Source organism: Paraburkholderia eburnea (assembly GCF_002917095.1).
In the GTDB taxonomy this organism is placed as follows: Bacteria; Pseudomonadota; Gammaproteobacteria; order Burkholderiales; family Burkholderiaceae; genus Paraburkholderia; species Paraburkholderia eburnea.
In genome coordinates this window covers 229,352-286,268 of the sequence record NZ_PQGA01000005.1, presented here as the reverse complement: position 1 = coordinate 286,268, position 56,917 = coordinate 229,352, and the positions used below count along the sequence as shown (strand labels likewise).

Genomic DNA, 56,917 nt, shown 5'->3' with positions numbered 1-56,917 from the left:
CTCGACGACGCGCTGCGCATGGCCAACGATCATCAGTTTGGTTTGTCGTCGGTGCTTTATACGGAGCGCTACCGTTCCGCGATGCGCGTCGCCAACGAGATCGAGGCGGGCGAGCTGTACGTCAACCGCACGCCGGCGGACCCCTATCAGGGCTATCACGCGGGCTGGAAGCGTTCGGGCCTGGGCGGCGACGACGGCAAGCACGGCATGCTCGAATTCACGCAGACACGTCTCGTCGTGATGCCGTTCTAGAAAGACCCGATTAATTCGTTCGGATAGCTGAGCGAATAGGTAAAGGGCGTCCGCCGCAAACGGATGCCCGCTTGAAGAAACGCCGACCGCTGCATCACGCCCGCCGGGTGAGACTGTAAGCGAGTCTGCGGTATGGAGACAATCTTGCAGAAGTCCATCGCGAAACCCATCGCGCCGGCGGCCTCGCCGCGCGCCGACGCCTCGTCCATTCCCACCACGTCAGGCAGGATGCAGCGCTACGGCCAACTGCTGCTGCTCGTGCTGGCCGCGGGCGCCATCTACCCGATTCTCTATCTGCGCCAGGTCTATCAGACCACGATGCTCGATGTGTTCCACATCGACAACGCGCAACTGGGCTACCTTTATTCGGTGCTCGGCATCATCTTCTTTCTGTCCTATCTGCCGAGCGGCTGGCTCGCCGACCGCGTTGCGCCGCGCCTCTTGATCTGCTTCTCGCTGATCGGCACGGGCGCGCTGGGGCTCTGGTATTCGACGGCGCCTTCGTTTCATGTGCTGCTCGTGATCTTCTGCTGCTGGGGCCTGACGACGGGCCTGACGTTCTGGGCTTCGGTGCTCAAGCGCGTGCGCATGATCGCGGGTGCGAACGAGCAGGGCCGCTTCTTCGGTCTGCTCGATGGCGGCCGTGGTCTTGTCGAAGCCTTGCTCGCCACCGTCGCGCTCGCGCTGTTCGCGGCCGCAACCGGCTCGGGCCGTGGCGAAGCAGCGGGTCTGCGGCACGTGATCTTTTTGTATTCCTTCACGTGTATCGGCATTGGCGCGCTGATGAGCTTCTTCAAGGACGCCGCGCCCGTTCAGGTTGCCGATGCGCAAGGCGACGCCGATGCGGCAAAAGCGCAGGCAAGCGGCGCGCTCTGGCGCGATCTCTCGACACTCGCCAGGATTCCGCAACTTTGGCTCGTGGCGGCGGTGGTGTTCTGCGGCTATCAGATCTTCTGGGCGACCTATAGCTTCTCCGCCTATCTGCAACAGGGCGAGATGCATATGACGGTCGTGGCGGCCGGCATGGTCACGACGCTCAAGCTGTGGATGCGCCCGCTCGGCGGCATCGGCGGCGGCTATCTGGGCGACCGCCTGTCGAATCTGCGCGTGCTGATCTGGGCGATGTTCCTGGCGGTCGCGGGCCTGATCGGTCTGATCGTCTTGCCTTCGCTGCGCAATATGGCGCTGCTCGGCGCGGTCGTGCTCTTTATCGGCCTGATGACGTACGCGATTCGCGGCCTCTACTGGACGTTGCTCGATTACTGCGCGATTCCCATGCGCATTACGGGCCTGGCCATCGGCCTTGTTTCCCTGATCGGTTATTCGTCGGATATTTTCCTGCCGCTCCTGAATGGCTATATCACGGAGCACTACGCAGGCATGCTCGGCTATCAGTTCTATTTCGCCTATGTGGCGGCCATTGGTGCGATCGGCGGCATCGCCGCGCTCGTGCTCAAGCGCATGTCCCATTCACAACCTGCCTGAATACGCTCGAATTATGAAAGTCGTTGCAATGCAAACCCACGTCGTCGCGGTGCCTCCCCCGCACCTCGGCGGTATGTACTGGATCTTCGTTACGCTTCAAACCGATTGCGGTATCCAGGGCGTCGGTGAAATCTACGCGGCTACCTTCCATCCGGACGTGATGGTGCCGGCCATCGAAGATGCGTTCTCGCGCTATCTGCTCGACCGCGATCCGCATCATGTCGAGCGCCTGTGGCGCGAAGCGTATTCGAGCGGCTTCACCCAGCGCCCCGATCTCACGATGATGGGCATCGTCAGCGGCCTGGAAATGGCCTGCTGGGACATCATCGGCAAGGCAGCGGACAAGCCGGTGTATGAACTGCTCGGTGGCATGGTGAACGATCGACTACGTTCGTACACCTATCTTTATCCGAAGAATACCAAGGGCGAGTACGATTACGACGACGCCGATCTGGCCGCCGAATGCGCCGCGCAGAACGTCAAGCAAGGCTTCACCGCCGTGAAGTTCGATCCGGCGGGGCCGTACACGGCGTATTCGGGCCATCAGCTTTCGCTGGAAGTGCTCGACCGCTGCGAAACGTTCTGCCGCAAGGTGCGCGAAGCCGTGGGCAACAAGGCCGATATTCTGTTCGGCACGCATGGGCAGATGGTGCCGTCGTCGGCGATCCGTCTTGCGAAGCGCCTCGAAAAATACGACCCGCTCTGGTTCGAAGAGCCGGTGCCGCCGGGCCAGCCCGACGCCATGGCCGAAGTTGCGCGCCACACCAGCATTCCGATTTCGGCGGGCGAGCGCCTGACCACGAAATACGAATTCCACAAGCTGCTCGAAGCGGGCGCGGCGTCGATCATCCAGCTCAACGTCGCGCGCGTGGGCGGTCTGCTCGAAGCGAAGAAAGTGGCCACGCTCGCCGAGGTCTATTACGCGCAGATCGCGCCGCATCTCTACAACGGGCCGGTCGGCGCGGCAGCGAGCATCCAGCTCGCGGCCTGCACGCCGAACTTCCTGATTCAGGAAAGCATCGGCACGTGGGGCGGTTTTCACGCGGAAGTCCTCAAGCAGCCGATCCAGTGGGAAGAGGGCTACATCATTCCCTCGAAGGCGCCGGGTCTGGGCGTCGAGCTGAACATGGACGTCGTGCGCGCCAATTCGCCGTACACGGGCAAGCGCCTGCATCTGCAGATGGCGAGCCAACCGGCCGACGTGCGCGATACCTCGCCGGCACGCGGTTAAGCAAAGATAGCGCGGATAAAAACGCGGAAGGATTGCGATGAATTACGACTACATCATCGTCGGCGCGGGATCGGCAGGCTGCATTCTCGCCGAACGGCTGTCGGCCTCGGGACGCCATTCGGTGTTGCTGCTCGAAGCGGGCGGTTCGGACAACTCGTTCTGGTTCAAGATCCCCATCGGCTTCGCCAAGCTGTACTACAACAAGGTGCACAACTGGATGTACTACAGCGAGCCGGAACCGGAACTCGCGGGTCGCCAGATCTATGCGCCGCGCGGCAAGGTGCAGGGCGGCTCGGGCTCGATCAACGCGATGATCTATGTGCGCGGCGCCGCGCGCGATTTCGACGACTGGGCGGCCGCGGGCAATCCGGGCTGGTCGTATCAGGACGTGCTGCCGTATTTCCGCAAGCTCGAATCGCATCCGCTGGGCGATACGGCGTGGCACGGTGCGAACGGCCCCGTGCGCATCACGCCGATGAAGGACGGTGCGCATCCGATCTGCAAGACCTTCCTCGAAGGCTGCGAGCAACTGGGCTACGAGCGCAATGACGATTTCAACGGCGCGAAGCTCGAAGGCGTCGGCATTTACGATGTGAATACGCGCGACGGCCAGCGTGCGTCCAGCAGCTTTGCGTATCTGCATCGCGCCGGCCAGCGTCCGAATCTCAAGATCGAACATCACGCGCAGGCGACGCGTGTGTTGTTCGACACGAATTCGGAAACGCCGCGTGCGATTGGCGTGGAGTTCATGCAACAGGGCACGAAGCGCACGGTCCACGCGAACCGTGAAGTGATCGTGGCGGCTGGCGCCGTCGATTCGCCCAAGCTGCTGCAACTCTCGGGCGTGGGACCGGCGGCGCTGCTCAAGCGTCACGGCATCGGCGTGGTGCATGAACTGCCTGCCGTGGGCCAGAATCTGCAGGACCATTTGTGCGTGAGCTTCTACTATCGTTCGCGCGTGAAGACGCTCAACGATGCGTTCAGCAGTTGGGCCACCAAGCTCAAGTTCGGCATGCAGTATCTGTTCAAGCGGACCGGTCCGTTCTCGATGAGCGTGAACCAGTCGGGCGGCTTCTTCCGCACCAGGGCCGATGAGGCGCATCCGGATATGCAGGTGTATTTCAACCCGCTGTCGTATCGGATTCCTAAATCCAGCCGCGCGCAGTTGACGCCGGAGCCGTATTCGGGCTTTCTCGTCTGCTTCAATCCGTGCCGTCCGACCAGCCGGGGTTCGGTCGAGATCGCTTCGAGCAATGTGACCGATGCGCCGAAGATTCGCGGCAATTATCTGTCGACGCAGAAGGATCGCGACGAAGCCATCGCAGGCAGCCGTCTGGTGCGCAAGCTCATGCAGGCGCAGGCGCTGAAGGCGATCACGGTGGAAGAAGTCACGCCGGCCGGCGAAGTCACCGACGACGCCAGCATGCTCAAGTTCTTCCGCGAGCAAAGCGGTTCGATCTATCACCTGTGCGGTACCTGCGCGATGGGTCCGGACCCGCAAACGTCGGTGGTGGACGCGCGCCTGCGTGTGCACGGCATCGACGGTTTGCGCGTGGTCGATGCGTCGATCTTCCCGAATATCACGTCCGGCAATACCAATGCGCCGACGATGATGGTGGCGGAAAAAGGCGCGGATCTGATACTCGAAGACGCGGACCGCGCGATCTCCGCGCGCAGCCTCGCTGGAAACGTTCAGCGTGCCGCGGCGATCTCGTCCTGAAGCCACTGCCTGAAAAGCTGGAGCGGCCTGGAAGCTTTTTGTTCGGGCCGCACCACGAACCAGTAGGATTGCCGACCATCCACATGGATGTCGCGCACCGGCGCGAGCAGGCCATCGGCCAGTTCGCGCCCGATCATGTTGCGATCGGCCATGGTCACGCCCAGCCCTTCGATGGCGGCGCGGATCGCATGGTCGAGCAGATCGAATTCATAGCCGCCCGAGGTATCCACGTCCTCGATGCGCGCGGCGTCGAGCCAGTGCCGCCACGTCATATAGCGCTGGTTTTCAGCCGCCAGAACGTGCAGCAGCGTTTGCTGCGTGAGATCGACGGGACCGTTCGCGAGTAGCGCGGGCGAGCACACCGCGATATGCGACTCGTGCATCAGCAGCGAGCTTTCCAGTCCCTCCCATTCGCCATCGCCGAAACGGATCGCGCAGTCGAGCGCGGTCGAATCGGCGAGGGTGTCCTGCAACTGCGTCGTGAGGCTCAATTCGAGCGAGGGATGGCGCGCGTGCAGACGCGTGAGGCGCGGCACGAGCCAGCGGCTCGCAAAGGTGGGCGGTGCGTTCACGCGCAGGCGGTTCAGATCGCTCTTCTGCTGGATCGTGCGCACCGTCAGCTCGATACGGTCGAACGTCTGCTGGAGCGTGCGCAAGAGCGCGCGCCCGGCGTCGGTGAGTTCGAGGCGGTGATGGTGGCGTTCGAGCAGCGTCTCGCCGAGTTGTTCTTCCAGTTGGCGCACCTGGCGGCTGACCGCGCTCTGCGTCACGTTCAACTGCTCGGCGGCGCGGGTGAAGCTGCCGCTCGTACCTGCCGCCTCGAACGCCTTCAGGGCGTTCAGCGCCGGCATCTTTCGCTTCAAGGTCGTCTCCTCGCGGGCGGCGCCATCTCGAAAAGGCGTGGCGCCAAAACGACGGAGTATACCGGGCCGCGCGGCTGGAGTCGCCGGGGCCGCCTGCGCGGGTTGGAGGCGGCGCTTCATTCAACGCCGCGCCCGGGAGAGCGCCACGAGGCCCAGCGTGACGGCCAACGCGAAAATATAGAGCCCACCCGGGCCGAGCAGGCGCATGAAGAGGGACGCGAGCGTCGGCCCGGCCGCGCCGCCCAGCGAGAACACCAGCAGCAAGGTGGCGCTGGTCTGCACGCGGCGGGTCTGATCGACGTGATCGTTGACGTCCGAGACGATCACGCCGTAGAGCGTGAAGGTGAGCGCGACGTAGAGGAACAGCAGCGTATCGACGAGCCACGGCGCGCGCACCACGATCAGCGCCGCTGCCGCCACGGCGGCGACGAGCGAGACCACGCCGAGCGTGGCGCGCCGCCCGAGCCGGTCGGAAAGCCTGCCCACGGGCCATTGCGAAAGCAGCGCGCCGATCAGTACGATGCCCATTGCGTGCGAAATGTCGGCCGCCGGAAAGCCGATGCGCGCGAGATAGACCGGCGTAAGCGCATAGAACGCGCTGGAGAGCAGGCCCGCGCCGACGCAGGCGGGCACGCTGCGCGGCGCGACGCGCGCGAGTTCGCGCAGGCCGTCGAGCAGCAGCGTGGGGCGTTTGGGCGTAGCGAGCGGCGACGCGCGCGCGGCGGCTTCGGTCACCGGCGGCGGCACGCTCTGCTGCCAGTCGCCGATCAGCGCGACAGGAATCAGCGAGACGACGTAAAGCCCATTGACGAGGGCGTGTTCGACATTGCTGCCAGGCGCGGCCACGCCCAGCAGGAATTGCCCGGCGCTCACGCCCAGATAGGTGAGCACGAGATAGAGCGCGAAGGCGCGTCCGCGCCGCTCGTTCGGCACGGCGCCGTTCACGCCGCTTTCGATCGACGTGAACACGCCGACCATGCTGAAGCCCGTCACGAGCCGCAGCGCGGCCCACGCATCGGGCGAATCGAAGGAGAGATAGCCGAGCGCGGACAGCGCCGTGAGCGCGCCAAAACCGATGAAGGCGCGCTGCGGCCCGATGCGCCCAACGAGGGGACCCAGGCCGAGCGCGCCCGCAATGAAGCCGACGTAGTAGCACGACTGCACGAGACCCACGCCGAGCGCGCCATGCGCGGCTTCGATCATGCGCAGCGAGATCAGCGTGGTGAGCAGGCTGTTGCCGCAGACGAGAACCGTGTAGCCGCCCAGCAGGCCGTAGAGCGCCCGCATCGACAGCGCTTAGTGCGTCACCGCGCTGCGGCGCTCGACGAAGCGGCGCACGTAGTCGTCGGCGGGGCGCTCGAGGATGTCTTCGGGCGTGCCGCACTGGATCAGGCGGCCATCGCGCAGGATCGCGATCTGGTTGCCGATGCGCAGCGCCTCGTCCAGATCGTGCGTGATGAACACGATGGTCTTTTGCAGCGTCTTTTGCAGTTCGAGCAACTGGTCCTGCATTTCCGTGCGGATCAGCGGATCGAGTGCGGAGAACGCTTCGTCCATCAGCAGCACGTCGGTGTTGGCGGCAAGGGCGCGCGCGAGGCCCACGCGCTGGCGCATGCCGCCTGAAAGCTCGTCGGGGTAGTGGTCGCCGTAGTTGCCGAGTCCCACTTTGCCTAGCCATTCGCGCGCACTGGCGAGTGCGTCGGCCTTCTTTTCGCCGCGCGTGACGAGTGCGTAAGCCGCGTTATTGAGCACCGTCTGATGCGGAAGGAGTCCGAAACTTTGAAACACCATGCTCACCCCATAGCGGCGCAGCTCGCGCAGGCCGTTGTCGTTGAGCTTGAGTACGTCCTTGCCGTCGATCAGGATCTCGCCGACGGTCGGCTCGATCAGGCGGTTGAAGTGGCGCACGAGCGTCGATTTGCCCGACCCCGACAACCCCATGATAACGAAGATCTGCCCTGAGCCGATCGACAGGCTCACGTCGTTCAGGCCCACGTTGCAGCGGGTTTTCTCCAGGACTTCGGCCTTGCCCGCGCCGCCGCGCAGCAGTTCCAGCGCGCGCTGGCTCGCCTCGCGCGCGCCAAAGATCTTGTACACGTGTTTGACTTCGATGCCGCTCATGTTCGTTACCTCTTTGCGAATTCGGATTGACTGCGCGGGAATACTGCGCCAGGACGCCTTATTTGGCCGGATGACCGCTCAGGTCGCTGGCCTTGGACGCATCGGCCGCGTTGGCATTGGCGTCGGCCTGGTTGCGCGCGCGACGAAACGGAATGCGCGAAGGCTGCTTGCCCTGGCGCGCGAGGCCGCGCGTGCGGCGTCCCTGACCGTAGCCCTGGCTGATGCGGTCGATCACGATCGCAAGAATCACGATGGCGATACCGGCCTGCGTGCCCTTGCCCACGTCGAGCGTCTGGATGCCCGCAAGCACGTCTTCGCCGAGACCGCGCGAGCCGATCATCGACGCGATCACGACCATCGACAGCGCCATCATCGTGGTCTGGTTGATGCCGGCCATGATGCTCGGACGCGCGAGCGGCAACTGCACGCCGAACAGCAGTTGTGCGCGCGTCGTGCCGAAGGCGCGCGCCGCTTCGACGATCTCGCCGTCGACGTGACGGATGCCCAGATCGGTCAGACGAATCAGCGGCGGCAGCGCATACACGACGGTCGCGAGAATCGCCGGCACCTTGCCGAGACCGAACAGCATCAGCACCGGAATCAGATACACGAAGCTCGGCAGCGTCTGCATCACGTCGAGCACGGGCAGCAGGATGCGGCGCAGCGTGCTGCTGCCCGCCGCGAGAATGCCGAGCGGCACGCCCAGCGCCACGGAAATGACGGTGGCCACCACCATCAGCGCGAAGGTCTGCATGAGCTTGTCCCACAGCCCGAAGCAGCCGATCAGCCAGAGCAGAGCGACGAACAGCAGCGCCACGCCCACGCGGCGCGACGCATGCCAGCTCAGCAGGCCCACGAGGGCCAGCACGAGCAAAGGCGGCATGGCGCGCAGCAGGCCTTCGAGCGGCACGAGCACGTCGCGCAGCATCAGCACGCTGAAGTTATGGAACGCGTCGCCGTATTGCTGCACGAACGCGGTGACCTGATCGTTGACCCAATCGGCGATCGACAGGTGAAGAAAGGGAGATCCCATGGTGAGCCTCATTCAGCGTGTGACAGGTGATGCGGTAGGTGCGGTAAGTGCGGGTTAGGACTTCAGGCCGGCTTGCACGCGCGCCGCGACATCCGGCGTGACCCATTGCTTCCAGATTTCGGGGTGCTGCTCGAAGAAGCTGTGCGCGACCGTGGAGGCGTCGAGCTTCTTGTCATGCATCTGCTGAACCAGTTGTTCGTCGAGCGGGAGCGGCAGGCTGACCTTTTCGAAGAACGACACGGCGGCGGGTTCGGCGTCGAAGAACGGCGTGGAGACCGCAATCTTCAGATGCGAGACCTTGAACGCCGAGGCGCACGGCGTGCCCTTGGGATCGGCGATGGTGTTCCAGCAGGCGTCCGAGTACGGCGCGCCCGCGAGCTGCACGAAGTGGTATTTCGCCATCAGCCCGGCCGGTTGCCAGTAGTAGAAGAGGATGGGCTTGCCGCGCTCGTAAGCCGAGGCGATTGCCGCGTCGAGCGCGCCGCCGGTGCCCGGACGGAAGTTGGTGTAATCGTCGCCGAGCTTGTAGGCGGACAGCAGACGGTTATTGAAGCGCTCGCAATCCCAGCCCGCCGGGCAGTTGTAGAAGCGGCCCTTGCCGGGCTCTTCGTCGTCGCTGAAAAGATCCTTGTATTGCGGCAGTTGCGCGATCGAGCGCAGTTGCGGCGCGAGCGGCTTGATGCCGCGTTTCGGATCGCCGTTGATGACGTAGTCCGGCACGTACCAGCCTTCCTTGTCGCCGCCGGGGATCAGTTCGCCGATCAGCTTCACGTTACCGTCTTTCAGGCCGCGCGCGATGATGGGGCTGCGCCCCGTCCAGTGCTCGGCCCATACCTGAAGGTCGTTATTGGTAAGCGCGGTTTCGGTGGCGGCCGTGGCGCCTGGCACGACTTCGGTTTTGCAGCCGTAGCCCTTTTCAAGCACCGTGCGCACCATTTCGGTCATGAGCGCGCCGCTTTCCCAGGTGATCTGGGCAAGCTTCACGGTCTTGCCGGCCTGGCACCAGCCGGGCGCGGCGTTGCCCGCTGCAAAGCTGCTCGTGGCGGCGCAGGTGAGCGCCAGCGCGGCGGCAAGGCGTACGCCTGCCTGGGTAATTCGTTTCATGTCTCCTCCGTTCGCTTTCATCGTGTCGGGGTCGCCGTGTTTCCCGCTGCGTGGAGCGGGTTTTCTGATTTGGCGCGAACAGAGTCTAACGGCAGCATTTTGGGTTGCGAAAGCCACGAAAAGTCATCGAGGCATTACCTGATCTCATGCCGATGATCCGGCGTCATGCCCCCATGAGATTTCATAGCTTTTTGCCTTGCGTGGCGTGTGCTGGAATTCGTTTCGACGCGCAGCCTGCATCGACAAAGCAGCACGCTGCGGCGCACCAATCAAACACCGGCACCATAGGAGACAGAGTCAAAATGAAAGCCTTGGAAGTCTATATCGGCGAGGGTTTTGCTGGACCAGGCGTAAACGCTGCCCACATCAACATCATGATCGGCCCGCGCAACGGCCCGGTGGGGCAGGCGTTCACGAACAGCCTTTCCTCGCCCTCGCAAGGCCACGTGCCGTTCATGGTGGTCGCCCAGCCCAACGTGCCGGTCAAGCCCGCCACGCTCTACGTGAACAAGGCCGATATTCGCGGCGATCTGCACGGCAACGCCACGTGGGGCGCGTCGCAGGCGGCCATCGCGAAGGCGGTCACGGAAGCGATGCTCGACGGCACGCTGCCGCCGGAAGCGGAAAACGAATGGTGCATCGTCACGGCGAACTGGGTGAACTGGTCGTGCGACGACCTCGACGCCGTCTATGAGAACAACTACGTCGCGTGCAAGACCGCGATCCGCGCGGCGATGAACGGGCTGCCGTTGCTCGACGATATCGCGAAGATCAAGGATCAGATCAGCAATCCGTTCTACACGCCCAAGGCCCGCGCGGCCTGAGCCGCGACTCCTCTATCAGGTGACTACGATGCAATACGTGCAACTCGGCCGCTCGGGCCTGAAAGTGTCGCGCCTGTGCCTCGGCACGATGAACATGGGCACGCCCGACTGGAAGCCGTGGATCTATAACGAAGAGCAAAGCGAGCCGATCGTGCGTCACGCGCTCGAAGCGGGCGTGAACTTCATCGACCTCGCGGACTTCTATTCGACGGGTGTGGGCGAGGAAGTCGTGGGCCGCATCGTCAAGCGCATCGCGAAGCGCGACGAACTCGTGCTGACGACCAAGGTGGGCTATCCGATCGGCGGCGGCGTGAACAATCAGGGCCATTCGCGCAAGCACATCATGGACGGCATCGACGGTTCGCTGCGCCGTCTGCAGACCGATTACGTCGATGTCTACATGCTGCATTACTTCGACGTGAATACGCCGGTCGAAGAAACCATGGACGCGCTCAACGATATCGTGCGCTCGGGCAAGGCACGCTATATCGGCGTATCGACGATGTTCACGTGGCAGTTTGCGAAGATTCTGCAGGCCTGCGAGCGCTATAACTTCGCACGGCCGATCAACATGCAGTTGCAACTGAATTGCGCGTATCGCGAGGAAGAGCGCGAGATGGTGCCGTTCTGCCAGGACCAGGGCGTGGGCGTGTCGGTGTTCAGCCCGCTTGCGCGCGGCCTGCTTTCGGGCGACGCGAAATCGGTGCGCAACCAGACCGACTTTTTCACCACGCAGATGTACGACGATCAGGTTTCGCGCGACGTGGCGATTTCGGTGGCCGAAGTCGCTCAAGCGCGCGGCGTGTCGTGCGCGCAGATCGCCCAGGCATGGGTGCTCAATCGTCCGGGCATTACGTCGATGCTGGTGGGTGCGGATACCGTCGCGCAATTCGACAGCGCGCTGGCTGCGCTCGACACGAAGCTCGACGCCGACGAACTCTATGAGCTCGATCGCAATTACACGCCGTGCGATGTGATCAACGACTATGTGTCGGCGCGCATTCCGCGCGTGCCGCGCGCGCCGCGCCGCCTGGAGATCGCAGCATGATCGACGGTCTCAAGGAAGCGCGCCTGCTGCGCACGTCGAGTTTTATCGACGGCGAATGGGTCGCCAGCGACACGACGTTCACGGTGATCGATCCGGCACGCGGCACGGCGCTCGCCCAGGTGGCGCGCGCCGGCGCGCGCGAAACGCTGCAGGCCGTGGCGGCCGCATCGCAGGCCTTCCCCGCATGGCGCGACGCCACGGCGGCCGAGCGCGGCGCGAAGGTGCGCCGCTGGGGCGAACTGATGCTCGCGCATCGCGAAGACCTCGCGCGCATCATGGTGGCGGAGCAGGGCAAGCCCTACGCGGAAGCGCTGGGCGAAGTGGCCTACGCGGCGAGCTTTCTCACATGGTTCGCGGAAGAAGCGCGGCGCGCCTATGGCGATGTGATTCCCGCGCCCAAGAAAGGCGCACGCATCGTCGTGACGAAGGAGGCCGTGGGCGTGGTCGGTGCGATCACGCCATGGAATTTCCCGCTCGCGATGGTCACGCGCAAGGCCGGGCCCGCGCTGGCGGCGGGTTGCACGATGGTGCTCAAGCCGTCCGAGGAAACGCCGCTGAGCGCATTCGCGCTGGCGGTGCTGGCCGAGGAAGCGGGCATTCCGCGCGGCGTGTTCAACGTGGTGACGGGCGACGCCCCGGCGATCGGCGACACGCTGATGGCGTCGAAGGCAGTACGCAAGATCTCGTTCACGGGATCGACGCGCGTGGGCAAGCTGCTCATGCGCGCCGCCGCGGACAGCGTCAAGAAAGTCTCGCTCGAACTGGGCGGCAACGCGCCGTTCATCGTGTTCGACGACGCCGATCTGGATGCGGCCGTGGAAGGCGCAATGGCGTCCAAGTTCCGCAACACGGGGCAGACCTGCGTGTGCGTGAACCGCTTCTACGTGCAGGCCGGCGTGCATGACGCCTTCGTCGAGAAGTTGACGGCGGCGGTGCGTGCGCTGCGTGTGGCGAACGGCATGGAAGCGGGTGCGACGCAGGGGCCGCTCATCAACGCCGCTGCACTGCGCAAGGTGCAAGCGCACGTGAGCGATGCGCGCGAGAAGGGCGGCGAGATCGTGTGCGGCGGCAAGGCGCACGCGCTGGGCGGCACGTTCTACGAACCGACCATCATCACGGGCGCGCACGGCGGCATGATGCTCGCCCATGAAGAAACCTTCGGGCCGGTGGCGGCGATCTTCCGTTTCGATACCGAGGAAGAAGCGATCCAGGCCGCGAACGATACCGATTTCGGGCTGTCCGCGTATTTTTACTCGCGCGATATCGGCCGTGTGTGGCGGGTCGCGGGCGCGCTGGAAAGCGGCATGGTCGGCGTCAATGAGGGGATCATTTCGACCGAGGTGGCACCGTTCGGCGGCGTGAAGGAGTCGGGCCTCGGCCGCGAAGGATCGAAGTACGGACTTGATGAGTACCTCGAAACGAAGTACATGATGATGGGTGGTTTGGGGTGATGTGAGCGTTCTCTACGCTATTGGCGCGGCCTGGCCGCGCTTTGCCTGGTCTGGGCGTAAGCCGTCACGTGAGAGCGTGGCGGTTTTTTTATTTTCCGGAGCGCCCGGGACGGCTTGCCTCTTCGTCGCGTTGTGGTTCCGATGCAGGTCGATCGTCTGCCCGCGCGAGCATTAAGCCTTCACCGCATGATGCTCGATCAGCCAGCTACTGAAATTGCGCACCCGCACCGTTTCCTGCACCTCGGGCCGCACGTCGAGCCAATACGCCGAGGGGCCGTCCACCTCAACCTCGCTCAACTGCACCAGCGTGCCGTTCGCCAGTTCCTGCTCGATCATGTGGCGATCGGCGACCGCGATGCCAAGACCTGCCACCGCCGCATGAATCACCTGATCGAGCGTGCTGAATTCCAGCTCGCCGCGCGGCGCCATTTCCACGTCGAGCGCCGCGGCTTCCAGCCACGCTTCCCACACGAGCAAACGCCGGTCGATATCGAGGATATAGAGCCACGGATGCTGTGCGAGAATCTCGCGCAAGGCTTCGGCGCTACCGGGCGCATTGGAGAACTCGCGCGCCGATCCCACCAGCACATGGCGCTCGCGCATCAGCAGCGTACTTTGTCCGCCCGGCAGCGGCTCCATGCCGAAGCGGATCTGGCAATCCTCGTTGCGCTCGCTGCCGTGCAGCGGTCCATATTCGTTCGTGATGGAAATGCGCAGATCGGGATGGCGCGTCTGAAAATCGCGCAGGCGCGGTGTGAGCCAGCGCGTCGCGAGCGTGGGCGCGGCGTTCAGGCTCAACAGACTGTTGGACGGATCGGCGCGAATCGTATCGAGCGTATGCGCGATGCTGTCGAACGCGGCCTGTAGCGTCGGCAGCAGGCGCTTGCCCGCAGCGGTGATTTCAAGCCGATGATGATGCCGCATGAAAAGCGGCGTTCCCAGGTAGTCCTCGAGCAGGCGGATCTGGCGGCTGATGGCGCCCTGCGTGACGTGCAGGTTCTGCGCCGCCTTGGTGAAGCTGAGGGTCCGGCTGGCTTCTTCGAACGAGCGCAGGGCGGAAAGGGAGGGAAGGCGACGCATACTGAAACCTCTTGATGCGAAACGATACGGATCACTAAGGGAAAGAAAGGGGGCGGCAATGGAAAACGCCGGCTTGCGCCGGCGTTTTCGAACTAACCGCGAACGTCAGAACGAGTGGGTGATGCCCACGCGGCTGACGACCTGGTTCTGCGTGCTCGACGGGTTGAAGCCCGCGATCTGCGCGTTTTCCGCTCCGCCTGCCGCGTGCTGGTACGAACCCATCGCGTACACCGACGTGCGCTTCGACACCGCGTACTGGGCGATCAGGTTGACCTGATGGTACTTCGGATCGGCGTCGGTGGCGTGATCCTGGCCCATCGTGAACGTATAGCCAGCGCCCACCGAGAAGGCCGGCGTGATCGCGTAGGTGCCCGACAGTTCGTAATTCTGGAAGTGCAGGTCGTGGCTGCCGTTACCCGAGGAGAAGTCCACGTTCGAGTAATTGGCCATCACCTTGAGGCTGCCCAGCACGTACGATGCCCCTGCCGAGAGAATGCCCTGATAGCGTGCATTCGCCAGCGCGTTGCCGTAGATGGCGTTCACGAACCCACCGCCGCTGCCATAACCGGCCACGGCCGAGATCGGATCGTTGATGCGCAGATAACCCACGCCCGCGCTAAACGAACCCAGCGTGTAGGCCGCCGCCGCGCTGTACGAAGCATCGTTCGAGAACTGGCCCGCCTGGCCGCCGAACGAGTAGTGGCCTTCGAACTGGAAGCCCGCGATCACGGGGCTGATGTACTTGACGGCATTGTTGACCGGGAACCCGTTGTCGAGGTTATCCATGTCGTTCGGGTGCGAGAAATACCAGCCGCCGTAGTTGCCGTTGAGCGAATACGGTTCGATCAGATCGACCGTGGCGTCCCATTGCTTGCCCAGTGTGATCTGGCCGTACTGTTCCGATTTCAGGCCGACATAGGCGTTACGCGAGAAAGCCAGGCCGCCGCCCTCCGCGCCCGTGGCCGCGTTGAAACCGCTTTCCAGGCGGAAGATGGCCGAATAGCCGCCGCCCAGATCTTCCGAGCCGCGCACGCCCCAACGGCTGCCCGCCGGCACGCCGCTTTGCATCTGCACCAGACGGCCGCCGCTGCCCGGCACGAGATTGCCGTTCGCGCCGTTGACGACGTTATTGGCGTAGTCCACGCCCAGATCGATGATGCCGTACAGCGTGACGCTGCTTTGTGCGTGGGCGCCGGCTGCTGCGAGTGCGAGCGGCAGCGCCGCGAGAAGTTTCTTCTTCACTCCGAGTCTCCTTGTCTGGACGCCGCTCGCTGCGGCGTCCATTTCTGGTTGAATATTTACCTGGTAATACGAATCAAATCGGGGCTAAACCATCACGCGCCAAGCGACTTCTGCACCTTCGCCGCGACATCGGCGGGGACCCACGCCTTCCACATTTCCGGGTGCGTCTTGAGGAACTTGAGCGCTTCGGACTGCGCATCGACCTTATGCTCGGTCATGTCGAGAATCGTCGTGTTCAGAAAGTCGATCGGGAAGCTCACCTTCGAGAAGAACGCCATCACGTCCGGCTCGGCCTGATAAAAAGGCGTGGACACGCCGATCTTCAGCTGCGAGACCAGATACGAAGACGCGCACTGCTGCGAGCTGTTTTCTTCGCGCAGCGTCTTCCAGCAGGCTTCGTTGAACGGCGGCATCTTCAGTTGCACGAACTTGTACTTCGCCATCAATGCGGCCGGTTCCCAGTAGTAAGTGAGGATCGGCTTGCCGCGCGCATACGCCGACGAAATCGCCGCATCGAGCGCCGCGCCCGTGCCCGGACGGAAGTTCGTATAGCTGTCGTCGAGCTTGAGCAGTTTCAGCAGGCGCGTGTTCACGCGCTCGCAGTCCCAGCCCGACGGGCAGTTCAGGAAGCGGCCGCGATCCGGTTCCTCGTCGTCGGTGAAGAGCGTCTTGTACTTCGGCAGATCGTTCACGGATTGCAGGTCCGGCGCGCTCGCCTTGATGCCGCGTTTCGGGTCGCCGTGGATCACGTAGTCGGGCACGTACCAGCCTTCCTTCGTGCCGCCCGGCAGCGTGTCGCCGACGAGCTTCACCGAACCGGCCTTCACCGCGCCCGCGATGATTTCCGAGCGGCCCGTCCATTGTTCCGACCACACCTGCAGGTCGTTGCGCGAGAGCGCCGTTTCGGTGGCGGCGGTGCTGCCCGGTACCGTGTCGGTCTGGCAGCCGTAACCGTTCTTGACGATGTAGCGCAGCACTTCACTCGTGAAGTTGCCGCTTTCCCAGGTCACGCCCGCGAAGTGCACCGGCTTGTCCTGGCTGCACCAGTTGCCTGCCGCGTGCGCGGGCAGTGCCGCAATCGCGAGCGGCGCGGCGACGCAGGCGGCCCGGAAGGTGGAAAAAAGCGCGGCAAAAATCGGTCTGCTTGTCTTTTTCATTACGTGTCTCCGTCTATTTGGAATGTTTTGGAATGCTTCAGGTTTTGTCCGGTCGTTCGCTTGTTCTGGCGCTGCCGGAGCGGACCGCTTGCCCGTTGATGCGGGCGGCGGTCCGGTGTAATCGGGTGCTGGGCGGGGCTTCTGCTTCAGTCGTAACGGCTGTCGCTCGCGCGCGTGGCGGCCAGCACGGCTTCGTCCAGCTCGATGCCTAGGCCCGGCGCGTCGCCTAGCGCGATCCAGCCCTGCGCGTCCGGTTCGATGGCGCGCGTGAGTGGGAAGTCGCGTCGCGCGGGCGTCCATTCGGGCGGGTCGTAAGGGAATTCGACGAAGGGTGCGTTGCCCGCGCCCGCCACCACATGCAGATTCGCGGCGAGACCGATGCCATTGCCCCACGTATGCGGCGTGAAGATCTTCCCGTTGGTCTCGATCTGTGCAGCGAGGCGGCGCGCGCCCTCCATGCCGAGCGAGCAAACCACATCGGGCTGGTAGACATCGAGGCAGTCGTGCGCGAGCAGCGCCGCGAATTCGTGCGCCTCGCGCGTCATCTCGCCACCCGCGATCCGCACGTCGGTCAACTGACGCAGCCTTGCGTGCCCCGCGTAGTCGCCGCGATGCAGCGGCTCTTCCACCCAGTAAGGGCGATAGCGCTCGATCTTGCGGATCACGGCGAGCGCGTCCTCGGTGCGCCACGGCGCCTGGGTATCCCATGGCATGCGCCAGCCTTGATTGCAGTCGACCATGATCTCGATGGCGTCGCCCGCGGCCTCGCGCACGGTGGCTAGCGCCGCGATATCGTCGGCGAGACTCGCGCGGCCAAAGCGCACCTTCAGCGCTGCAAAGCCGCGCGCGACCGCGTGCTCGGCCCAGTGCGCCATGCCGTCGAGCGGACGATGCACGCCCGACGACGCATATGCACGCACCCGCCGCGCGCGGCCACCGGCCATCTGCCAGCACGGCTGGCCGAGAATCTTGCCGGCCAGATCCCAGAGCGCGACGTCGAGCGGCCACAGCCGGCCCGCGTGGAAGCTAAGGTTGTCGAGCACCGCCGAGTGGCGTGCGAGATCGAGGGGATCGGCGCCGATGAAAAGATCGCGATAGTCGTCGAAGCCGTACATCGGGTCGCCGGAGCCGATGCCCACGCGTCCTTCGGAGTCCTCCACACGCACGATGGTCGCCGGGAAAGCGCGGCGCGGGCGGCTGTCCCATGACGCCGGAAACGGTGGATCGAGCGGCAGGCGATGCTGGCTGATCGTGATGCGGGCGATGCGATTTGTCATGGCGCGTATGGCGCCGCCCGTTGCGCGCCGAAGGCGGCGCTGAGCGGCGATTGTCTCCTTGGCCTGTGCAGGCGTTACGGCATCCTAGAGGGTCAATTGGTGGCACTCAATGAAGTCAATTGAAGTAAATGACAGCCTTCAATTCCGCGAATTGGGCGCGATAATGACCCAGCGGTCGCGCCGGGGCGCGGCGCGCTTCGACCTCCGGGAAAACACCCATGAACGGCTGGATGCCCACGCTGCCCGCGCTGCCACGCGGCGAACCCAAATACCGTGCGATCGCCTACGCCTACGCGCAGGCGATCAACGGGGGCCAGATGCTGCCCGGCGAGAAGCTGCCCGCGCACCGGCTGCTGGCGAAAAAGCTCACTGTGACGACCGGCACGGTCAGCCGCGCCTATACGGAACTGGAGCGCTGCGGCATGGTGGTGGCGCGTGTGGGCGACGGCACCTATGTTGCCGAACCCGATGCGGACGGCGCGCGCCTGCCCGCGCGCACGCGTCAGGCGCCCGAGCCGGGCGTAGGCGGCAATCCCGCCCATCCCGCCCGTTCCTCGTCGATGGGAAACACCGCCGCGCCGCCCGCGCCGGGCCGCCCGGTCGATCTCGGCCAGAACGTGCCGATGCCGACCGACGAAGCGCTGCTGCTCACGCAGACGCTGCGCGAACTGGCTGCCGACGAGCGCCTCGCTGGCGAACTGCTGCTCTATCAGCCCGAGGGCGGCCGCCGCTCGCATCGCGAAGCCGGCGCGCGCTGGCTCGCGCGCATGGGCTGCACGGCGGCCGCCGAACGCGTGCTCGTGACGCAGGGTGCGCAGCACGGGCTTGCGTGCGTGTTGCGCGCGGTGCTGCGCCCCGGCGACACGATCTTCGCCGAGGCGCTGAGCTATCCCGGCATCGTCGCGCTCGCGCGGCAACTGCGGCTGAACCTGGTGGGCATCGAAATCGACGAGGAGGGTATCGTGCCCGCCGCCCTCGAACGCGCGTGCGCGCTGCTCGCGCCGCGTGCGCTCTTCTGCGTGCCGACGCTGCACAACCCGACCACGGCGACGCTCTCCGAAGCGCGCCGCGCGGCCATCGCCGAAATCGCCGTGCGCCACAACCTCGTGGTGATCGAGGACCTCGTGCCCGCCGCGCTGCTCGCAGCCGGGTCCACGCCGCCGCCCACGCCGCTGACGGCGCGCCTGCCCGAGCACGGCATCGTCATCAGCAGCCTGTCGAAGGCGCTCGCGCCGGGCCTGCGCGTGGGTTACGTGCAGGCGCCGCAGGATTGGGTGGGCAAGATTCTCGCGGTGATCCGCAGCGACTGCTGGATGACCTCGCCCTTGAGCGCGGAGATCGCGGCGCGCTGGATCGTGGGCGGCGAGATCGACCGGCTGGTCGCGCAGCAGCGCGCCTGCGTGGATGTGCGCCAGGCGATTGCCGCCGACGTGCTGTCGGGATGGACTTATCGCACCGATCCCGCGAGTCCGCATCTTTGGCTGCCGCTGGCCGAACCGTGGCGCGCCGCCGAATTCGCGGCGGCGTTACGGCAGGCGGGGGTGCTCGCGAAGACGGCGGACAGCTTCGTGATTGGGCGCGGGTCCGCGCCGCATGCGGTGCGCTTGAGCCTGGGCGGCGCGCGTTCGCATGAAGCCTTGCGCGAGGCGCTGGAAGTGCTCGCCCGCACGCTGCGCAATGGGCCGGAAGGGCTTTATTCGGCGTGATCCGGTCATTCTGGCGCGTTAGCATCCTGTGGCAGCTAACCATCAGGAAGCGAGCCGACCATGAGCAATGCGAAGGATTCGAAGAAAAAAGCCGCGAAGGCCGGCAAAGTCAAAGCGTCGAAAGCCCAAACTTCAGCCGAAGCCGGCAAGGCCCGCCGCACCGAAGTCATGGGCGCAGCCTTCGTCGAGCGCGCGATGGGCTCGATGGACGGCTTCACGCGCCCGTTGCAGGAATGGCTCAACGAGCACGCGTGGGGCAGCACGTGGCTGCGCGAAGGACTCGATCTGAAGACGCGCAGCCTTTGCACCTGCTCAATGCTGGCGGCGCTCGGGCGCAGCACCGAACTCAAGGGCCACATACGCGGCGCGATCAATAACGGCGCGAGCGTGGTCGAGATTCGCGAGGTGCTGCTCCATAGCGCGATCTACGCGGGCGCGCCCGCCGCCGGCGAGGCGTTTCGCGCCGCGAGGGAGGTGCTGGCGGAAATGGGCGTGGCGCTGCCCGAATGATGCACGGCGCTTACGCCGCCACCTCTTCCTCGGACTCGCGCCGCACGGCGGCGTGGCCATCGACCTCCACCGGCACGCGCCGCGCGACGGCGCACATCAGCTCATAGCCGATCGTGCCCGACGGCTCGGCCACTTCGTCCACCTTCACGGTTTCGCCCCACAGCTCGACGTGCGAGCCGATGCCGGCGTTCGGGCATGGCGTGAGGTCGACCGTGAGCATGTCCATCGACACGCGGCCCACCACGCGGGTGCGCACGCCATCGACGGCGATCGGCGTGCCGGTCGGTGCATGGCGCGGGTAGCCGTCCGCGTAGCCGCACGCCACCACGCCGATACGCATCGGCTGCTCGACCGCATAGGTGCGGCCATAGCCGATGGTGTCCTGCGGCGCGAGCGTCTGCACGCCGATGATGCGGCTCGACAGCGTCATCGCCGCGCGCAGGCCGATGCCTTCGATATGGCGCGCCGCGCCCGTGGGCGATGCGCCGTACAGGATCGTGCCGGGCCGCACCCAGTCGCGGTGCGCGCGCGGATGCCAGAGCACTGCCGCCGAATTCGAGAGCGAGCGCTCGCCGGGGATGTCCGCCGTCGCGGCGTCGAAGCGGTCGAGCTGCCAGTCGATTGCGCCGTCGTCGGCGTTGGCGAAATGGGTCATGAGACCGATCGCGCCGATCGCCGGAATCGCGCGGGCGCGCTCCCAGGCCGCGCGATACGCGTCGGGCATGTAACCAAGGCGATTCATCCCCGAGTTCATCTTCAACTGGATGTCGATGGGCCGCGTCGTTTGCGCCGCTGCGAGTAGCGCCAGTTGCTCGTCGCAATGCACGGCGACGGTCAGGCGATGCGCGACGGCGGTGGCGACGTCGGCGGCATCGAACACGCCTTCCAGCAGCAGGATCGGCTTGCTCCAGCCGAGTTCGCGCACACGCACGGCTTCGTCCAGGTCGAGCAGGGCGATGCCGTCCGCGTCCGCGAGCGCCGGGAAGATGCGCTCGATGCCGTGGCCGTAGGCGTTGGCCTTGACGACGGCCCAGACGCGCGCGCCCACGGCGCTGCGCGCGGCGAGCTGGAGGTTATGGCGGACGGCTTCGGGATGGATGCGGACGGAAATGGGGCGCGGCATGGGCGATCCTGGGGACGAAGGTGGGTGGGGCTTTCCAGTAATTTGTGCAATCGTATTGATTTTCGTCCAGTTATTTTTAATGTATTTTTTGTCGAATTTGGGTTTATCGACTGCATTCAGGTCTTTGTGCCAATGAATGCTGCTCACCCGCGTATTCGACGGGCGGTGTCGATTCATCAATGAAGCGGGCGACGATAACCCCGGCGTCATGCCGGTCTGCGATGGCAAGGTGCGCGTGCAAGCGCGCGGGTTCCGCTAAAGCTGGCGGTGTGTGCGGGCTAGCTGCTTGTAATAGAAGGTGGTCGCGCAGAGGCCGCCATCGGGCATGAGCGCGTAGTCCGGCACCGTGCCCGCGCGCTGCCATCCCGCGCGCTCGTACAGGCGCTCTGCTTCGCCGCCCGCGACCGTGTCGAGCACCAGCACGGTCTTGCCCGCTTGCAGCGCGTGCGTATCGACAGCCTGCATCAGCCGCGCGCCGATGCCTTGCCTGCGTGCCGCGCGCGACACCAGCATCTTGGCGACATCGGCGCGATGTGGCTGATTTTCAGGCTGCGCCGTGACGATCTGCACCGTGCCGACGATCCGGCCGTGCGCGTCTTCGGCCACCAGCAGGATGCGCTCGTCAGCGGCCACGCCGCCCGCCACGCGCCTCCAGAACGCGAGCGCCGTCTCGCGTGCGAGCGGCGCCATGAAACTCACGGACGCGCCGCCTTCGACGCAATCGATCAGCACGTCGGCGAGCGCGTCGATACGCGCGGAGGCTTCTTTTGCGTCTAGCCGGCGCACTTCGATATCGCGATTCAGGCTGCTGTTCAAGCGGTTCATGCGGCTCTCCACTAAGGATTCCGGGCAACACGGCTCAACGCCACGAGATAGCGCGCGCTCTGGCGCGTGGGATTGCGCCAGACGATGGGGCAGTCGAGTTTCATGGCGAGACAGTCGCCGGTTTCCAGACGCCAGCGCCGCTCGCCGACCGTTATTTCCATCGTGCCTTCGATGATCCAGACCTGTTGATGGATTTCCGCGTCGCGCAGGCTGGTGTCGTAGGCGACGCGCTTGCCGGCGGGAAAGCGCACTTCGACGAGCTGAATGGGCGACCAGAGTTCGGGCGAAAGATTGCGGCGCACGTAGCCCGAGGCCGGATCGGTCCAGACCGGCTGTGACTGCGCGGCGGCGTAGGGTGACGGTTCGGCTGCCGCCGTGTGCCCGGATGGCTCGAATAGCGAGGCGAGCGAGACACCCAGCGCGGTAGCGAGCTTGTCGAGCACGACCGCGGTGGGACTGCTCTCGCCGCGCTCGATCAGCGAAATGGTCGAGCGGCTCACGGCGCTACGCTCGGCGAGCGCTTCGAGCGACCAGCCGCGTGCGTCGCGCAGTTCGCGCAGGCGTTGGGCCAGTGCGGTATGGATATCCATGGTGTCCAGTTTAGTGGATGAGTATATCCAGTAAACTAGACGTACGACTTCTGCTTGTCAACGCTTTCAAAAGTGCTGTCGGCACACAAAAAAGTTGCACTTTTTGGGTGGAGTTGCCCCTGTAACTCAGGACACGCAGTCACCGCTAAATTGATGACACCGCAGCGCGCCTGAACGCCTGATAGTCATTGCGCAATAGCGTTCGACTGCCACGTGCGCACCGACGCCTGCAAACCATGCGCGCAGCGCGATCAGGGACGCGGAGTCGGGTAAAACCGGCGCGGTTGGATATTCTGTATTCCTAAAATATAGGCTGCGGACGGGGCGGTGCCACTCTGTCGTTCAGGCGCGCGATGCCTGCTTCCATGGCTACCCATTCTGTCGTTCCGCGACATTACTGAATCGTTTTGCGCAACTTTGACGTCGTCACGTCATGCGCGATCTCGGAGAGTCGCTTTTCGCCAAGCAATTGAAGGAACGTATTTTCTGCCGAACCCAGCACCTCGTTGATGTGGTGATTAACCGCCGCCTCGACCGGACAAGTGCGATTGTCGTCGGCCAGGCCAATCACAAACGGTGCAGTATGCCCAATGGCCTGGTAGACATCTCTCACCGTAAGATCGTTGAGGTTGCAGGCGAGCGCCCAACCTCCGCCCGGGCCACCCGTCGACTTTACATACCCCGATTCGCGTAGCGCGGCCATTGTTCGGCGAACAAAGGCCGGGTTCGTGTGCAGCATCAGCGCGATCGTCTCCGAGGTGCTCGCGCCTCCGCGAAGATGCATGTGGATGAGGATGTGCAGAAGTCGAGCCAGTCGGGTATCGCGTTGCATATTCGGAAGCCTGGCAATTCGTAACTTTTGATGTTACGCTATATCCCGCTTCTTGTGTGCAACCGTCTTTGCCAGAGCAACCATGACCGCATACCGTCAGACCTTTATTGAAGCAAACGGAATTCGCCTGCACGTCGCTGAACAGGGCGACGGCCCATTGGTGCTCCTTTGTCACGGCTTTCCTGAGACCTCGCATGCCTGGCGCCATCAACTGGCGGCACTTGCGCACGCCGGCTTCCGCGCAATAGCACCGGATCTGCGTGGCTACGGATCAAGTGAATGTCCAACGGCAACCGGACAGTACACGACATGGGATGTTGTCGGTGACCTGGTGGCGCTCGTCGACATTCTCGGAGAACGCGACGCAGTTGTTGTGGGAAACGATTGGGGGGCAACCATTGCCTGGCAAGCTGCGTTGCTTCGGCCCGACCGCTTTCGCGCTGTCGTTGCGCTCGGGGTGCCAATGATGGGCCGCGCGCCGATGGCGCCGAGCCGGCTTTTTCCGCAGACCGATCAAACGAGGTTCTACACCCATTACTTTTCCGAACCCGGGTTGGCCGAAACCGAACTTGAGCGTGACGTTGCCACAACATTGCGCAAAATCTATTTTTCCGCATCGGGCGACGTCGGAGCCCGCGACGCGAATACGCCCAATCCGTTCGGACTTGTGCCGCGCAGTGGTGGACTTCTTGACTCGCTGATTGACCCACCTTCGTTGCCGGCATGGCTCGCACCTGCCGACCTCGACAAGTTTGTGCAAGCATTCAGCATTTCCGGGTTTCGCGGTGGATTGAATTACTACCGCAACCTCGACCGTAATTGGGAACTGCAATCGGCCCTGGAGGGCCTGCTCGTCGAGGTTCCCGCCCTGTACCTTGTCGGCGAGCGAGACACAGGTCTGGCAATGCCGGGTATGCAGGAAATTATCGGCGACATGCCCCGGATCGTGCCCAGACTGTCGGCCACTCGCGTCGTTCCACGAGCAGGGCACTGGCTGCAACAGGAGGCGCCCGATTTCGTCAACGCGGCATTGATTGAATTTCTCCGCGATCTTTGATGTACACCGGCGCGATCTCTGTGTTCTCTGAATACGGCTCGCGCGAGAAGCAATTGCGGTCATTGCGGTCCGATCTGCACGCATGGCCTCACTCGATGAGCAAGAGCGCCTGCAGATGGCCGGCATCCTCAGGCAGTTCGACAACCCGATTGCTGAGGTCGACCGCAACGATGTTTATTGGGACTGCAAACACCGGTCGCCGGAAGAGGGTTGGACATGCGGGCTGTCAGTGATGCGCCTCGAACGTAGTCGAAGGCGGCCGTTTGTCCAATCGACCGCTTCCAGCACGCGATGTACTTCAGCCAGCAAACTTCCGATGCTTCAGGAAGCATTCAACTCGCCCGTTCCTGCAACAGGACGATCGTGCGTTGTGCAAGCGGTGAAAGGTAAGCCTGGGTCCGGAAGATCACACCGATGTGCCGGTACAGGTCGAGTTCCTTCGTATCGACATTGAGTGCGCGCAGTCCCTCAAGCGTCCCGAATGATTCGGTACCGGCGACGCAGAGCATCGTCGTATCGCGCATGAGGTGCAGCAGCGAAATGCTTCCGAAATCGGTTTCCACGCGCAGCCTGGGCGCAGGAAGACCTTGTCTCTCGAAAGCCGCATCGATTTTTTGTCGAAGCGGAATGGTCGGGCCCGGCAGTAGCCACTCCTGATCGACGAGATTGACGAGGCGCAAATTGCGCTTTCGGTGTAGCGGATGCGTGTCGGCGGCGAGCACGGAAAGCGTGTCGCAAAAGAGTTCGACGAACGACAGCTCGCCATTGTCCCCATCTTGCTCGGGCGCCACGATCAGATCGAGTTCGCCCGCCACGAGCAGGTCGACCAGTTCGCGCGCGAGCCGGCGCCGCAGCCGCAGGCGCGCCGCTGGCCGTTCCTTCAGCAACTGCCGGCATGCGTCCAGTACCAGCGTGTCCGGCACGGTGGGCGAATAGCCGATGCGCAGCATGCCCTGTTCTCCGCCGCGGATCGCGTGCATTTCCTTGAGCGCGTCCTCGTATTCCAGCGCGATTCGCCGCGCGCGGGCCAGAAATAGCGCGCCAGGTGGAGTCGGCACCACCCCGTTCGCCGTGCGCTCGAACAAGGCGAGGCCGGCTTGCGCCTCAACGCGCTGAATGGCCTTCGTCAGCGCCGGCTGGCTCATGCCCAGTGCCTCTGCTGCCTTGCCAATGCCGCCGTGCTTTTCGATGGCCAGCAGATAGTCCAGATCCCGCGTCTCCATGCTCATTCCCATTGGCTATGACTTTATAACCAGTGATGCATTGTGGTGATCCCCCGCATCTTACAGACTACGGGCAAGGTTGTTAAACGGAGACAGCGATTGAGCTTTGCCTATTTTTTGCGCCGCGCCGCGCGCTATTGGGGTGACCAGACGGCGGTCATGCATCGCGACCGGGTACTGACGTACCGCCAACTCGACGAGCGCTCGACGCGGCTCGCGAATGCCCTGCTCGGCCTCGGACTCGTCAAAGGCGACCGCGTTGCCGTTCAGGCGCGCAACTGCACGGAGCTGGTCGAAATCGAATGCGCGCTTTATAAGGCGGCCCTGGTCAAGGCCGCGCTGAATCCGCGTTTCACGGCACTCGAAGCGGCGGATGTCGTCGGAAACTGCACGCCGCGCGTGTTGATTGCGGGGGCAGGGTATACGGCCTACGATCGCGAGTCGCCCGGATTTGCCTCAGTCGAGAGCTTCGTCTCGCTCGGCGGGACCACGCCAGGATATGTCGATTACGAAGGCCTCATTTCCGGTGCCAGCGCCCAGTTGCCCGATGTCGTGACCACGCCCGACGATCTCGCCGTGCTGCACTTCTCGTCGGGTTCCACGGGCAAGATCAAGGCGGCCATGCAGACCCGCGGGAACCGGATCGCTTCCCTGCGCAAGATTCTGCTGGGAATGGACAGTCCGGCGCGGCCTGGTGACCGGCTTGCCCTGATTGGCCCGGTCACGCACGCCTCGGGCATGTTGATGCAACCGTACCTGTACTGCGGCGCGACGCTCGTGCTGTTCGATACGTTCGAGTCTGCGCACTTCCTGCGGGAAGTCGAGCGGTTGCGCATCACGCACGTCTTCATGGTTCCGGCGATGATCAATATGCTGCTGAACGACCCGGCATTGGACAGTGCTGACCGGAGCAGTCTGAAAATGCTGGGCTACGGCGCCGCACCGATGGCGCCTGCACGCATCGAGGAAGCCTGGGCGCGCATTGGTCCGATACTCACGCAGGGTTATGGCCTGAGTGAATCGACCTCGGGCGTCACGCGATTGAGCATTGCCGATCACGCTCATGCCATTGCGCATCGTCCCGAACGACTCGCGTCGTGTGGACGGCCCACAGGCGAGACCGAGGTTCTGGTTGTCGACGAACGCGGGCGCGAGGTGAGCGGCGACGCCATCGGTGAAATCGTCATGCGTGGCGAAGACATCTTCCACGGCTATTGGGGCACCCCCGAACTCACGGATGAGGTGCTCGTTGACGGATGGCTGCGGACCGGCGACCTGGCGCGCGTCGATGAGCACGGCTTCATCTACCTGGTGGATCGCAAGAAGGACATGATCATCTCCGGCGGCTTCAACGTGTATCCGAACGAAGTCGAGGCCTCGCTCTATCAGCATCCCGATGTCATGGAGGTGTGCGTGGTAGGCGTTCCCGACGAAAAGTGGGGCGAAAGCGTCAAGGCGGTCGTCGTGCTGAAGTCAGGGCGCAACACCGTTGCCGACGATCTCATCGCTCATTGCCGCGCGCGACTCGCGGACTACAAGACCCCTCGCACGGTGAACTTCGTTGCCGACCTGCCCAAGAACGCAAGCGGCAAGATCGCCCGCAAACTGGTTCGTGAGCAGTACTGGCAGGGCGTCGCCCGTCGCGTCAATTAACAGGAACTGCCATGTTCGACTACCTGAATAACGCCGCGTTCGTTGAAACCCGTGCAGGCATTCGCCGCTTTGTCGCCCAGGAGCTTGTGCCGATGGAGCGCGAGCTGGGACTCGGCTCCGAAGACATCTGGCCGCGCGACGTACTGCGGCGTGTATGGCGCCGCTCCGCGGAACTCGGCTTCTACTCCGCGTGCCTGCCTGCGGCGCTGGGCGGCAAGGGATTTTCGATTATCGAGCAGTGTGCCCTGAAGGCGGACCTCGCTGCATCTGGCGCGGCGCTCGCCCCTCATGTGCTCGGTGACCTGGGGGGGCCACCGCGGGTGGGCAACATGCTCAAATACGCGACGCCGGATCAGTTGACCCGCTATTTCGAACCGGTGATACGCGGCGAAAAGTCCACATGCTTCGCGCTGACCGAACCGCATTCCGGCTCTGACGCGCAGAGCATTTCGACTACGGCTGTCGTGGACGGCGACGAGCTCGTGATCAACGGCACCAAGCACTACATCAGCGGCGCGCCATTCGCGGATTTTGCGATCGTCATGTGTGTCACCAGTGCATCGTCGACGCCACCCGCGATTACGGCCGTGCTGGTCGATCTCGATCTTCCCGGTGTGACCGTCGAACAGGAATACGTGCCGATGTCGGGGCAGCATATCGACGCGGATATTCATTTCGTCGACGTGCGGGTGCCGCGCGCCAACGTGTTCGGCGGGGAGGGCAACGGCTTCAAGCTCGGCATGTCGCGCATCAATGTCAACCGGCTGCTGCATTGCCCCACGATGCTCGGGCTCGCGACGGCGGCGTATGAGGCTTCGGTCGACTATGCGCGCACGCGGCGTCAGTTCGGCGGACCGATAGCGCGCTTTCAGGCGATCCAGCACATGCTGGCCGATATGGCAGCCGCGCTCTGGGCATGCGAAAGCATGATTGCCCAGACGGCCGCACTCGCCGATGCGGGCGCCGACCTGCGGATGAAGGCGGCCGCGTGCAAGCTGTTTGTGTCGGAGCGCTGTTTCGAAGTGGCGGACAAGGCGGTGCAGATCCACGGCAATGTTGGCGTAACGCGACACCATCCGATCGAACAGACGTTCCGCAAGCTGCGCATGTTCAGAGTCTTCACGGGGACGAGCGAAATCCAGCGCAATACGATCGCCCACGCCATTCTCGATCCCAAGGGCGCGGCCGCCTGAACGCACGGCCCGCGTGTTCGCGCCTGCTACACCGGTATAAAGAAAGTGACTCGAATGAAACCTGACTGGTCCTGCCTGAAAGACGTAAAGATCGTGGATCTCAGCCAGTTGCTGCCTGGCCCGCACGCGACGACGCTGCTGATGCAACTCGGCGCCGATGTCGTCAAGGTCGAACCGCCCGGGAGCGGCGATTCGGCACGGCAACTCGGTCCCGCCGTGTTCGCGCAGCTCAATCGTGGCAAGCGTTCCGTTGCCCTCGACCTGAAGGACGCGGCCGGCAAGGCGGCGTTTCTCGATCTGGTGCGCAACGCCGATGCGGTGGTCGAAGGTTTCCGGCCGGGTGTGATGCAGCGTCTCGGACTCGATTACGCGGCACTCGCGCAGATCAATCCGCGCTTTGTCATGTGCTCGATTTCCGGCTTCGGCCAGGACGGTCCATACGCGCAGCAGGCCGGCCACGATCTGAACTATCTCGCGCTCGGTGGATTCTGGTCGATACCGGTGCAGGTGCACGACAAGGTGGCGCGGCCACGGGTGCGGGTGGCGGACTATGCCGCGTCGAGCCATGCGGCGCTGGCGCTGGCCGTTGCCATTATGAGCGCCCGTCAGAGTGGCCGCGGCCAGCACCTGGATGTATCGATCCACGATTGCGTGATGGCCTGGACCGCGCCGGCGGCATGGGCTGCGCGGGAATATATGGAGCAGCCGCTGGAATCGCCCGGTGTGATGCCGGAGAACGACATTTTCGAAACGCGCGACGGACGCCACCTCGCGTTGGGCATTCTGGAAAACAAGTTCTGGATGAATCTGCGCGATGCGCTCGGCGCCGATTTCCCCGCATTGATGGACGAGCGTTTGGCGGCCCGCGCCGGACGGCAACAACGCAAGCGGGAGGTCAATACGCTGCTCGCGAAGATTTTCCTGACCCGCACACTGGCCGAATGGCTCGACACGCTGGGTCCGTTCGATCTACCGGTCTCGCCGCTGCTCGACGCGAACGAACTCTTCTGCGACCCGCACGTACGCGCGCGAGGCATGGTCCGTGACATCGCGGCCGGGAAGACCATCGCGATGCGCTTTCCCGTGAAATTCTCGCAGGGCTTGCCCGACGGCGACGACAGCGTTCCCCGGCTCGGCGAGCACGAGGGCTGATCCGGTCGGGAAGTATGCGCCGGACAACAACATTCAAATAATGGAGACGACAGGAATGGCAGCAGACAGTAGCCGGTACCGGCCGTTCCGGGCGTGGTCAATTGCGGTCATGCTCGCGCTGATGATGCTGGTGAATTTTCTCGACAAGGTCGTGCTGGGTCTCGTGTCCGTGCCGATGATGCGGGAGCTTCATCTCTCGCCCACCCAGTTCGGCCTGATCGGCGGTAGCCTCAACTGGCTGTTTTCGATCTCCGCGGTACTCGTCGGCGTCGCGGCTAACCGTACTTCGACGAAGTGGCTGTTGCTGGCGATGGCCGCCGCCTGGGCCGCCCTCCAGTTGCCGATGCTCGCGGCCACCTCGATCTGGAGCATCATCGCGTGCCGTGTATTGCTGGGGGCAGGGGAAGGGCCGGCATCACCCGTGGCGGTACACGCGCTTTACAAGTGGTTTCCCGATGAGAAGCGCAATCTTCCAGTCGCCGTGCTTCATCAGGGCAGCGCACTCGGTCTGCTGGTCGCCGGCCTGAGCATCCCTGCCATCACCGCTCATTGGGGCTGGCGCGCGAACTTTCTCATACTGTCCGTGCTCGGGGGGCTGTGGTGTGTTGCGTGGCTCGTGTTGGGCGCCGAAGGGCAACTGGCCCGTGCTGAACGCGCGGGTTCCGGGAGCCGGATACCGTATGCGTTGCTGTTGACGGACCGCACTGTCCTCGGCATCTTCGTCGGGCATTTCGCCGCGAACTGGATACTCGCGATGACGCTCACCTGGATTCCGACCTGGCTACAACTCGGAATGGGCTATGAATCCCATATGGCCGGCAGGATGTTTGCGCTTTTCGTCGCGATCACCGCACCTTTGAGCCTGGGTCTCGCCGGTCTGTCGCAGCGGTTGTTGTCGGCGGGCATGCCTTCCCGGCTAAGCCGCGGCTGCTTCGTATCGGTGACGCTGATCGTGGCGGGTCTGATGATCGCCTCCCTTGCCTCGCCGTGGTTCACGCCGATGGAGAAGTTCGCCCTGCTGACGCTCGGCAGCGGCATGACGCTCGTGATGTACTCCGTCGGACCGGCCATGCTCGGCGAAGTCACGCCCGACTCGCAGCGCGGCGGCATGCTCGCGCTGAGTAACGGCTTCTCGTCGCTCGCGGGACTGGCTGCGCCCATTGTTACCGGAATGCTGATCGACGGCGCTGGCGGCTCGACCGCGCGCGGATTCGAGCAGGCATGTCTGACCTGCGGTGTCGTTTTGCTCGGATGCGGCGTGCTGTGCGTCTTTTGCCTTGACCCACAGCGATCGGCACGACGCATTACCCACGAATCCTGCCGCAGGGACGTGCATCACATGCGTGCCGACCAAGGCTAAAGACGTCGCCGGGAAAGCCACCGATACAATCTCACAGAACTCACGGGGGATATTCACAACACGAATTTTCAATCAGGAATCCATATTATATTTATTAAATAAAAATCATGGAGACGTATGAAGAAGATTATGTTTGCGACAGTTCTGGGTGTGCTCACAAGTGCCTCGCACGCGCAGTCGAGCGTTACGCTGTATGGTGATGTCGGCGGCGGCGTCCGCTGGACGAATGGTGTCAAGGGCGGATCGGTACTCGGATTCGACAACACCATCATTTACGGCAACCAGTTCGGCTTCAGCGGCAAGGAGGACCTGGGTGGAGGACTCAAAGCCATCTTCAAGCTTGAAGGTGCGTTCAGCAGCGGCACAGGCGCACCGAAAACATCGAGCACCCTGTTTTCGCAGGCGGCTTTTGTTGGATTGACTGGGGATTTCGGGCGTCTGACGTTCGGGCGGCAGCTCAACGCGAACGAGGACTTCGGCATTCTGATCGATCCGAGCGGCGGACGAGGAGCGTCGCTTGCCATCGAGCCGGGGGTTGTGTTCGGTGCCAACTACTTCACGCTCGACTCCCGCTTTAACAACACGATCAAGTATCTCGGGCAGCTTGGTGGGTTCCGCTTCGGGGCCAGTTATTCACCGGGTGGTGTGGCGGGCGATACGCGTGCCGGGACGAATTTTTCTGGAGCGGCGATGTATCAGTGGGGGCCCGCACTCGGCGGCGTTTCTTACCAGAAGACATGGAACGCGAGCGCAAATCAGTGGGCGCAGACGTTTCAGACTGGCGGAACGCTTCAGCTTGGCGCGGCACGCCTCTATGCGGGTTACAACGACCTGACCGTAACGGCCAGCACTTCGGGCAAACCCAGCCGTCGCGACAAAATTCCGGACGTCGGCGTCGTGTGGGCATTCACACCCGAGTTCCAGGTCACTGCGGCTGCTTACTATGACATGGCCAGCAACCTCGGGAACGTCGAAGGCGCCGGCGGCCACAAGCTCACCACCTATGCGGTCGCGGAATATTTCCTCTCGAAGAAGACCGAACTGTATGCCGAACTGGATTACAACGGTTTCTCGGGTGCCTACCGTTACGATCCTTCCAACATCGCGGCTCTTGGACTGACGCGCGGTGGCCGGACGTTGACCGGCGCATCGATTGGTCTTATGACCCGGTTCTAGCCTTGACGCAGATGTCCGCGTCTCAGGATTCCACATTCATCGATATCGAAAATAATCAGTATGGCTAACTACAACAGGAACCTGCAGGCGTTGTTGGTCGCGATGCTCTTCTGCGCTACCAGCGGCGCATATGCTCAAACCGCGCCCGCGGATAGCGGCGACGCCAGTTCCGGCTTGAACGCCGGAACGACTGCCAAAGCCGTGAAGGCCACGGACCGCAAGCTCGCCCATCGGGTTGCCACCGCCCTGGCCCGGACCCGTGGACTGGACTCCGCCCGCATTTTTGTGAAGGCGCGCGAGGGCCGCATTACGCTGACCGGCTCGGTGACGGATGTGGGGCAAGTCTCGCTCGCGGAAGATGCCGCTAAACGCGTCGACGGCGTGAAGGCCGTTGACAATGACGTCCGTGTGGCTGGCCCGTCGCTGTAATCGACGTCTACCGAAACACTCAATCCCAACGGAAAAACGTATGAACCTCAGGAAGTCTGCCAATGCTTCGCCCCGTTTGCGCGCTGCCGTGGCGATGCTTGTCGCTGTGCTTCTGACGCCCGCCGCTTACTCGCAAGAGGCGCCTGCGCCGGTCGATGCGGGTGTTATGCAGGGATTTCCGCCGCCTCCGGACAAACTGGTGACAAAGACCAATCTCTTTCAGGCGTCGAATCTTCGCTGGGCGCTGCAGAACGCGCGCATGACGATGCCTACCGCCAACGTGGAGCATGCACGCGAACCGATGCCGCTACCGAACGGGACCCTGCTCGATCCCGACAAGGTGCAGTTCACCGTGGACGGCACGACGGTGGACCTGACCGACTACCTGCGGCAGACCAGGACCGATGGGTTCATCGTTGTCCACAACGGCAAGGTGGTACTGGAGCGTTACTTCAATACTTATTCGCCGCATCAAACTCACGGCTGGGCCTCGATGACCAAATCGGTGACTGGACTGATTGCCGCTCAACTGATCGGCGAGGGAAAACTCGACCCGGAAGCGAAACTGTCGACCTACGTGCCTGAACTGGCGGGCACCCCGTTTGGCGATGCGACGCTCCAGCAGAACCTCGACATGGAAGTGCCGGTTACCTACCCGGCAGCCCTGCCGCCCGATCTGGGCCTGTTCGCCGCGGTGGGTTTCATTCCTCGACGCCCCGGCGCGCCGGACAACATCTACGATTTTCTGAAGGTGGCGCGCGCCACGCCGAACGAAACGGCAGGCGACATCTGGTTCTACCAGAACGGTTCGCCCGAGGCCGTTGCCTGGGCCATGCGGCGCGTGACGGGGCAGTCATGGAGCGAACTGGTCTCCCGTTCCATCTGGCAGAAAATCGCGGAAGATGATGGCGACGCAGTCGTGGACCGGATGGGTGCCGAAATGGCGAGCGGGGGATTCAGTTCGACGCTGCGCGATGCTGCACGTTTCGGCGAACTGATGCGTTTGAGCGCTGGGGGCAATTCGCGGTTTTTTCCGGCTTCGGTGACTCGTGTTGCGTTGAAACAGGCGGATAACGCTGCGGGCTTCGCGAAAAGCCGTCTTGGGCCAGGACGGCCGGGCTATACCTATCATGACTACTGGTATCAGGTGAACGACGGTGACGGCTCATTCTCGGCCGGCGGACGATTTGGGCAATCGATTCTCGTGAATCCCAAAAATGGCCTGACGATAGTCAAGTTCTCCTCTTATCCCGACGCGGCGCCACGACCGGTCAGCGCAGTGTCGGGCCAAGCCGGCGCGCAGACGGAAAGCGCCGCCTCGCCGTCCCCGCTGTTGTCGGCTGCGGCGCTGAACGCAGCAGCGAAGGCAATCGCATCGGCTGTCAACTGAGGTCGTCGTGCACCGGAAAAGCGATTTTCAGCACGGGACTCCGTGGTCTGCACGATAAAGCGCCTGTTCTCCGGAACGCGGCGCTGCAACTTTCTGGCGTGCTTAAAAAAGACAGGGGAAGGTCGCTTGTCGTGGAGCAAGCGTGAAGGCAGCGAATAAAATATTCCGCCTGATGCGTGAAGATACCGTCTTCACGCGTCATTAACTGGAGTGTCAGCACTCGCGAGGACGGAATAGCGTCGAGCCTGGTGAACTGGCCGCGCACGGCTTCAGAGCCAGGTGTAATGGCCGGAAGCCCGATCATGAGCTTGGCATTTGCGAGAACACCAACGGCCTGCTGCGCCGGTACATGCCTAAGGGCGCCGATCTCCCGGTGCTCACGCCGCGCCAGCTCGACGCGATTGCGATGGAAATGATGCGCCCACACAAGACGCTTGACTGGCGCACGCCGGCGGAAGCGCTTATCGAGAACTGCAAAAAGCAGGGGATGGAAATTGACCCTACTGTTGCACCTGTAGCTTGAAACCGCCCAGATATTCGGTTGTGTTTGAGTAGTTTTACTCTTTCCTGAACGGGATTCGTGTCGGATTATTCGGCTAGTGCCGAAAAGTATTGTCGACATCAGGGGTTCGGCATCACTTTGCGGCGCGACGCACGGGCGCCTCCTGTCGCACGGACGGGCGAACTCGCCTATTTATCCGAGTATTGCACGACTAGTCGAAATGACCCGATGGCCTGACTCACGAGCTAAAGTGCTATTGCGCCCCGCAGTCTGGATCATGCGCAGGTTGAGTTATCCGCAGCGCTTTGGCGTTATCGTGATCGTTTTCGTGCTGGCAATCATGTTCCTGTGCTTGCGTCTCGTTCACGATACGCAAACGCAGATCGCATTCACCGGGCGTGAACTGATGGGCGTTGAGTACCTGAAGCGCGCTCGTGTGCTCGCAGGGCTCGTGCAGGCCAACCGCTTTGCGGCAATCGAGTACAGCGTGGGGTACCCAGGCTCAGGTGCAGCGTTGGCGTCCTTGCACTCGCAGGTCGTGAAGGCGGCTGCGCAGTTCGACGCCATGCCGCAACGAGGCGCGTGGACTATCGGCGAGCCCGATCCGCTCCGCCAATTCGTTTCCGCGTGGGGTGCTGCCGGCACCGATCCGTCGCGCAGGGCGGACGCGGCATACGATGGTCAGGATGCGCTGGCGCAGCGATATTCGCATATGGTCACCGACATTTGCGACCGTTCCTATCTCACGCTCGATCCGGTTCTTGAAACCTACTATCTTGGCGACGTGGTATGTGAAAAGATCCCGGGTGCGCTCGAGCGCACCGGCGATTCGCACGGCCTGCTTGCGCTGATCTGGCTGCGCGAGGTCGGTATGGCCGACTTGGGGCTGGTGAGCCGTCTGCATGGTCTCGGAGCCATGGAAAGCGACGGGTACAGGAGCACGGTGCGGGAACTGAACAAGGTCATCGACGTGGACCCCAGGCTCGAACGCGAGCTCGCACCGCCGCTGGAAGCGTATCGAGCCGCGCTGAAGCGCCAGCGCAATGTCGAGGAGAGCGTACTGTCCGGGCAGGTGGACACGCCGGTCGAAGCGTTCATCATGGCAACGCCGCCCACCGTAGAAACCATCGACAGGCTGAACGCGCTGTGCCTGGAGCAACTCGATCGCCTGCTTTCGCAGCGGCTGCATGCCAAGATCCTGCTGCGCAATCTCTATGTCCTGACGGCCGCCGCCACGCTGCTAGCCACGGCTTACCTGTTCTTCGCGCTTTATGTCTCGATTACGGAGGACCTCGGCGGCGAGCCGTTCTACGTGAGCGACACGATCAAGCGTATTGCACAGGGGCGGTTGAATACCGATATCGCGCTGCCGGCGGGCGGATCGGATAGCGTGATGGCGTCGGTCGTCGCAATGCGCCGCGATCTTCAGACCGTACGTGAACGGGAACTGGCCGCGACGGTGTTCGAAGCCAGCCACGACGGCATTGTCATCGCTGACGAGAGCCAGCAGATCGTCGCCGCGAATGCGGCGATGCTCGCCATGATGGGCAGCCCGCTCGCTGACGTGCTGGGCAAGTGGATGTGGTTCTTTCTCGATGGCCTCGCGGGTTTCCCATGGGCCGACATCAAGCAGCACCTGGTACAGGCTCATTACTGGCAAGGAGAGGTTGCGGCCCGGCGTCACGATGGCTCCTCCTTTCCGGCACGCCTTTCCGTCACTTCGGTTGGAGATGGGGGAAGGGAGGGGCACGGTACTTTTGTGATGATGATCAGCGATGTGGGGCAACAGAGGGCCGATAGCGATCGCATCCATTACCTCGCCAATTTCGATCCGCTGACTGGCTTGCCCAACCGCCGGGTGGTGTTCGAGCGCATCGAGCGGCGGATGAGCGAAGAGGGTGCGGAGCATCGCGCGTTTGCCTGTCTCTTCGTCGATCTCGACAAATTCAAGGAAATCAATGATCTGCATGGGCATTCGATCGGCGACCAGCTCCTTCGGATCATCGCGCAGCGAATGCGCGAACAAATGCATGCCGGACAAACCGTGGCCCGCTTCGGCGGCGACGAATTTCTGATTCTGCTCGATGACGCCGAAGAGAACGTCATGGACGCCACGGCGAAGCGGCTGTTGGGCGCGATTGGGGAAGCGTGCGAGATCGGAGAGCATGTCTTCCATGTCAGCGCGAGCATCGGCATGAGCATTTACCCCACGCATGGGACTACAGCGGGCAGCCTCGTCCAGTGCGCGGACATGGCCATGTACGAGGCCAAGCAACAGGGGCGCGACAGGGCGGTGATGTTTCGCCAGCCGATGCTCGAAACACTGAGACGTCGCACGGAAATCGGGCAGCGCCTGCGCGATGCCATCAGGAACCGCCGGCTGCAGGTACGTTATCAACCCCAGTTTCGCGCAAGCACACTGGAACTCGTGGGTCTGGAGGCGTTGGTTCGCTGGTGCGACGACAAGTTCGGCTGGATTTCGCCGGTCGAGTTCATTGCTATTGCCGAGCAGGAGGGGCTGATTTCGGGTATTGGCGACCTGGTGTTCGAGGCGGTGCTGAAGCAGCTGGTGGAATGGCGCGCGAAGGGGCTGACGCTGCGCCCGATCGCGATCAACGTTTCGGCCCACCAGCTCACGCAACCGTTCGACCTCGCGCAGTCGCTACTCGCGGGACTGGTGCCCTACGATCTGCCGCCGAACCTGATCGAAGTGGAAGTCACCGAAACGGCGCTGATGCAGGACGTGGAACACGCGGGTGCCGTACTGCGGCGTTTGTCGGAAGCCGGGGTGGCGGTTGCCGTTGACGATTTCGGCACGGGCTATTCGTCCCTGAATTACCTCGCGCGGTTGCATATCGATCACATCAAGATCGACAGGACATTCATACGCGATCTGTTTGTCAATCCGGACGATACGATTATCGTCACGACGGTCGTGAAGATGGCGCAATCGCTCGGACAAAAAGTGATTGCCGAAGGAGTGGAGACCGTGGAGCAGCTTGAATTCCTGCGCTCGATCGGCTGCGATATCTGCCAGGGGTTCTATTTCGCGCCTGCGCTGGACGCATCGGAACTAGAGCCAATGCTCGAAGGACTCTCCGATGCCGGCGCCACCACGCATTGCGCGTGAGGGGCAAGTCCCAACGCGTTCGAACTGGACATGCAGGGATTGCGCCAATGCCCTGGCGCCGCTCAAATGGGGCACCTTGAATTTGGCTCAAGTCCCCGATCAATTTGCCGACAAAGCAATGAGCCGGTCTGGCGGCGAGCGCGTTGTCAACGGGGTTTCAAAGACAGTAAGCACTTCAAAAATATAGGGTTTGAAAGGACGGGAGTTTGTTTGGTGAGTGGTGGCGTAGCTACGATTTACATCGTCGACGATGACGATCTGGTGCTTTGGCTGTACCAGGAGTTGCTCAGGGGAGTAGCTTTGAGTTTCAAGGTGTTTACGTGCGCGCGAGCGTTTCTCGATAGCTATAGTCCCGGGCCATACGAGTGTTTGATCTGCGATTTGCGTATGCCGCAAACCGGTGGACTCGACTTGCAGCGTGAACTCGTGGCAGCCGGTGCCTGTCTGCCTATCATTTTTGTTTCGGCATACTCCGAAGTGTCGGCGGTCGTGGAGGCCATCAAGGCAGGGGCTTTCGATTTCCTCGAAAAGCCTGTCGACGGTATCCAGTTGCGCGAGAAGGTGGCGAAGGCGCTGGAATACAGTCGCGGGCTCCACCTCGAACGCATGCGAAGGGCCGCACGCGCCGCACGTATGGCGCAGCTCACCTTGAAGGAGCGGCAGATCGCCAACCTGGTGGTTGCGGGCCGTTCGAGCCGCGAGATATCAAGCGAACTCGGCATCAGCACTCGTACCGTCGAGAATCATCGCGCGCGCATCTCGGAGAAACTCCATGTCGGCTCCACGGTCGAGCTCGTACGTCTTTTCTGCGACCTCAACCAGGTTTTCGCTTCGTCGCCGTCGTGATGCGAGGTCGAAGCAGGGCGAGGCGCCGACGCATTCCGGTGAGCCATGCAGCTTCATACTTTCGTGAAGTTTCGTCAGTTTTTTCGCGCAGGTAGCTGGTCTACCGTGTCGGTGACGGCCGTTGCAGTAGTTGTGCTGCTCCTCATCAGCGTGTACACGCTTGCGGTCTCGGCGTCCCGCGAACGCGAGCGCACGGCCTTGTTCACGGAGTCCACGCTGGACGCCGTCGTCAGAACCATGGAGACGCTGAAGGACGACTCGCTCGACCGCATACAGACCATTGCGGCGAACCCGTACCAGATCGAAGTGGCGAGAGCGCTCGTGCAGAACCCGCGTAACCGCGTCTTGCAGCACAGGTACGAGGCGTGGATCACGCCAATATACCGAAGCCGGGGCTTCGCGGGGTACAGCGTGATTCGCCCCGACCTGACGATCGTTGCGGCAAGCAGCGAGGCCTACGTGGGCCAGCAGGTGGAGCCTGTCGCCGCGCGCGCACTGTCGATCGCCGCAGCCGCAGGCCACGCGTTTACGCGGCCGATCGCAGCGGCTTACCCCATTTTCTTTCCTGCCGGGAATGCGCCCGCGGGCACGTTGTATCAGTTGGCTTGCGCCAGAGTCGACGACAGGCATGGGCTGGTTGGCTTTCTCTGTTTGCGGCTCGACCCGGATGTTCGCCTGTTCGAGACGCTAAGGGTAGGCTGGGTCGGCAACACCGGGCAGGCATATATCGTCGATGCCGCTGGGCGGATTCTGTCGCCGCAACGTGTCGTCGGCGGTGTTGGGACGCTTCGGCCAGGGGCGGACCGACACACGCTGCACGGAGCCTCCACGCCTTCAACCGGATCACGCGCGCCGCCGGCGCTGCTCGACCGCATGCGCCGCGCGGGGGCCGGCAGGACGGGCGTGCTCGACGGTTACCGCGGCAATGCGGGCCGCCGCATGATCGGCGAGGGCTACTGGTTTCCCGAGGAGGAGTTCGGGCTGGTGGTCGAAATGGAGGATAACGAAGCATATGGTCCGTACACCCTCTTTCGCAACGCCATTGTCGGCTTGACCGCGGTAGCGGCCACGCTCATTGCGCTGCTGGCCGCCCTGCATTGGCGCAGCCGCCGGGTTTTGCAGGCCAATAACGCGCGCTGGCGCGCGTTCTGCGAAAACGTGCCGCTTGGTCTTGCGTGCGTGACGACGCAGGAGAGGGTGATCGACGCGAATACCGCATTCAGGGCATTCATGGGGATGAGTGACGAGGCCCCTACGAATTCACCGGTCTGGCAAAGCTTGCCGAACCGCCAGATGGCGGCCATTTGCCGACGCGCGCAGCACCATGTGATGCAGACAGGCGTGACCGAGGCTTCAGTGCACAGGTTGGCGTCGAAGGGGACGACGCGGGGCATATTCCGTCTCGTTGCTTTTCCGCTGACCGAGCCCGATTCTGCGCGCATGGTCGGCGTCGGCATGGTGATCGCCGACATTACGCAGCAGGAGCACACCCAACGCGAGTTGGAACTGCTCACGAAGACCCTGGAGTTCAAGGTCGAGCAGCGCACGCGCGAATTGAGCGAGGCGCGCGAGGCTGCCGAAGCGGCCGCGCAGGCCAAATCGCGCTTTGTCGCGAACGTCAGTCATGAGATACGCACGCCACTGAACGGCATCATTGGTATGACGTATCTGGCAAGACAGATCAACCGGAGCGGAAAGCTGGGTGCGTTTCTCGCGCGCATCGATGAGTCTTGCCAGCATCTGCTCGCCATCCTGAACGACGTGCTCGATTTCTCTCGAATCGAGGCCGGAAAATTGTCGGTGGGTACCGCCCAGTTTTCGATCGGCGATATGTGCGAGCGGGTTCAATCACTGTTTGCCGACAGTGCGGCGGGCAAGAATATTGGCTTATGGTCGGAGGTGTCGGCGGCTTTGCCGGACCGGCTGATCGGCAACGCGCTGCGTATTGAACAGATACTGATCAATTTCATTAGCAATGCGATCAAGTTCACGGATGAAGGCCATGTGATCCTGCGGGCGAACGCGGGAAGTGCAGGCCCCCATCGCGTCGAGGTCCGTTTCGAGGTTGAGGATACGGGTGTCGGCATTCCGGAAGAAGCGTTGGCCTCGCTGTTTACGCCGTTTCATCAACTGGATGACTTCAACGAACGCCGTTTCCAGGGCGCGGGTCTCGGGCTCGCGATCAGCAAGAGTCTTGCGGAATTGATGGGCGGCCGTGTTGGGGTTACGAGCTCGCCTGATGCCGGCAGCACTTTTTCGCTCAGCCTCACGCTCAACATCGCGCCAACGGCGGCGTTGCCCGACGACCGGGCCGAGCCGCACCCGCGCGAGGACGAATCCGGCCGGAACCCTTATTCGATGTTGTCCGGCCACGCAGTATGGCCCCTGTTGAGCGGCCGACGTGTCCTGCTTGCCGAGGACAATGCGATCAACCGGGAGGTGGTCAAGGAACTGCTCGAACTCGTGCTGATGCACGTGACGACGGTGGACGACGGCGCTGCGGCGTTGCGCGCGCTCGAAGCGGCGCCTTTCGACATTGTTCTGCTGGATCTTCACATGCCGGTCATGGATGGTCTCAGGACGGTGGCGCGCATCCGCGAGGATGCGCGATTTGCGAATCTGCCGGTGTTGGCGCTGACGGCGAGCGAGGACGACGGCGACCGGGAGCGCTGCAGGACGGCGGGCATGAACGACCTTATTCCGAAGCCTGTCGTTCCGGGACAACTGTATGCGGCGATCGCGCGGTGGCTGCGGGGGACGCACCGGCTGCTGCCGCACTTCGAAACGCAGGAATGGCCCGTCGCGACGCAGGACGAGGGCGGCGCGGTGGCCGCATTGCGGGCTGTCCCCGAGCTTGATGTCGACGCGGGCGTCACGAATGTGCTCGGGCGAGCGGACCTGTACCTGAAACTCGTGCAACGCATACTGGCCGATCGGTCCGACATTCGGTCACGCTTGCACGAAGCAATTGCGCAAAACGATACGCCTCGCGTGCGTTGCGTGTTGCACACGCTCAAGTCGAAGCTAGGCCTGTTAGGCGCGAAGGAACTCATGGGGCGTTGTACAGCGCTCGATGTCAAACTGGCCGGCAGTGACGCCTGTTACGACGAAGTCGCGGTATTCGAGTCCGATCTCGCACGTCTGTTCGCCGCCATGCGCGCAGTGCTCGCGGCTCAGGCCAGAGCTTCGGGCCACCCGGGGTCGGTGCAGGAGTAGTTCTACTCTCCTGGCCGGCGACGCTTCATGGTTATCGTGGGTGAGGGCGCGGAACCCATGGCGCGATGGCACCGCCCTTGGCCGGGGCGTGCCGTTTGCCGGGCGCGCCTCACGCGAAACTGAAATCAACCCTGGAGTCACCGCCATGGCGGCAGAGCACTTTTCGGTAGACGAGCGTACCAGCCTGACGCGATCGAACAATCTGGAGCTTCTGCTGTTCCGCCTCGGCTGCGCCCCGGGCGGCGGTGAACACGAACTCTACGGCATCAACGTATTCAAGATCCGCGAGATCATGTCCATGCCGCGGGTGACGCCTATTGCGGCGTCCTCGCCTTACGTGCTCGGGGCGGCTGAGATACGCGGGCAGACGATCCCGGTGATCGACTTGCCCGTTCTGATGGGGTGCAACCCGGTGCGCGGGAGAAACATATTGCTCGTCGCGGAATTTGCCCGCTCGATTCAAGGCTTCGCGGTGGAAGAGGTCGACGACATCGTGCGGCTCGACTGGGGGCATGTGCTGAGCGCCGAAAACGTGGCGGGTGGCGACCGTGTCACGAGTATCGCGCGGATCGATGGCAATCGGGAGAGTCCGAGACTGGCTCTTGTGGTGGACGTCGAGCAGGTGCTGCGCGACGTGTTTCCGGACCTGCATCGCAACGTGGAACCTGAAGACGTGGGCGCGCCCGCCGTGCTCCCCGCCGGGGCACGAATTCTTGCCGCGGACGATTCGGCATTCGCGCGCAAGCACATCGAGCAGGGGCTTGGAGCGATGGGTGTGGAGTACATCATGGCAAAAACTGGCCTGGAGGCCTGGAACGTGCTGGACCGCATCGCGCATGAGGCCGAGGCGGCGGGCCAGCGCGCGAGGGAGCGGATCGCACTCGTGCTGACCGACCTCGAAATGCCGGAGATGGACGGTTTCATGCTGACGCGGCGTATCCGTGGCGATGCGCGCACGCATGACATCCCCGTCGTGATCCATTCTTCGCTCACCGGCGCGGCGAACGAAGCGCATGTGCGCAACGCTGGCGCGACGAGCTATCTGTCGAAATTCGCCCCGGGAGAACTCGCCGAAACGATACGCCGGGCTCTCGCCTCATGACATCGGCCGTTGCGCGTATACGATGGCGCGGTCCGCAATGAATCACCACGCTGCCTGAGTACTTTTACGCTTTCAGCTGACTGCGAGGATGAGCTAGTCTGGGGCTACGCTCGCGGCAGGTTCGACCCCGGACCGTGGCAACGGCGAGCACTCCTTGAGCATGGTGAAGTGAGCGAATCTTATGACGATACGACTGAAGCTTCGGATACTGATGGTCATTACCCTGGCGGCTATGGGATGCATCCTGGCCGTGGTGGTGACGGGCATCCATTCGCTGCTGGAGGTGCAGCAAACGTCGCATCGCCAGGAACTTCAGGTTCGCGGCGTTACGGAAATCAAGGCCAGCGCATTCTCGACCATCCAGCTCGATCCTGCGTCGGACGACACGAAGCGGATCTTCGACAACGCTGACGCCAACATCGCCAAATGGTCCGCCATCGTCAACCAGTCGCTACGCTCGGCGGATCGCCAGGATGCGCTAAGGTCGATAATGGCCAACTGGACCGACTATGACAAGCAATCACGCCAGCTCCTGGATCTGGCCGCTCACGATCCGAAGACGGCCACCGATCAGGTGAGTGCTCTCTATCGTTCAGGATTCCTTCCATTGCAGGCCCGTCTTGAGTCATTCGTCGGCGTATCGGAGCGTGGCGCGCAGGAAGCCGAAGCCGAAGCGGCGCGGGAGAGTGACAGCGTCTTCGACATTTGCGTTTCCGTCATGGTGGCGGGTATGGTGCTCGTCGTCGGCTGGATCCTGATGCTGTCGCGCTCGATTCAGCGAGCGCTGACGACGATGCAGTCGACGCTCGAACAGGCGAGCACGACGCTCGATCTCAGCAAGCGTGTGGTGACGGAGAGCAAGGACGAGATCGGGCTTGCGGCCGCGGCATTCAATCATCTCATGGCGCGCATTGCCGAAGCGATGCACGAGGCGCGTTCCTCGGCGGACGCGGTGGCGGTCGCGTCGGGCGAAATCGCCGCGGGCAACATCGACCTTTCTTCGCGCACGGAGCAGCAGGCCGCGTCGCTGCAGGAGACTGCCTCAAGCATGGAGCAACTCACGGGTACGGTTCACCACAACGCGGAGAATGCGCGCGAGGCGAGTTCGGTGGCGGTGGCTGCGGCGGAGACCGCGGGGCGTGGCAATGAGGCGGTTGCGAAGGTCGTCAGGACCATGACCGAAATCGACGACAGCTCGTCGAAAATCGCCGAGATCATCGGCATCATCGAAGGCATCGCATTCCAGACCAATATCCTTGCGCTCAATGCAGCTGTCGAAGCGGCGCGCGCCGGCGAGCAGGGCCGCGGTTTCGCCGTGGTGGCGGGCGAAGTCCGCGCGCTGGCTCAACGCTCTTCCGCCGCGTCGAAGGAGATCAAGGAGCTCATTCACACATCCGTGGCGCGCGTAGGCGCCGGCAGGCAACTGGTCGGCGAAGCGGGAGCCACGATGGAAGAGGTCATAGCCGCGGTGGGGCGCGTGAGCCACATCATCGGCGAGATCGCCGCAGCGTCGGGTGAGCAAAGCAGAGGGATCGAGCAGGTGGGGCTGGCGATCACGCAAATGGACGAGGTGACACAACGCAACGCGGCGCTGGTCGAGGAAGCTGCCGCGGCGTCTCAGTCGCTCGACGATCAGGCGGCAAGACTGAAACGGGCCGTCGGCGCTTTCAGAATCGCCCAGATGCAGGGCGAGATCCCGTCAGGTGCGGACAGCGTGGCTATCCGGCGCATCGAGACCGCGCCGCGCGCGCGTCCAGTGATTGCTGCGTTGTCATCGCCTGGTCGTCGCCGCGAACCTGCACGCGTCGCATTGTTGAGCAGTCAGAAGGTACACCAGAAAGAGGAATGGGAAACGTTCTAGGATGATGGGCCTGCGGCCGGGTTAAAGTTGCGCCGAAGTATCAGGATTCCTACTGATAATGGCGTTTCCAGACTGAAGCAGGTTTTGACGGGGCGAAGGCATGTCTCACGAATTGCACATCAAGCCGGTCCAGTGGGCCACCAGCGAGAACCTTGAGGTCGTCGACCGACGTTGTACGTATTTGTTCGACTGCTTTTGTGAGCAACGAAACATCATGGCGCTGGCCTATCTGATGCACGCGTGGCCATTGACGAGTACGACACCCGAGGCTCTACACAATTTATTCGAAGTGCTTGGCAATCTCAGGCGATTGCACGGTAATTTGTTAGCTTCCGAACAACGGGGTGTGATCGACAAAGTCCTTGATCATCTTGCCGGGGCATAGGACGCGATCGTCGGGGTGGCGACGGATCGCACGGGGGCAAAACCGTATCGGGGACGAGTGTCGAATTTTCCTCTGTCCAGAAGGAATCCTTATCATGATTTCGGGAAGGTGTTCGGAGCGATGCGGAGGGCGCGGCCGTGGATAAGATATTCGGTCGGCACTTCGAATCGCTGGTCGATATCGAGGAGTTAAACCGGTCGTACGTGCTGCTTGCACAGCGTCTTTTGTACGAGGACTGGGCGACCGGTATGGCCAGTCTGGGAGTGGGTTCGAAAGAAGCGGCCGGGATTCTCGCAACGCTGACGCCGGAACAGGCCACGAAGCTTTCCAGGTGTGGGCAGCTTGTGTGCCGCTTCGGACTCGAAGCTCACGCCGTACTCTCGGCCCTTGCCACGCAGGCGAACAGGCAGAGTTCGGACGCTGGCGCACCGGGCTGTACTTCTGGTCCGGCTTCCGGTTCTTCAAAAAAAGTGGTTGCTCTCCAGGCACTCCAGCCGTCTGCATGACGCACGGTGTCATTGGGGCGCTCGATGGTCGTGTTCGAGCGATCCCATTCCGTGATGACCAGGATGCGGGTCCGGTCCGGCAGGCGGCAGGCAGTTGCAGGCACAACGAAACCCATTCGGTGTCGCCCGTCAGTCAGCAAGCGGCGGCAGCGTGCCGCCGCTTGTGCGAAGCAGCGTCAGGCTGCGGCGATCACGTCGATGCGCAGCGCTTCGCCGCCTGCCGCGACTTCCAGCAGACGATCGACATTCGGATGGGCGCCGGGACGGTTGCGGGCGTCGGCGGTGTGCTCGGCGAACACGGCGAGACCGTGCTCGGCGGCCTTCGCGTCGAGCGTGCCGAATGCCAGCTGCAGGTAATGGTAGACAGCCAGCGAGCCTTGCTTGCCCGGCTTGTTTTCGATCGTCGAGACTACCGCGCCCTGGCCGTTGACCAGATCGATGCGCTCGATGCCGTCGATGGCGGGCAGTTGCGCGAGGTTGTCCTTGAAGACGTTACCCGGTTGGATCGGCTGCGTAGAAGAGGTAGCGGACATTTCGTTCACAAAATGCCCAGTATAGTCGATCGCCATGCCGCGCTATCGTCGGAATCGGGCGGCGACATGCTCCGGAATATTTTCAGGCGTGACCACGACGATCGATGACGATGCCGAGACCGCCGACTCGGGCAGCATCCTGTGAAAGTGCATGATGTGCTGGCACGCCGCGCGCATATCCTGCCGCAAGTCGTGATACAGGATCGCGTGAATTTTGCCTTCGCGAAGCAATTCGAAATTGTCGCGGTCCAGGTCGTGCCCGATGTAGCACTTTGGCGGTTTTCCCCGCGCATCGAGCGCGCGCAGGATCGCGCGGTTGCCGCCGCCCATCGAATAGACCGCGAGAATATCCACGTACGCCGCTAGCGCCTTTTTGACGAGTTTTTCTGTGGGCGTGTCGAGTCCGTGTCCGCCGCTTGCGTCGATCAATTCAAGCTGTGGATAGCGGCTTCGCAGCGCGCGGCGAAAGCTGATTTCGCGCTCCTCTTCGCCGCGAAAGCGCTCGTCGCTCATCGTGATGAGGACGCGCCCACGCCGGGCGCCAAGCCATTGACCGAGCAGGTAAGCCGCCGTCGCGCCCGCCACCCGGTTATCGGAGCCCGCGTACGCGATTCTTCCGGAGAGCGGGAGGTCGGTGAATATCGTGACCACCGGAATGCCGCAGCGTTTGAGTTCGCCGATGGCATCGGCAATTTCGGGGACATCGCGGGCCTTCAGGAGGACGCCGTGGCTGCCGCGCTGGGCGATCGCGCGCAGCGCCGCGACGACCTCCTGCGTGGTCATGGTTTCCTGCAGGAGCAGGCGCGGACGGAACAGGGCCGGCTGGAGCGTGGGAAGTTCGGCTTCGAGCGCATCACGGATTTCATCGGCAAAGCGGCGGGGAGCCTCCACGATCACGTCGACGATCAGCTTGCGGCCCGTCGTGCCCGAATAGCGCTCCTGCTGTTCGAGTTCCTTGATGGCCTGCTCGACGCGCATACGCGTTTGCACGCGCACGTTGCCGCGATCGTTGATCACGCGATCGACGGTCGCGACGCCCACCCCAGCCTGAAGGGCGATCTCCTTGATGAGAAAACGATGGGCCACGGCCTGTCCCGGATTGATGGGTTATTGATGGATCGATGATAGCCTGCTCCGGCCAGCCGCGTCGATCGGTCAACGCCGCTACTTCGACTGATCGAGTGCCTTCAGAATCGCATAGGCCGCGCTCACGCGCGCCTCATTCGGATAAGCCTTGTTCGCGAGTATCACCACGCCGATGTGCCGCGCGGGCACATACGCCACGTAAGTCGAGAAGCCGTTGGTCGAGCCGGTCTTGTTGATGAGCGCGTCGGCCTGCGGCGCCAGCGGCGGCGTGAGCGCGTGCGCGGGCATCGGCTTGAGGATGGCGTCGGGGCTGTTACCGCGCTGGAGCGTGTCGAGCGACACGGGCCACGGGTACTGTTCCCACACGAAATCCTGTGTGAACGGGCCCGCCGTGTAGTAGCCCATGTGCGTGCAGTCGATCGCGCGCCGCCACGCGGGGGCGAGCGGCACAAGACCCATATTGACGTCGAGATAGCGCACGAGGTCAGGCGCGGTCGTGCGCACGCCATAGGCTTCATCGTCGAAAACGCCGGGATTCATGCGTTTGGGCGTATCGGTTTTGTCGTAGCCCTGTGCGTAGTGCGCCTCGCTCGCGGGCGGCACGCGCAGCCACGTATGCGTCATGCCGAAGGCGGGCAGCAATTGCTGCTCGACGGCTTCGCGCTGCGTCACACCCAGGCTGTGCGCCGCCGCGCGGCCCAACAGACCGATGCCGATGTTCGAATAGACGCGCTGCGTGCCCGCCGGGCTGTCCGGTTGCCAGGCGCGCAGCCACGCGTTCATCTGCGCGTCGTTGGTCACGGCGTCCGGCACGAAGAGCGGCAGGCCGGAGGTATGCGTGCCGAGGTTGAGCACGCTCACATGGTCGAACACGCTGCCGCGCAGTGCGCTCACATAGTCGCTGGCGCTCGCGGAGAACGACAGCTTGCCTTGCGTCTGCGCGTAGCAGGCCAGCGTGGCCGTCACGGTCTTGGTCACGGAGCCGATTTCGAATAGCGTGTTGTCGTCCACGCGCGTATGCGTCGCCTTCGATGCCACGCCGTAGTGGTAGAACGCGTGCTTGCCGTCCACGCTGATGCCGACCGCCACGCCTGGAATCCCGTACTTCGCCTGCAAGGGTTCGATCGCGGCATCGACCGCGGTTTTCACGCTGGTTTGTGCCACTTGTGCCGCGTGCGCGGTCGCCGCCGCACAGGTCAGAGCCATCAGCATCGCTTTTATCTCGATTTTCATTTTCTTCGGCATGGTTGGGTTGAAGAAGCATTGAATGCGTTCTATGCCGTGCATTCTCTGGCGTTGCCGCTCCCTCGACAAGCGATGATAATTTGCCTTACCTAAAAGCAAAACTTATGGATCGTCCATGCGTCCCAATGTGCCACTGCATGCGCTGCGCGCCTTCGAGGCGTCCGCGCGCCATCTGAGCTTCACGCGCGCGGGGCTCGAACTGAAAGTGACGCAGGCCGCCGTCAGCCAGCAGGTGCGCATGCTCGAAGACTGGCTCGGCGTGCCGCTGTTCCGGCGGCTGCCGCGCGGCCTCGGCATGACCGACGAGGCGCGCGCGCTCCTGCCCGTGTTGAGCGACGCGTTCGGCCGCATCGAGGGCGTGCTCAAGCAGTTCGAGGGCGGCCGCCTGCGCGAGGTGCTGACGGTGGGCGTGGTGGGGACGTTCGCGATCGGCTGGCTGATGCCGCGCCTCAAATCGTTTCGCGAGGCCCATCCGTTCGTGGAATTGCGGCTGCTCACCAACAACAATCTCGTCGATCTGGCGGGCGAGGGACTGGATTTCGCGATTCGTTTCGGCGAAGGCAAATGGCCCGCGACGCAGAACACACGTTTGCTCGACGCGCCGCTGGCGGTGCTGTGCGCGCCTGAGATCGCCCAGCGTCTGCGCCGTCCCGAGGATCTGTCGCGCGAGACGCTGCTGCGCTCCTATCGCACCGACGAATGGCTGCGCTGGTTCGACGCGGCCGGGATCGAATCGTGGACGGTGAGCGGGCCGATCTTCGATTCGTCGCGGCTGATGGCCGAGGCGGCGATGCAGGGCGCGGGCGTGGCGCTCGCGCCCGCGCGCATGTTCGCGCGCGAATTGCAGGCCGGGCTGCTTGCACGGCCCTTTGATATCGAGGTGCCCACAGGCAGTTACTGGCTCACGAGCCTGGAATCGCGCGCGATGACGCCGGCGATGCGTCTGTTCGAGGCCTGGATCGTCGCCGAGGCGGCCTGACAGCGCGCCCGGCTAGAGCACATTCAACATCGCCAGCGCGGTTTCCTGCAGATGCGGCAGCACGCGCTGCACGGCGGCCTCCGGGCTTTCGTTGCCGATCGACATATTCGTGCTCAACGCGGCGATCACCTCGCCGCCACGGTTGCGCAGCGGCACCGCCACGCCGCGCACGCCCACCTGCAATTGCTGTTCGATGAGTGCGTAGCCATCGGCGCGCGCCCGTACGATTTTTTCGCGCAGACGCGTCGCGCTCGTGAGCGTGTGTGGCGTGAAGGGCGTGAGCTCCACGCCGTCTAGCCATGCGGAAACCGCCTGCTGGTCTTCCTTGTAGGCGAGCAGCACGACGCCTGGCGAGATCAGCGGCGCGGGCACGCGCGCACCCAGCACGAAGCCCGTCGTCATCACGCGCGAGACGCCGTTGCGCGCGATCACGACCAGATCCCAGCCGTCGAGCACGCTCACGTAGGCCGATTCGTTGAGCGTCGCGCTCAATTGCTGAAGATAAGGCTGCACGGTGCGCGGCAGGCGCGCCGAATCGAAATACGACCAGCCCACCCGCAACACGCGCGGCGTGAGGCCGAAGAGACGCCCATCGGTATGGACATAGCCCAGCGATTCGAGCGTGAGCAGATAGCGCCGCGCGGCCGTGCGCGAGAGGCCCGTGCGCTCGGCGGCCTGGGTCGCGGTCATGCGCGCGTGCTCGCTGTCGAACGCTTCGAGAATCGCGAGACCTTTTTCCAGGCCCGCGATCCAGTCGCGTTTGTCGAGGGTCCTGGCTGGGGGCGTCGTTTTCATGTCGGCATGAAGGTTGTGTGCGCATCGATGTGATGCATATCAGCGCAAAAGGCCGGGCATGCGCCCGGCCTCTTTTTCATCGGCGAAATCGTCTGTCGTATCAGGCCTGCGCGGGCTTCATGCGCGCGGCGACGACCAGCGAAATCAGGCAGCCGAGCGCCAGATACGCGGCCACCAGATGCCACGAGCCGTTGCCCACGCCCACCAGCGCCACGGCGATGAACGGCGTGAAGCCGCCGCCCACGACGCTGGCGAACTGATAGCCCACGCCCGCGCCGCTGTAGCGGTATTCGGCGCCGAACAGTTCGGTGAAGAGCGGCTGCTGCACGCTCACCACCATGTCGTGCGCGAGGTTCGCGAGCGCCACCGAGAAGATCACGATCCACAGCGTCGAGCGGGCTTCGAGCGCGAGGAAGAAGGGCACCGCGCTGGCCAGGCCGATCACCGCGCCGATCAGATAGATGCGGCGCAGGCCGAGGCGGTCGGCAAGCCACGCGAAGCAGGGAATCGTCACGCACGACAGCGCGCCGACAAAGAGGCCAATGCCCAGGAACAGATCGCGCGAGAGGCCGAGGTTGGTCGTCGAATAGCTCAGCGCGAAGGCCGTCACGATGTACATCGTGAAGAGTTCGGCCAGGCGCAGCGCGACGATGTAGAGGAAGGCCTTCGGATGGCGCGTGAGCGCTTCGAGCACCGGCATCTTGAGCTTGTGATCGCCGTGCTCGACCTTTTCGACGAATTCCTTCGACTCGTCCATGCTCGAACGCACCCACAGGCCGATCAGCACCAGCACGACGCTGAAGACGAAGGGCAGACGCCAGCCCCACGAGCGGAACGCCGTCTCGCCCAGCAGATGGCTCAGCAGCGCCACGATGCCGGTCGCGAGCACGAGGCCCACGCCATAACCCACCTGCACGCCGCTGCTATAGAACGCTTTCTTGCCCTTGGGCGCGCTTTCGACGGCCATGAGCGCCGCGCCGCCCCACTCGCCGCCGACCGCGAAGCCCTGGATCGCGCGCATCAGCACGAGCAGCACGGGCGCCCACCAGCCGATCGTCGCGAAGGTGGGCAGCAGGCCGATGGCGACCGTGGACAGGCCCATCAGCATGACGGTGAGCACGAGCATGCGCTTGCGCCCGAGGCGGTCGCCATAATGGCCGAACACCACGCCGCCCAGCGGCCGGAACAGGAAGCCCACGCCGAAGGTGGCGAAGGCGGCGAGCGTGCCCATATTCTTGCCGATGGCGGGGAAGAATTCGGCGTTGAAGACCAGCGCGGCGACGATGCCGTAGAGCAGGAAGTCGTACCAGTCGACGACGGCGCCGACGAAGCTGCCAAGCGCCGCTTTCTTCGCCTGGCTGCGTGCGCGGCTGGCGTTGGACGGCTCGGCCGCGCCCGTGGATTCGAGGGTGGGGGTCATGAGATTGTCTCCAGTCCCGGCAGCGTGGTCTGCCTGATGTTTCTGCCTGATTTGTCGCGTGGCTGATCGTGTGGTCAGCGGCGGTGAAACGGAGCATAGGGCGGCGTGCGCGCCGGATCAATGCACACAACGCGCGATTTGCGCGATTATCGCCCATCGACGTGCGATTATCGAACGCTTTGAGGGTTAGCACGGAGGACGGCACGCCCATGGCGGTAACGCCATCCTTGGCGTGATGTACGAATTGGTTAAAATTGCGGCGCGGCGGCCGGGTGCCGTAATGGGGTTTGCAATGAGGTTCACGACGAGGCGCCGGGGCTTGCGCCGCGCCCGTTCTGCACGCACTCTCTGGTTGTATCCGCCGCCTGGTTTCATCGTTTTTCTTTCGACGCTTCATCGTCTGATATCAGGAGCTTCCCGCATGCAGTCCAACCCTGTTTCCGCCACGCCGGAGCAGCCCAATCCGCTCGGCATGGCCGGGCTCGAGTTCGTCGAATTCGCGGCGCCCGAGCCGGCGGCGCTGGCGGCGCAGCTCGCGCAACTGGGGTTCAAGGCCATCGCGCGTCATATCAGCAAGGACGTGACGCTCTGGCGTCAGGGCCAGATGAATTTCCTCGTCAACGCCGAACCCGATTCGTTCGCCGCCCGCTATGCCGAGGAGTACGGCATGGGCATCTGCGCGATCGGCGTGCGGGTGGAGAGCGCGCGGCGCGCCTTCGAGCACGCGCTGCGTCTGGGCGCATGGGCCTACGAAGGCGAGCGCATCGGCGCGGGCGAGTTGCGCATTCCGGCCATTCAGGGCATCGGCGACTCGCACATCTATTTCGTCGATCGCTGGCGCGGCCGTGGCGGCCAGCGCGGCGGCGTGGGCGATATTTCGATCTTCGACATCGACTTTCGCCCCGTCGACGTGAGCACGGCGCAGGCCGATCTCGAACACAGCGGCACGGGCCTGCAACGCGTCGATCACCTCACGCAGACGGTGGGGGCGGGGCGTATCGGCGAATGGCTCGATTTTTATCGCGACCTGCTGCATTTCCGCGAGATCCACGAGATCAACGCGAACTGGCACGTCGCGCAGGAGTCGCGCGTGATGGTGTCGCCGGACGGCGACATCCGCATTCCCGTGTATGAGGAAGGCACGCGCCGTACCCAACTGATGCACGACTATCTGCCCGATCATCCGGGCGAGGGCGTGCAGCACATTGCACTGGCGACCGACGACATCGTGCCGTGCATCGACGCGCTGATGGCGAACGGCGTCGAGTTCGTCGAGCCGCCCGCCGCCTATTACGATTCGGTCGATGCGCGCCTGCCGGCCCATGGCGTCGATCTGGAGGCGCTGCGCAAACGCCATATCCTGATCGACGGCGAGATCGGCGCAGACGGCGTGCCGCGCCTGTTCTTCCAGACCTTCGTGAAGCGCCGCGCGGGCGAGATCTTTTTCGAAGTGGTGCAGCGCAGCGGCCACCACGGTTTCGGCGAAGGCAATCTCGACGTGCTTGCGAAGGCGCGCGCGGCGCAGGGCAGCTAAAGCGCCGCCGGTTGAAGGCCTGGAGCGTCACCACGATCTTGCCGGCCTGCTCGCCCGCTTCCGTGTAGCGATGCGCGTCGGCGATCTGCTCGAACGCGAACGTGCGGTCGATCGCGGGCTTGAGTGCGCCGCGTCGGTCGTGACCTCGAGTCCATCACGCGTCGGTTGCGGCCGGTTCTGCGCGAATTGCGCGAACGAGGCGAAGGTCTCGTTGACGTTGGCCAGCAGAGGCACGCAGCGTTGATAGAACGCCTCGCCTTCGGCTGTCGTGCTCACGCGCCGCGTGCTGCGGTTGAGCAGGTGGATGCCCAGTTCCACCTCCAGTTGCTGTACGGCCTTGGTGACGGTGGGGCGGTGTAGTTGCAGCACCTCGGCGGCCTGCGTGAAGCTGCCGCGTTCGACGATGTTCACGTAGTTCTGCATCGCCTGCACACGTGTGGCCTGGCGCACGGAGGCGGCGCATCGCATGGCGTAAGCTATGAACGGGCCTTCCCTCAGGCGGGGTCGAACAATGACAGGCAGCAGGCATATCCGCGGGAGATGGCGCGCGACGCTTTGCGCGGTGCTGCTGTTCGCCGCCGCGAACGCGACGCTCGCGCAAACGCAGGTTCCCGTGCCCACGCCCAGGCTCGTCGCCGACCAAGACCATCCGCCCGTCTGGATCGCGCGCTCGCCCGGGCATCCCATCCTGATCCTGTTGCCGACGATCCACGCTCTCGCGAGCGATGATCCGCGCGTGAACGCAGCACTTGCCTCGATCGCGGACGGCGTGCAGGCGATCGTGCTGGAAACGCACACGAAGCCGACGCCGGAGGACACGCTGACGGTCCGGCGCATTGGCTTCTATCCCGCGAGCGACAATCTCACCAACCACGTGAGTTCGATGACGGCCGAATCGCTTGCGCGCTGCGCGCGCGACAGCGGCGCTGACATACACGCGTTTTTCCAGACCAAACCGTGGCTGGCGGCCTTTGCGGTGCAGGCCGTGCGTCTGCGTCAATGGCGCTGGTCCACCGATGACTCGAAGCGGGTGCATTTTGTGAGGTCGGCGTCGCCGCTGGTGTTTCCCGGCATCGACGAGCGACTGGAAATGCTGGCGCATCGGCGGCAAATTCCGCTGATCTATCTGGAAACGATGGAGCAGGGCATGCAACTGTTCGACGACATGCCCGCCGCCGATCAGGAGGCGTTCTTGCAAAGCGTGTGCGCAGGGTTGCACGGCGCGAAAACGCCGGGAGAAGTCTCGTACGAATCGTTTCAGGCGGCGTGGGCCAGAGGCGATGCGGCGGCGCTGGAGCGTCTGGCGAACGCGCGCTATCCGGGCGAAAGCGACGCGCATTACGATTTCAGCCAATACCTGTTCGCGCGCGGCACCGATCTTTTCGCGGCCACGCTGGCGCAGGACGGCTATTTCTATGGCAAGGGGCCGATCCTCGTGGCGGTCGGTGCGGGGCACTTCTTCGGCGACCGTTCGCTGCTTGCGCATCTGCGCGAGGCGGGCTATACGATCACGCCGCCCGCCACGGCACCGGAGCCTGTGATGCCGCCGCACGAGGTCGCGGCGCGTTGAATCTTTCGTTCTGCTTGCGTGCGGAGAGGCGGTTTCTTACCGCGCCTTGCCCTAAAGGTTGCTGCGCCGACGCCGTTAGCCAGGATATGAAGACGCCATTCTCCAAATCCGAAGCTCAGCTGATTCTCTCGATCGCCCACGAGCGTGCGGAGTATCGCGCCGCCGTCGCCGGCGTCGAACTGGAATCGGCAGCGGGCTCGGCCATCTATGACACCGTGATCTATTCGACGCTCTCCGAGCTTGCCCCGGCGCTTTCGATGGAGGAATTCATCGGCCTGCTCGCGCGTCCCGAGGTTCTGCACTGAAGTTTTCCGGATTTGTCAGGATTGATATGGATTCCTGATCGAATCACGTAAAGGTTCGCCCGCTGGACGGATCCCACACAGGGCACGCCGCGCATGAGCGCCGCGTGCCCTGTTGCATTGTGGTGCTTAGAACTTCTGACGGAAGCCCACGCTCACGATTGCCTGCGACTGTGCCGCCGACGAATGGCTGTTGCCCTTGTCCGACACCGATGCCGTCGCCGCCACCGGCTCGCCGAGCGCGTCGAGCGTCATGCCCGAAGCGTGCTGATAGCCCGCGAGCAGGTACACGGTCGAGCGCTTCGACAGATCGTAAAGCGCGCCGAGCGAGACGTTGTGGTATTGCGCTGCATCGTCGAGGCCGTCGACCTTGCTGCCGCGCGTGTAGCTGTAGCCCGCGAACAGGTGCGCGCGCGGCTGCACGTTCCACATGCCGAACACACCGGCGATATTGAAGTTCGCCGTGCCCGAGTAAAGCGAGTTCGTGCCGGCCTTGTATTGCACGTTGCTGTAGTTCACACCCACCAGCGCCGCGCCGAAGTCCCACGTCGCGCCCGCCGCGATCACCTGTTGCGATTGCGCGCTCGCATAGCCTTCGTTGATCGACGAGTTGAAGGTGCCGTCGTAGGTGCCTTGCCACTTGCCGTAGGTGGTATCGGTGAGGCCCGTCTTGCTGTTGTCTGAGCGCTCGTAGCCCACGCCCACCTGCAGCGGACCGTTGGCGTAGCTGCCGCCCACGCTCCACGTGTTCTTGCGCTTGAGGCTGCCTGGCTGGCCGCCGAAGCCGTACAACGCGCCGAACGTGAAGCCCGAGTAGTTCGCGCTCGTGTACTTGACCGAGTTGTCGACGCGCGTGGTCTGATCCAGATCGTCGATATCGCCGGGATGCGCGCCGAAGCCGCCCAGCACGCTGACCGGCGCGACGGGCGACACGAAGTCGTTGAGCGAGGTGTACTGGCGGCCCATCGTGAGCGAGCCGTATTGCTTGTCGCTGAGGCCCACGAAGGCCTGGCGGCCGAACAGGCGGCCGCCTTGTCCCGAGGTGCCGTTGCTGATGTCGAAGCCGTCTTCGAGCAGGAAGATCGCGGCAAGACCGTTGCCGAGGTCTTCCTGGCCCTTGAGCCCCCAGCGGCTACCCGAGAGGTTGCCGCTCGTCACGCCCACGTCCGAATGGCCTTGATACGCGCCCGGGCTGCCGGTGCGTTCATTGCTGCGGTAGGTGATGCCCGCATCGACGATTCCGTAGAGCGTGACGGAGCCCTGCGCCGCCGCGACGCCCGCGAGCGACATCAGAATCGGTGCAGAGATCAGGTGTTTTTTCATCATGTGTTGTCTCGATGAGAGATGGACCGCCATGCTGCGGTCTCTTGTTATGCGCGCAAGAACCGACCGCCTCGCGAACAAACGCGTGGCGGTCCGCGGCCTGCGCGCGGAAAAAAGGCGTGGATTTTACGGAGTCGTGGTGAAGGCGCCAGTGCCGTTGGTGCTTTATTCGATGCGCTGCATGACTCAGCGCATCGAAGTCTCAACGCCGGAACGTTTTAGCGCTTGAGCGAAGCACCCGGCGGCAACTCGGGCACGGCGACGCTCACGGTTTTGCGCACCTTGGCGACGTCGCCGGCGCTGACCGGCGCGCCGGTGTTGCCCCAACTCGTGCGCACGAAGGTGGCCACGTCGGCGACTTCCTGGTCGGAGAGGCGCCAGCCGAACGCCGGCATCGTGAAGGTCGAAGGCGCCGTCTTCGTGCCTTCCAGCGCGGCGCCCGTGAGCAGCACGTGGATCAGCGAAGTGGCGTCCG

Annotated in this window: 51 protein-coding genes and 2 pseudogenes (2 of these 53 cut by a window edge); 30 read left to right on the top strand and 23 right to left on the bottom strand. The window is 63.6% G+C overall.

What is annotated here, in order from left to right; translation table 11 throughout:
- The 4 genes from aldA to B0G62_RS13335 form a co-directional block, all read left to right on the top strand.
- Positions 1–252: the 3' end of an aldehyde dehydrogenase gene (gene aldA, locus B0G62_RS13350; protein WP_103704653.1), read on the top strand. Its footprint begins 1,170 nt before the window's first position; the window shows 252 of its 1,422 coding nt (coding positions 1,171–1,422); its start codon lies off the left edge, out of view; it ends in the stop codon at positions 250–252.
- Positions 253–396: 144 nt separating this feature from the next.
- Positions 397–1,737, top strand: coding sequence for an MFS transporter (locus tag B0G62_RS13345; protein WP_244193222.1), 1,341 nt, complete (start codon positions 397–399; stop codon positions 1,735–1,737).
- A gap of 13 nt (positions 1,738–1,750) precedes the next feature.
- Positions 1,751–2,968, top strand: a complete 1,218-nt coding sequence (locus tag B0G62_RS13340; RefSeq protein ID WP_103704651.1) for a mandelate racemase/muconate lactonizing enzyme family protein — start codon at positions 1,751–1,753, stop codon at positions 2,966–2,968.
- Between the two features lie 37 nt (positions 2,969–3,005).
- On the top strand, positions 3,006–4,688 hold the full coding sequence (locus tag B0G62_RS13335) for a GMC family oxidoreductase (protein WP_103704650.1): 1,683 nt from the start codon (positions 3,006–3,008) through the stop codon (positions 4,686–4,688).
- Here the strand turns inward: B0G62_RS13335 and B0G62_RS13330 are convergent.
- From B0G62_RS13330 to B0G62_RS13310, 5 genes are all read right to left on the bottom strand, one after another.
- Positions 4,661–5,539, bottom strand: a complete 879-nt coding sequence (locus B0G62_RS13330) for a LysR substrate-binding domain-containing protein (RefSeq protein WP_103704649.1) — start codon at positions 5,537–5,539, stop codon at positions 4,661–4,663. The two genes, B0G62_RS13335 and B0G62_RS13330, sit on opposite strands and share 28 nt — an antisense overlap.
- Positions 5,540–5,671: 132 nt before the next feature.
- A complete protein-coding gene (locus B0G62_RS13325) occupies positions 5,672–6,838 on the bottom strand; it encodes an MFS transporter (protein WP_103704648.1) in 1,167 nt (388 codons plus the stop codon).
- Between the two features lie 9 nt (positions 6,839–6,847).
- The gene (locus B0G62_RS13320; RefSeq protein ID WP_103704647.1) at positions 6,848–7,672 is read right to left on the bottom strand and encodes a quaternary amine ABC transporter ATP-binding protein; all 825 of its coding nucleotides are present in this window, start codon (positions 7,670–7,672) and stop codon (positions 6,848–6,850) included.
- A gap of 58 nt (positions 7,673–7,730) precedes the next feature.
- Positions 7,731–8,705: an ABC transporter permease gene (locus tag B0G62_RS13315; protein WP_103704646.1), complete on the bottom strand. Its 975-nt coding sequence runs from the start codon at positions 8,703–8,705 to the stop codon at positions 7,731–7,733.
- A gap of 54 nt (positions 8,706–8,759) precedes the next feature.
- Positions 8,760–9,809: an ABC transporter substrate-binding protein gene (locus tag B0G62_RS13310; protein ID WP_103704645.1), complete on the bottom strand. Its 1,050-nt coding sequence runs from the start codon at positions 9,807–9,809 to the stop codon at positions 8,760–8,762.
- A gap of 302 nt (positions 9,810–10,111) precedes the next feature.
- On the opposite strand from B0G62_RS13310, the gene fae reads away from it, so the two are divergent.
- From fae to B0G62_RS13295, 3 genes are read left to right on the top strand one after another with little or no spacing between them, the layout of a single operon-like run.
- Positions 10,112–10,633 (top strand): formaldehyde-activating enzyme, encoded by a 522-nt coding sequence (gene fae / locus B0G62_RS13305; RefSeq protein WP_103704644.1) that lies wholly within the window; start codon positions 10,112–10,114, stop codon positions 10,631–10,633.
- A gap of 28 nt (positions 10,634–10,661) precedes the next feature.
- Positions 10,662–11,681, top strand: a complete 1,020-nt coding sequence (locus B0G62_RS13300; RefSeq protein ID WP_103704643.1) for an aldo/keto reductase — start codon at positions 10,662–10,664, stop codon at positions 11,679–11,681.
- Positions 11,678–13,132 (top strand): NAD-dependent succinate-semialdehyde dehydrogenase, encoded by a 1,455-nt coding sequence (locus B0G62_RS13295; RefSeq protein ID WP_103704642.1) that lies wholly within the window; start codon positions 11,678–11,680, stop codon positions 13,130–13,132. Before B0G62_RS13300 ends, B0G62_RS13295 begins: the two co-directional genes overlap by 4 nt.
- Before the next feature lie 171 nt (positions 13,133–13,303).
- Here the strand turns inward: B0G62_RS13295 and B0G62_RS13290 are convergent, their stop codons facing one another.
- The 4 genes from B0G62_RS13290 to B0G62_RS13275 form a co-directional block, all read right to left on the bottom strand.
- Entirely contained in the window at positions 13,304–14,212 is a 909-nt protein-coding gene (locus B0G62_RS13290) for a LysR substrate-binding domain-containing protein (RefSeq protein ID WP_103704641.1), read from the bottom strand.
- 105 nt (positions 14,213–14,317) lie between these two features.
- On the bottom strand, positions 14,318–15,454 hold the full coding sequence (locus B0G62_RS13285) for a porin (RefSeq protein WP_407671158.1): 1,137 nt from the start codon (positions 15,452–15,454) through the stop codon (positions 14,318–14,320).
- Between the two features lie 92 nt (positions 15,455–15,546).
- A complete protein-coding gene (locus B0G62_RS13280; RefSeq protein WP_103704639.1) occupies positions 15,547–16,611 on the bottom strand; it encodes an ABC transporter substrate-binding protein in 1,065 nt (354 codons plus the stop codon).
- 146 nt (positions 16,612–16,757) lie between these two features.
- Positions 16,758–17,888: a mandelate racemase/muconate lactonizing enzyme family protein gene (locus B0G62_RS13275; RefSeq protein ID WP_103704638.1), complete on the bottom strand. Its 1,131-nt coding sequence runs from the start codon at positions 17,886–17,888 to the stop codon at positions 16,758–16,760.
- 218 nt (positions 17,889–18,106) lie between these two features.
- Here B0G62_RS13275 and B0G62_RS13270 point away from each other — a divergent pair, with 218 nt between their 5' ends.
- Complete coding sequence (locus B0G62_RS13270; protein ID WP_103704637.1) at positions 18,107–19,594, top strand: aminotransferase-like domain-containing protein; 1,488 nt, start codon at positions 18,107–18,109, stop codon at positions 19,592–19,594.
- A 168-nt stretch (positions 19,595–19,762) separates the two neighbouring features.
- On the top strand, positions 19,763–20,104 hold the full coding sequence (locus B0G62_RS13265) for a carboxymuconolactone decarboxylase family protein (protein ID WP_244193230.1): 342 nt from the start codon (positions 19,763–19,765) through the stop codon (positions 20,102–20,104).
- A gap of 10 nt (positions 20,105–20,114) precedes the next feature.
- Here the strand turns inward: B0G62_RS13265 and alr are convergent, their stop codons facing one another.
- Positions 20,115–21,227: an alanine racemase gene (alr, locus tag B0G62_RS13260; protein ID WP_103704635.1), complete on the bottom strand. Its 1,113-nt coding sequence runs from the start codon at positions 21,225–21,227 to the stop codon at positions 20,115–20,117.
- A 136-nt stretch (positions 21,228–21,363) separates the two neighbouring features.
- On the opposite strand from alr, the gene B0G62_RS32490 reads away from it, so the two are divergent.
- Positions 21,364–21,486 carry a hypothetical protein gene (locus B0G62_RS32490; protein WP_279629753.1) on the top strand — a complete coding sequence of 41 codons (123 nt, stop codon included), beginning with the start codon at positions 21,364–21,366 and terminating at the stop codon, positions 21,484–21,486.
- On the opposite strand, the gene B0G62_RS13255 is transcribed toward B0G62_RS32490, so the two are convergent.
- From B0G62_RS13255 to B0G62_RS13245, 3 genes are all read right to left on the bottom strand, one after another.
- A complete protein-coding gene (locus B0G62_RS13255) occupies positions 21,483–22,052 on the bottom strand; it encodes a GNAT family N-acetyltransferase (protein ID WP_407671156.1) in 570 nt (189 codons plus the stop codon). The two genes, B0G62_RS32490 and B0G62_RS13255, sit on opposite strands and share 4 nt — an antisense overlap.
- 11 nt (positions 22,053–22,063) lie before the next feature.
- Positions 22,064–22,642: a helix-turn-helix domain-containing protein gene (locus B0G62_RS13250; protein WP_103704634.1), complete on the bottom strand. Its 579-nt coding sequence runs from the start codon at positions 22,640–22,642 to the stop codon at positions 22,064–22,066.
- A 394-nt stretch (positions 22,643–23,036) separates the two neighbouring features.
- Positions 23,037–23,474: an Rrf2 family transcriptional regulator gene (locus B0G62_RS13245; protein WP_103704633.1), complete on the bottom strand. Its 438-nt coding sequence runs from the start codon at positions 23,472–23,474 to the stop codon at positions 23,037–23,039.
- Between the two features lie 82 nt (positions 23,475–23,556).
- Between B0G62_RS13245 and B0G62_RS13240 the strand changes: the two genes are divergently transcribed.
- Positions 23,557–24,531: an alpha/beta fold hydrolase gene (locus B0G62_RS13240; RefSeq protein WP_103704632.1), complete on the top strand. Its 975-nt coding sequence runs from the start codon at positions 23,557–23,559 to the stop codon at positions 24,529–24,531.
- Positions 24,532–24,863: 332 nt separating this feature from the next.
- Here the strand turns inward: B0G62_RS13240 and B0G62_RS13235 are convergent, their stop codons facing one another.
- Positions 24,864–25,754, bottom strand: coding sequence for a LysR family transcriptional regulator (locus tag B0G62_RS13235; protein WP_103704631.1), 891 nt, complete (start codon positions 25,752–25,754; stop codon positions 24,864–24,866).
- Positions 25,755–25,853: 99 nt separating this feature from the next.
- Between B0G62_RS13235 and B0G62_RS13230 the strand changes: the two genes are divergently transcribed.
- From B0G62_RS13230 to B0G62_RS13160, 15 genes are all read left to right on the top strand, one after another.
- Positions 25,854–27,407: an AMP-binding protein gene (locus B0G62_RS13230; protein WP_103704630.1), complete on the top strand. Its 1,554-nt coding sequence runs from the start codon at positions 25,854–25,856 to the stop codon at positions 27,405–27,407.
- Between the two features lie 11 nt (positions 27,408–27,418).
- The gene (locus B0G62_RS13225) at positions 27,419–28,600 is read left to right on the top strand and encodes an acyl-CoA dehydrogenase family protein (protein ID WP_103704629.1); all 1,182 of its coding nucleotides are present in this window, start codon (positions 27,419–27,421) and stop codon (positions 28,598–28,600) included.
- A gap of 54 nt (positions 28,601–28,654) precedes the next feature.
- Positions 28,655–29,752 (top strand): CaiB/BaiF CoA transferase family protein, encoded by a 1,098-nt coding sequence (locus B0G62_RS13220; protein ID WP_103704628.1) that lies wholly within the window; start codon positions 28,655–28,657, stop codon positions 29,750–29,752.
- 109 nt (positions 29,753–29,861) lie between these two features.
- Positions 29,862–31,112 (top strand): MFS transporter, encoded by a 1,251-nt coding sequence (locus tag B0G62_RS13215; protein WP_244193221.1) that lies wholly within the window; start codon positions 29,862–29,864, stop codon positions 31,110–31,112.
- A 117-nt stretch (positions 31,113–31,229) separates the two neighbouring features.
- Entirely contained in the window at positions 31,230–32,288 is a 1,059-nt protein-coding gene (locus tag B0G62_RS13210) for a porin (protein WP_103704626.1), read from the top strand.
- A 60-nt stretch (positions 32,289–32,348) separates the two neighbouring features.
- Positions 32,349–32,717: a BON domain-containing protein gene (locus B0G62_RS13205; RefSeq protein WP_103704625.1), complete on the top strand. Its 369-nt coding sequence runs from the start codon at positions 32,349–32,351 to the stop codon at positions 32,715–32,717.
- 40 nt (positions 32,718–32,757) lie between these two features.
- Positions 32,758–34,107: a serine hydrolase domain-containing protein gene (locus B0G62_RS13200; protein ID WP_244193220.1), complete on the top strand. Its 1,350-nt coding sequence runs from the start codon at positions 32,758–32,760 to the stop codon at positions 34,105–34,107.
- 349 nt (positions 34,108–34,456) lie between these two features.
- A complete protein-coding gene (locus tag B0G62_RS13195; RefSeq protein ID WP_181315578.1) occupies positions 34,457–34,630 on the top strand; it encodes a hypothetical protein in 174 nt (57 codons plus the stop codon).
- A 256-nt stretch (positions 34,631–34,886) separates the two neighbouring features.
- Positions 34,887–37,739 (top strand): putative bifunctional diguanylate cyclase/phosphodiesterase, encoded by a 2,853-nt coding sequence (locus B0G62_RS13190; protein WP_208624224.1) that lies wholly within the window; start codon positions 34,887–34,889, stop codon positions 37,737–37,739.
- A gap of 30 nt (positions 37,740–37,769) precedes the next feature.
- Entirely contained in the window at positions 37,770–38,585 is an 816-nt protein-coding gene (locus B0G62_RS13185) for a response regulator transcription factor (protein ID WP_322789233.1), read from the top strand.
- Positions 38,586–38,630: 45 nt separating this feature from the next.
- Positions 38,631–41,801, top strand: coding sequence for an ATP-binding protein (locus B0G62_RS13180; protein ID WP_103704623.1), 3,171 nt, complete (start codon positions 38,631–38,633; stop codon positions 41,799–41,801).
- Between the two features lie 145 nt (positions 41,802–41,946).
- Positions 41,947–42,903, top strand: a complete 957-nt coding sequence (locus B0G62_RS13175; protein ID WP_103704622.1) for a chemotaxis protein CheV — start codon at positions 41,947–41,949, stop codon at positions 42,901–42,903.
- 211 nt (positions 42,904–43,114) lie between these two features.
- Positions 43,115–44,764: a methyl-accepting chemotaxis protein gene (locus B0G62_RS13170; RefSeq protein ID WP_279629752.1), complete on the top strand. Its 1,650-nt coding sequence runs from the start codon at positions 43,115–43,117 to the stop codon at positions 44,762–44,764.
- A gap of 100 nt (positions 44,765–44,864) precedes the next feature.
- Positions 44,865–45,149, top strand: coding sequence for a hypothetical protein (locus B0G62_RS13165; protein ID WP_103704620.1), 285 nt, complete (start codon positions 44,865–44,867; stop codon positions 45,147–45,149).
- Between the two features lie 137 nt (positions 45,150–45,286).
- The gene (locus B0G62_RS13160) at positions 45,287–45,655 is read left to right on the top strand and encodes a flagellar transcriptional regulator FlhD (protein ID WP_244193219.1); all 369 of its coding nucleotides are present in this window, start codon (positions 45,287–45,289) and stop codon (positions 45,653–45,655) included.
- A 176-nt stretch (positions 45,656–45,831) separates the two neighbouring features.
- Here B0G62_RS13160 and B0G62_RS13155 read toward each other — a convergent pair whose 3' ends face one another.
- The 3 genes from B0G62_RS13155 to ampC form a co-directional block, all read right to left on the bottom strand.
- Positions 45,832–46,188 (bottom strand): DUF2322 family protein, encoded by a 357-nt coding sequence (locus B0G62_RS13155; RefSeq protein ID WP_103704725.1) that lies wholly within the window; start codon positions 46,186–46,188, stop codon positions 45,832–45,834.
- A gap of 42 nt (positions 46,189–46,230) precedes the next feature.
- Entirely contained in the window at positions 46,231–46,971 is a 741-nt protein-coding gene (locus B0G62_RS13150; protein WP_244193229.1) for a substrate-binding domain-containing protein, read from the bottom strand.
- 381 nt (positions 46,972–47,352) lie between these two features.
- Positions 47,353–48,519 (bottom strand): class C beta-lactamase, encoded by a 1,167-nt coding sequence (gene ampC / locus B0G62_RS13145; protein ID WP_167401243.1) that lies wholly within the window; start codon positions 48,517–48,519, stop codon positions 47,353–47,355.
- A gap of 115 nt (positions 48,520–48,634) precedes the next feature.
- Between ampC and B0G62_RS13140 the strand changes: the two genes are divergently transcribed.
- Complete coding sequence (locus tag B0G62_RS13140) at positions 48,635–49,498, top strand: LysR family transcriptional regulator (protein ID WP_103704618.1); 864 nt, start codon at positions 48,635–48,637, stop codon at positions 49,496–49,498.
- Between the two features lie 12 nt (positions 49,499–49,510).
- Here B0G62_RS13140 and B0G62_RS13135 read toward each other — a convergent pair whose 3' ends face one another.
- Both B0G62_RS13135 and shiA read right to left on the bottom strand, forming a co-directional pair.
- Positions 49,511–50,293, bottom strand: a complete 783-nt coding sequence (locus tag B0G62_RS13135; RefSeq protein ID WP_103704617.1) for an IclR family transcriptional regulator domain-containing protein — start codon at positions 50,291–50,293, stop codon at positions 49,511–49,513.
- Between the two features lie 100 nt (positions 50,294–50,393).
- Positions 50,394–51,713: a shikimate transporter gene (gene shiA, locus B0G62_RS13130; RefSeq protein WP_103704616.1), complete on the bottom strand. Its 1,320-nt coding sequence runs from the start codon at positions 51,711–51,713 to the stop codon at positions 50,394–50,396.
- Positions 51,714–52,134: 421 nt separating this feature from the next.
- Here shiA and B0G62_RS13125 point away from each other — a divergent pair, with 421 nt between their 5' ends.
- Positions 52,135–53,247, top strand: coding sequence for a 4-hydroxyphenylpyruvate dioxygenase family protein (locus B0G62_RS13125; protein WP_103704615.1), 1,113 nt, complete (start codon positions 52,135–52,137; stop codon positions 53,245–53,247).
- A 22-nt stretch (positions 53,248–53,269) separates the two neighbouring features.
- On the opposite strand, the pseudogene B0G62_RS32160 reads toward B0G62_RS13125, so the two are convergent.
- Together B0G62_RS32160 and B0G62_RS32155 are read right to left on the bottom strand one after the other, a co-directional pair.
- Positions 53,270–53,377: pseudogene (locus B0G62_RS32160) on the bottom strand (zinc-binding dehydrogenase); the annotation flags it as partial.
- A 134-nt stretch (positions 53,378–53,511) separates the two neighbouring features.
- Positions 53,512–53,670 (bottom strand): annotated as a pseudogene (locus tag B0G62_RS32155) (helix-turn-helix domain-containing protein); the annotation flags it as partial.
- An 88-nt stretch (positions 53,671–53,758) separates the two neighbouring features.
- Between B0G62_RS32155 and B0G62_RS13115 the strand changes: the two are divergent.
- Positions 53,759–54,817, top strand: a complete 1,059-nt coding sequence (locus B0G62_RS13115) for a TraB/GumN family protein (RefSeq protein ID WP_167401242.1) — start codon at positions 53,759–53,761, stop codon at positions 54,815–54,817.
- Between the two features lie 86 nt (positions 54,818–54,903).
- Positions 54,904–55,122 (top strand): hypothetical protein, encoded by a 219-nt coding sequence (locus B0G62_RS13110; RefSeq protein ID WP_103704612.1) that lies wholly within the window; start codon positions 54,904–54,906, stop codon positions 55,120–55,122.
- A gap of 126 nt (positions 55,123–55,248) precedes the next feature.
- Here B0G62_RS13110 and B0G62_RS13105 read toward each other — a convergent pair whose 3' ends face one another.
- On the bottom strand, positions 55,249–56,442 hold the full coding sequence (locus tag B0G62_RS13105) for a porin (RefSeq protein WP_103704723.1): 1,194 nt from the start codon (positions 56,440–56,442) through the stop codon (positions 55,249–55,251).
- A gap of 218 nt (positions 56,443–56,660) precedes the next feature.
- Positions 56,661–56,917 carry the end of a cytochrome c gene (locus tag B0G62_RS13095; RefSeq protein ID WP_244193228.1) on the bottom strand. Its footprint extends 1,075 nt past the window's final position, so the window shows 257 of its 1,332 coding nt (coding positions 1,076–1,332); its start codon lies off the right edge, out of view; it ends in the stop codon at positions 56,661–56,663.

Excerpts from the sequence above, each read along its gene's own strand:
- B0G62_RS13125 (WP_103704615.1), top strand. The coding sequence starts at position 52,135 with ATGCAGTCCAACCCTGTTTCCGCCACGCCGGAGCAGCCCAATCCGCTC.
- B0G62_RS13310 (WP_103704645.1), bottom strand. The coding sequence starts at position 9,809 with ATGAAACGAATTACCCAGGCAGGCGTACGCCTTGCCGCCGCGCTGGCG.
- ampC (WP_167401243.1), bottom strand. The coding sequence starts at position 48,519 with ATGCCGAAGAAAATGAAAATCGAGATAAAAGCGATGCTGATGGCTCTG.
- B0G62_RS13110 (WP_103704612.1), top strand. The coding sequence starts at position 54,904 with ATGAAGACGCCATTCTCCAAATCCGAAGCTCAGCTGATTCTCTCGATC.
- B0G62_RS13190 (WP_208624224.1), top strand. The coding sequence starts at position 34,887 with ATGCGCAGGTTGAGTTATCCGCAGCGCTTTGGCGTTATCGTGATCGTT.
- B0G62_RS13150 (WP_244193229.1), bottom strand. The coding sequence starts at position 46,971 with ATGACCACGCAGGAGGTCGTCGCGGCGCTGCGCGCGATCGCCCAGCGC.
- B0G62_RS13270 (WP_103704637.1), top strand. The coding sequence starts at position 18,107 with ATGAACGGCTGGATGCCCACGCTGCCCGCGCTGCCACGCGGCGAACCC.
- B0G62_RS13210 (WP_103704626.1), top strand. The coding sequence starts at position 31,230 with ATGAAGAAGATTATGTTTGCGACAGTTCTGGGTGTGCTCACAAGTGCC.
- B0G62_RS13105 (WP_103704723.1), bottom strand. The coding sequence starts at position 56,442 with ATGAAAAAACACCTGATCTCTGCACCGATTCTGATGTCGCTCGCGGGC.
- B0G62_RS13300 (WP_103704643.1), top strand. The coding sequence starts at position 10,662 with ATGCAATACGTGCAACTCGGCCGCTCGGGCCTGAAAGTGTCGCGCCTG.
- B0G62_RS13250 (WP_103704634.1), bottom strand. The coding sequence starts at position 22,642 with ATGGATATCCATACCGCACTGGCCCAACGCCTGCGCGAACTGCGCGAC.
- B0G62_RS13330 (WP_103704649.1), bottom strand. The coding sequence starts at position 5,539 with ATGCCGGCGCTGAACGCCCTGAAGGCGTTCGAGGCGGCAGGTACGAGC.
- B0G62_RS13290 (WP_103704641.1), bottom strand. The coding sequence starts at position 14,212 with ATGCGTCGCCTTCCCTCCCTTTCCGCCCTGCGCTCGTTCGAAGAAGCC.
- B0G62_RS13275 (WP_103704638.1), bottom strand. The coding sequence starts at position 17,888 with ATGACAAATCGCATCGCCCGCATCACGATCAGCCAGCATCGCCTGCCG.
- B0G62_RS13185 (WP_322789233.1), top strand. The coding sequence starts at position 37,770 with ATGCAGGGATTGCGCCAATGCCCTGGCGCCGCTCAAATGGGGCACCTT.
- B0G62_RS13220 (WP_103704628.1), top strand. The coding sequence starts at position 28,655 with ATGAAACCTGACTGGTCCTGCCTGAAAGACGTAAAGATCGTGGATCTC.
- B0G62_RS13235 (WP_103704631.1), bottom strand. The coding sequence starts at position 25,754 with ATGGAGACGCGGGATCTGGACTATCTGCTGGCCATCGAAAAGCACGGC.
- B0G62_RS13255 (WP_407671156.1), bottom strand. The coding sequence starts at position 22,052 with ATGAACCGCTTGAACAGCAGCCTGAATCGCGATATCGAAGTGCGCCGG.
- B0G62_RS32490 (WP_279629753.1), top strand. The coding sequence starts at position 21,364 with ATGCTGCTCACCCGCGTATTCGACGGGCGGTGTCGATTCATCAATGAA.
- B0G62_RS13180 (WP_103704623.1), top strand. The coding sequence starts at position 38,631 with ATGCAGCTTCATACTTTCGTGAAGTTTCGTCAGTTTTTTCGCGCAGGT.
- B0G62_RS13315 (WP_103704646.1), bottom strand. The coding sequence starts at position 8,705 with ATGGGATCTCCCTTTCTTCACCTGTCGATCGCCGATTGGGTCAACGAT.
- B0G62_RS13245 (WP_103704633.1), bottom strand. The coding sequence starts at position 23,474 with ATGCAACGCGATACCCGACTGGCTCGACTTCTGCACATCCTCATCCAC.
- B0G62_RS13135 (WP_103704617.1), bottom strand. The coding sequence starts at position 50,293 with ATGAAAACGACGCCCCCAGCCAGGACCCTCGACAAACGCGACTGGATC.
- B0G62_RS13155 (WP_103704725.1), bottom strand. The coding sequence starts at position 46,188 with ATGTCCGCTACCTCTTCTACGCAGCCGATCCAACCGGGTAACGTCTTC.
- B0G62_RS13280 (WP_103704639.1), bottom strand. The coding sequence starts at position 16,611 with ATGAAAAAGACAAGCAGACCGATTTTTGCCGCGCTTTTTTCCACCTTC.
- B0G62_RS13200 (WP_244193220.1), top strand. The coding sequence starts at position 32,758 with ATGAACCTCAGGAAGTCTGCCAATGCTTCGCCCCGTTTGCGCGCTGCC.
- fae (WP_103704644.1), top strand. The coding sequence starts at position 10,112 with ATGAAAGCCTTGGAAGTCTATATCGGCGAGGGTTTTGCTGGACCAGGC.
- B0G62_RS13240 (WP_103704632.1), top strand. The coding sequence starts at position 23,557 with ATGACCGCATACCGTCAGACCTTTATTGAAGCAAACGGAATTCGCCTG.
- B0G62_RS13165 (WP_103704620.1), top strand. The coding sequence starts at position 44,865 with ATGTCTCACGAATTGCACATCAAGCCGGTCCAGTGGGCCACCAGCGAG.
- B0G62_RS13170 (WP_279629752.1), top strand. The coding sequence starts at position 43,115 with ATGGTCATTACCCTGGCGGCTATGGGATGCATCCTGGCCGTGGTGGTG.
- B0G62_RS13140 (WP_103704618.1), top strand. The coding sequence starts at position 48,635 with ATGCGTCCCAATGTGCCACTGCATGCGCTGCGCGCCTTCGAGGCGTCC.
- B0G62_RS13335 (WP_103704650.1), top strand. The coding sequence starts at position 3,006 with ATGAATTACGACTACATCATCGTCGGCGCGGGATCGGCAGGCTGCATT.
- B0G62_RS13340 (WP_103704651.1), top strand. The coding sequence starts at position 1,751 with ATGAAAGTCGTTGCAATGCAAACCCACGTCGTCGCGGTGCCTCCCCCG.
- B0G62_RS13115 (WP_167401242.1), top strand. The coding sequence starts at position 53,759 with ATGACAGGCAGCAGGCATATCCGCGGGAGATGGCGCGCGACGCTTTGC.
- B0G62_RS13195 (WP_181315578.1), top strand. The coding sequence starts at position 34,457 with ATGCCTAAGGGCGCCGATCTCCCGGTGCTCACGCCGCGCCAGCTCGAC.
- B0G62_RS13265 (WP_244193230.1), top strand. The coding sequence starts at position 19,763 with ATGGGCGCAGCCTTCGTCGAGCGCGCGATGGGCTCGATGGACGGCTTC.
- B0G62_RS13225 (WP_103704629.1), top strand. The coding sequence starts at position 27,419 with ATGTTCGACTACCTGAATAACGCCGCGTTCGTTGAAACCCGTGCAGGC.
- B0G62_RS13295 (WP_103704642.1), top strand. The coding sequence starts at position 11,678 with ATGATCGACGGTCTCAAGGAAGCGCGCCTGCTGCGCACGTCGAGTTTT.
- shiA (WP_103704616.1), bottom strand. The coding sequence starts at position 51,713 with ATGACCCCCACCCTCGAATCCACGGGCGCGGCCGAGCCGTCCAACGCC.
- B0G62_RS13205 (WP_103704625.1), top strand. The coding sequence starts at position 32,349 with ATGGCTAACTACAACAGGAACCTGCAGGCGTTGTTGGTCGCGATGCTC.
- B0G62_RS13320 (WP_103704647.1), bottom strand. The coding sequence starts at position 7,672 with ATGAGCGGCATCGAAGTCAAACACGTGTACAAGATCTTTGGCGCGCGC.
- B0G62_RS13215 (WP_244193221.1), top strand. The coding sequence starts at position 29,862 with ATGCTCGCGCTGATGATGCTGGTGAATTTTCTCGACAAGGTCGTGCTG.
- alr (WP_103704635.1), bottom strand. The coding sequence starts at position 21,227 with ATGCCGCGCCCCATTTCCGTCCGCATCCATCCCGAAGCCGTCCGCCAT.
- B0G62_RS13325 (WP_103704648.1), bottom strand. The coding sequence starts at position 6,838 with ATGCGGGCGCTCTACGGCCTGCTGGGCGGCTACACGGTTCTCGTCTGC.
- B0G62_RS13175 (WP_103704622.1), top strand. The coding sequence starts at position 41,947 with ATGGCGGCAGAGCACTTTTCGGTAGACGAGCGTACCAGCCTGACGCGA.